Below are 40,864 nucleotides of genomic sequence, written 5' to 3' on the forward strand. Positions count from 1 at the left end.
ATCACGGATAAACTCGAGGAAACCGAAATTCTTCATCCAGTCATAGTTATTGACCATTTCGGCAGCATTGGGGTGGTCAGACTCAAAATCCAGAAACTTCGAGAGTTGTCCCTTAAGGCAATCAACATTGTGCTCAAGGGTCTGTTCATCAAGCAGATTGCGTTCAGCTGATTTCATCGACGGGTCACCGATCATACCGGTTGCCCCACCAACCAGAACAATCGGTTTGTGGCCGGCACGTTGAAAATGCTTGAGCATCATGACGCTGACCAGATGGCCGATGTGGAGAGAGTCCGCGGTCGGATCAATGCCGACATAGGCCGTGGTCATCTCCTTCTGAAGCTGATCTTCGGTCCCGGGCGTGATATCGTGAATCATGCCGCGCCATTGTAGTTCTTTCACAAAATTTTTGATCATGGCTACCCTGCTTTACCTGTGTAGAGACTTACCTTCCGGGTTAATGTCGGCGGGGAAACATCACCTGGCCGATCAGAATCGCGCCTGGATACGCTCAATCTGAGTACAGCGCCCACTGTCTTCATCAATGGTCAGAACAACCGCTGACAGCTGTGGATCATTTTTAGCAACCTCGAGACGTATCGGCATCTGCGACAGGAAACGTTCCAGCGCTGCATCCTTTTCGTTTCCAATAACAGCATCCTGGCTACCCGACATACCGACGTCGGTCAAAAAGCCGGTACCTCCGGCGAGGATAACCTCATCCGCGGTCTGCACGTGGGTATGGGTGCCGATGACGGCGCTGACCCTGCCGTCGAGATAATAACCGAGGGCCTGCTTTTCGCTGGTTGCTTCAGCATGAAAATCCACCAGAATAATCGAGGTGGCCTGGCGCAACTCATCAATGAGCAGATCAGCGGCGCGAAATGGACAATCGAGGCCTTTCATGAAGACCCGACCCTCCAGATTGCAGACCCCAACCCTGATCCCGCCGGCGGTTTCATAAACACCTGTCCCCCGACCCGGCAGTCCCGGTGGATAGTTGGCAGGGCGCAACAGGCGATGTTCCCGATCAAGAATCGGGATGATCTCCTTCTTGTCCCAGATATGATTACCGGACGTGACCACATCAATACCGCAGGCAAAAAGCTCCTTAAGAATCGGCCCGGTCAGCCCATAGCCGGCAGCAGCATTCTCACCATTGGCAATCACCAGGTCGATCTGATGATGACTGACCACCCCTTTCAGGTGATCAGTCAGCGCCTTTCTTCCGGCGCGGCCGACAATGTCACCAACAAACAACAGCTTCAATATCACAACCTCGCATCGGCAACGTAAAAGCTGACCGCATCAGAGCTAACTGCCGGAAAGACATCACCACAAAGGGTGAAAGAATGAACAAAAAGTCACGGTTCAGCACCGGACCGGGAATCCTATGTCAATGGACATTTTTCCTCATCCATGACCGCTTTTGGTCGCCGTCCATGGCGACAAAACCAGTTGCCGCAGGAGCCAAAGGCCCTGTGCGAAGGACGGCAGCGACAACAAAAGAAACTATTTGGCGTACTCAACCGCCCGCGTCTCACGAATAACATTGACGCGAATCTGCCCCGGGTAGGTCATCTCCTGTTCGATCTTGGCGGCAATGTCCTTAGCCAGAACGTGAGAGTAGTCGTCAGACACCTCATCACTGGACACCATGACGCGGATTTCACGCCCGGCCTGGATAGCAAAACAACCGGTAACTCCGGAGAAAGAAGTGCCGATCTGCTCGAGATCACGTAAACGTTTGACATAAGTTTCCAGGGTCTCACGCCGGGCACCAGGACGGGCGCCGGACAGGGCATCAGCGGCCTGCACCAGAATAGCGAGAACCGAATCGGGCTTTTCATCCTCATGGTGGGCCATAATCGCGTGGACAATAGCCGGCGACTCCCCATACTTGCGCGCCAGCTCCCCACCATTGACGGCATGGGATCCCTCCAGTTCGTGACTGACCGCCTTGCCGATATCGTGCAACAAGGCCGCACGCTTGGCTTCCTTGACGTTCAGGCCCAATTCAGCAGCCATCATCCCGCACAGGAAAGCCATCTCGATGGAATGAACCAGAATATTCTGACCGTAGGAGGTACGGTATTTAAGCATGCCAAGCAGCTTGACAATTTCGGGGTGAATCCCATGAACACCGACATCGAAGGTGGCCTGCTCACCGGCCTGACGGATCTCCTCGTCTACCTCTTCGCGCGCCTTCTCGACCAACTCCTCGATCCGGGCCGGATGAATCCGCCCATCGGCAATCAGCCGCTCAAGGGCGATGCGGGCCACCTCACGGCGCACCGGATTGAAGCCGGAAATAACAACCGCCTCGGGGGTATCATCAATGATCAGATCGATACCGGTAGCGGCCTCTATCGCGCGAATATTGCGTCCCTCGCGACCAATAATCCGTCCCTTCATCTCATCGGACGGTAACGGCACCACACTGACCGTTTTTTCTGCTACGAAATCGCCCGCATAACGCTGAATCGCCAGGGCCATAATTTTTTTGGCTTTCTTGTCAGCCGTCTCCAGGGCCTCATCTTCGATGCGTTTGATGTTTTTGGCGGCATCATGGCGCGCTTCACTCAACATCCCATCAATCAACTGCTGCTTGGCCTCGGCCTGGGTCAAACCGGAAATTGCTTCAAGGCGCGTCTGCTGTTCTGCCCGTAACTTTTCGGTGTCATCCATCTTTCCCTGCAGCTCTGTCTCAAGCTGGCGCAACTGCTTCTCCTTGACGGCCAGCTCGTCATTCTTCTTTTCCATCTGATCAAACTTACGATCAAGATTTTCTTCCTTCTGCTGCAGCCGATTCTCGTTGGCGTGAATCTCCTTGCGCAATTCACGTGCCTCTTTTTCCCAATCGGTCTTGGCCTGAAGAACCAGATCCTTGGCCTGGATAATTGCCTCTTTAGTGATTGTTTCCGCTTCTTTGCCGGCATCACTGATAATTTTCTGGGCTACAACCTTGGCGCTGTTGACCGTCGACTCAGAGAGTTTACGACGCAGCAACATTCCCAAAAAAACCCCGGCGGCCAGAGCTACCAGAACCAGCACAATCGTGATTATTTCTGTTTGCATAAAAACCTCCCCCTTTAAGGGCTATGTTAAGCCTGGCAATCTACGCCACCAGGTAATGGTTTCGGTATCTGTCACCAGAATATCCAGAGACTGATCGTGGGCTCCAACGGGTAATGCGTCACACAATTGAAATGAGTAGCAAAAGCCGACCCGAACCGCCCGATCAGAGCAACAGGCCAGATAGCGATCATAAAAACCCCGGCCGTAACCAAGACGGTGCCCCCGACGATCAAAGGCTACCCCCGGAATCAAGATCACGTCCGGCACTTGCTGACTGCTGTGCAGATCGGTAGCCGGCTCAAGGACACCAAAAGCCCCCGGCACCAGCTGCTCCGGACGGTCAATCTCAACCATGCACAGCCCCTCTTTTACAACCCGCGGATAATACACCTGTTTTCCCTGACGAGCGGCAGCAACAAAGAGCTCACTCGTTGCGGTCTCATTATGTATGGGGCTATAAAGGGCCAGACGCTGAGCAGAACAAAACAGCTCCGTCGCCACCAACTGTTGCTGGGCCAGGTGCGACAATTGAGCCACCTGCTCAGGCAACAGGGCACGTCGACGCTTGAGCATATGTGCTCGGATCGCCCTTTTATCCATACACTTAAACCAATAAATCCAGAATTGGTGCAGGTGTGGCCGGAAGGTTCCGCCGGAGGAGGGTCAGCAACGAGAGGGGAAAACGGGTATGTAAGCAGTTTACCGGCAATAGCGCTCTAGCGACAATTGTCATCCACCTGTATGAAGAAAGCCGCTATGAAAGACAACTTGCACTCATAAGATCTATCCGCAACGGGATACTGCGCGCCAATGAAATATAAACCACACAACCCGCTCCCGGGACACATTTAATACCCGGGGTGGTTTGACTAGCAATCACTTCTTCTCGTTCGACACTCAAACAACAAGTGCTCCGACGATCTATCAATCAACCCGACAACAGTCGAGAACAACGGTGATATTACAATGGATTGCTCGGGATTAGCAACCAAAATTATCATCAATTTCCAGGGTTAATTGACCCTGGAGTTGCCCCAGTCGTCGGACTATCTCATGATCATCCTGCTCTTTTTTTTCCTGCAACAGCAGATATTCTCCAGCCAGATTCAACAGGGTCAGGATCATCAGATCAACCGTGTCGACAGATCTGCCTGCGGCCGTTTCTGCCAGTTTTTTCTCCGCAAAAGCAACAACCTTCTGGACTTGTTCTTCCGACTGATGACTACGCAGGGTATAGATGCGCCCCTGGATCCTGATTTGAATCTGTGCGCTCATGCTCCCTCCACATCAACATCATCTAAATCTGCAAGGATTCGATCGATCTGCGTCAGCAGCTGCTGTTTCTCTTCCAGCCACCGCTGCTTTTCCTGTTGTAACTGGCGGTTGTTGAGCTTCAGGGCACGATGTTGTTCGAGCAAGACCGCTACAGATTGTTCCAGGTCAACCAGCTTCTGCATTTCGACCATCCCCTTAGTTGATAGTGCAACATCCAACAACAATCAAGAACGCTCAAACAGGGCGCTGACAAACATATCGGCATCAAACGGACGCAAATCATCCAGCTTTTCCCCGATACCAACGTAACGGACAGGAACATTGAGCTCCGCCGCAATGGCAACCACAATCCCCCCTTTTGCTGTTCCATCCAGCTTGGTCAGAGCAATACCGCCCAAACCGACGGCCTCATGAAACATGCGCGCCTGGGTCAAGGCATTCTGGCCGGTCGTGGCATCAAGGACCAGGAGAATTTCATGGGGAGCGCCGGAGATCTCGCGATCAAGCACCCGCCGCACCTTTTTCAGCTCTTCCATCAGATTAACCTTGGTATGCAGGCGACCGGCCGTATCCAGCAGTAGAATATCAGCCTTGCGTGCCACCGCCGCCTTCGCGGCATCAAACGCCACCGCCGCCGGATCAGCTCCTTCAGCATGACGAATCACCTCAACCCCGGCACGCTTGCCCCAAACCTCAAGCTGCTCAGCCGCCGCCGCTCGGAAGGTATCACCGGCACCCAGGACGACTTTATGCCCGGCCCGGGAGAGTTGATTGGCCAACTTGCCGATGGTGGTCGTCTTGCCAACACCGTTGACCCCGACAACCATCATCACAAAGGGTGAAGCACTACTGAAATCGACAGGCCGTGACTCCAGCGCAAGAATTTTCTTCAGCTCTGCTTTAAGGAGCTCACGAACCTGTTCAGGATCTGTTAATCTCCCTGCTGCCAGCCGCGTTTCCAGGGCCTGAATCAGATGCTGGGTGGTTTTCATGCCGAGATCTGCGGTAATCAGCACCTCTTCAAGATCTTCAAGCAACTCCTCGTCAATCTCGGTACGCCCACGCAGCAGGCTGTCAACCCGCCCAACCAGGGACGACTGGGTTTTTGAGAGTCCCTGCTTCAGACGCTCAAACAGACTCAGGCGGGGTTCCGGTTCGACTTCGGGTTCCGGTTCGACTTCGGGTTCCGGTTCGACCTCGGGTTCCGGTTCGACCTCGGGTTCCGGTTCGACCTCGGGTTCCGGTTCGATCTCGGGTTCAGGTTCGACCTCGGGTTCCGGTTCGACCTGCTTCCGGGAAGGTTTCTTTTTCTTTGGCGGGCGGCGGACAATTTTCAGCAGCAACAGGACCAGCAGCAACGCAATAAGCGTCGCTATCAGGTACAGCATTCCCCAGACCGCCACCATCAGGTGCTCCGGCGGAACACCCAGGGTATCCAACCACTGAGCCAGCAGTTCCATAAAACCGGTAAACTTTTCCAGAACATCATCAACGGTCAGGGTCCTGACCTTATCCATCAGATCGTACCAACTCATATTCATTATTCCAAACAAGGTTAAAGTTCATGCAGGCCGCCGGAAAACCAGTGTCCCAAGGGGGCGCTACAGGGCGATATCATCGTACAGGCACTCGGCACAACGGCGCAACTTCTGAGCCGCCCGGGCGACCAGGGCCCCTTGCTGTAACTGCAAAATCAGCAGGTAGTCCTCGGTCAGGGGTTGAATCAAGGTCGTTCCCTGCTGCGTACGAATAATCACCTCTTCAGGGCAATCGGAACCCATGCGCTCCAGAGCCTCGCGCAACAAGGTCAGGATGATCCCGTGATGGGCCCCCAGGATTTTGATATCATACTCGCCGAGGCGTGTTGCCTGATCAACGGCCTCCCCTTCCCAATCGACGATGATCACCCCGAGAGAACCGGGGACCTCGTGCAACAGCTGATTCAGAACCACTTTAAACGACATAGGTTGTTCTCCTGAGGCGATCACACCCCGGCAACGGCACGCCCTGCTTCATCCGGCACGGTCGGTACATAGTCATTCATCCGCACCGAGACCAGTCGTGACACGCCGGGCTCCTGCATGGTAACGCCATAAAGGGTGTCAACAACGCTCATGGTGCGTTTGCTGTGGGTAATCAGAATAAATTGCGAGCGGTCTGTCATTTCGCGCACCATTTCTGCGAAGCGATCGATATTAGCGTCATCCAGCGGAGCATCAACCTCATCGAGAACACAGAAGGGTGTCGGTTTGAGCAGGAACAATGAGAAAATCAAGGCAACAGCCGTCAGGGCTTTTTCTCCACCGGACAACAGATTGACATTCTGCAGCCGCTTGCCCGGGGGCTGGACAATGATGTCTATGCCGGTTTCAAGCAGATCGTTTTCGTCGTTCAGTCGCAATTCAGCTTGACCGCCCCGAAATAACCGGGGGAAAACCTGGCGAAACAGCTCATTAGCCTGATCAAAAGTTTCCTTGAAGCGCCGACGGGTCGTACGATTAATCTGGGCGATGGCCTTCTCCAGATCGTCCAGCGACTGCTTGAGATCATCCCGCTGGCCAATAAAAAAATCGTAGCGCTTTTGCTGTTCCTCATACTCTTCAATCGCCATCAGGTTCACTTCGCCCAGTTCGGCAATTTTCTGTTGGAGGCGCTGTAGCTGTTGCTGCTGACGTTCAAGCTCCTCAGTTGTGGCCTGGGGGACCTGATGCAAACGCAGATCAACCGCATAACGTTCCTGTACCCCCTGATACAGATGCTCGGCCTCCAGGTGCTGTTCACGCTGGCGCAACTGTAAGCGCGCAACGGTCCTGCGTGCGTCCTCGGCATCACTACGCAAACGCCGCAGCTGTTCACGCTGTTCTTCGAGCTCTTCACGCAGCTGCTGATAGGCCTCCTGCAGGCACACCGTCTGTTGCAACTGTGCTTGCCGGTCATCAAGACGCTGATCCAGCTCAACGCGAATCAGGGATTGTCTCTGTTGTAGCTGCGAACGCGAAGCCTCCTGCTGCGATAAACGCTGTTCAAGGTTCTGCCGGCGTTCACGCAATTCCCGGCACTGACGCTCAACCCGGCCGAGGGTCTGATCTGCCGCCTGGCGTTGCTGCTGAAGGGAGGCAAAAGCGACCCGATAACCAGTCAGCGTCTCCCGGCAACGATCAACCTCCTGACGCAGCAAGCTTAGCTCCTGCTGGTTGTGCTGCTGTTGGTGTTCAAGTTCCTGCTGCTGTGCCAACGCCGTTTCACGTCCGGCCAGGCACTCTTCCATTTCTGCCAGCAGGCCGCTGTGGGCTTCGTCAATCTGTTCCAGATCAAAGGAAAGAAGCTGCCGGCGGCGCGCCTGGCCATCCTGCTCCTTATCCAGAGCCTGCTGATCCTTACCCAGCTCGAGAGACTGCAGCTCTAACCGGTGGATTTCTCCCTGACGTTGTGCCAGTACTTCTTCGGTTTCGCTCAAACGATCCTGGTACACTTCCAGTTCACGTTCCTGGCTGCGATGTTTTGACTCAAGTTCGGCGATACCCTCAACCAGTTCCTCCAATTGGCGTTGGCGACGTAACAGGCCCGTTGCCGATGCCGCCATGGAACCGCCACATAATATGCCACGCCAATCCAGACAGGTTCCGGTCCGGTCAACCAATGTCTCGCCGACAGCAAGAGGCTGCTCAAGGTGATCGGCCACGGCATCAACCAGAAAAACGCCGCCGAGCAGTTGCGCAATCACCTGTTCGGCACCCTCAACCGGGGAGACCAGATCAAGCAAAGGAACCCCCGGCGAACCACCGTCCGCGGCACCCCCCTGATGAGTCAATAATATGAGACCGCGCACCTGTTGTTGCTGCAGTAACTCAAGGCTGATAAGCGGGGACTCGCCCCGGCTTAATGGAACCGCCTGCAAACGCTCTCCCAACACGCTCTCTACCGCAAGTTCATGTTCTGCATCAACGCGCAACAGGTCAGCCACAATCCGGCGACCTGCGGTTGCGGTCAACAATGCGCGCGTCCCCTCACCACAGCCTTCACGGCGCTGCTGCAACTCTTCGAGGGACTCATAACGTGAGCGCAACTGTGCAAGGTCCTGACGACAACCGTGAACCACGGCCTGCTGCTGCTCCAGATTGTTTTTTATCACCTGAAGCTCTTCCTGCAGCCCCTGCTGTTGTTCCTGCAACGATTCGATGTTGCTACTGACAGCGATTCGCTGACCGGCCAGTTGCTGCACCTGTTCATCCAGTTCCCCCTGGCGCTCATCAATCCGGGACAGTTCCTGGTGCAGCTGCTGCTGGCGCTGTTGTTCCGCGGTCAGCCGGCGCTCAATCTCCTCCCGGCGATTCTGCAGTCGACTGGCCTGGGCAAATTGTTCCATCAACGCCCGACGGCTCTGCTCATAGCGCTCATTGGCCTGACGATCGCGTTCTATAACGTGATCAAGTTCCTTTTCCGCGCTGCGGGTTTTATCTTCAAGGTCGCTCAGACTATCCTTCGACTCCTGCTGCTGCGTCTGTAACTGACAGGCTTCGCTCTCGAGCTCGGCCAGGCGCAGAGCGCATTGCTCCAGCTCGGTGCGTGCCTGCTGTTCCTGTTCCTGCAGCTGCTCCTGCTGGCGCTCAAGCAACCCAAGTTCACCTTCCAGGCGGGTAATATCAGCGCCCGCCTGGTATTCCTGTTGTTGAGCCTGATGATAATCCCCTTCGGCTGCGGCAAGTTGCAGCTGTTGTTCTTCCAGGCGCAGCTCCCCCGTTTCCAACTGGCCATCAAGCCGTTCGAGGGCATCCGCCTCGCTTTTCTCCTGCTGTTCCAGCAGGGCAACCTCCTGATCAAGGCGTCGCAGACGATTACCGCTGAGGCTGAGCTCAATCTGGCGCGCTTCACGACGTAGCTCGCGAAATTTCTCCGCTTTGCCGGCCTGACGCTGCAGGCTGCCGATCTGACGCCGAACTTCAGAAATAATATCACCCAGGCGAATCAGGTTCTGGCGCGTTGCATCCATCTTGCGCAGGGCACTTTTCTTGCGCGACTTGTATTTGGTGACCCCGGCCACCTCTTCAATCAAGCTGCGCCGTTCCTCCGGCTTGGCACTGACCAGAGCACCTACCTTCCCTTGTTCAATAATCGAATAAGCGCGCGCCCCGACACCGGTATCCATGAACAACTCATTAATATCCAGCAACCGACAGGGGGTTTTGTTGATCAGATAATCGCTGTCGCCGCTGCGATATAATTTGCGGGTGACCATAATTTCGGCGAAATCCTTATAGGCCGCCGGGCAATTACCGTCGCTGTTATCGAAGATCACGGAAACTTCAGCCAGACCGGTGGGCTTGCGGGTTTCACTACCGCCAAAAATGACATCTTCCATCATCCGACCCCGCAGATGGCGGACATTCTGCTCCCCCATCACCCAGCGGATCGCATCAAGGATATTACTCTTGCCGCAACCATTAGGACCGACAATGCCGGTAATCCCCGTCTCAAACTCAATGGAGACCTTGTCAACAAAGGATTTAAATCCAAAAATGTCCAGACGCTTGATCTTCATGGCCTATCGTTGACTTATCTTAAGAAAGAAGAAAAGGTCCACACAATGGCTGGTGGATGGGCATCCGCCAAAGGGCGGGTTATGTTATCAGGGGGATTTAGTCAAGTAAAGCATAGATATCCCCCTGGTCCCCCTGGTTATTGGCAGCTATTGTCCCTTGCTGACCGACCCTGGACAGGCTATCATGAAAGTTGGTGTTGGTTGTCTTGCATGGGGCTGTTCGGGCGAAACAGGGGTAAAGATTTATGATGAGATCGATCATCACAACGGCAACCCGCGTTATCATCACCCTGCTGCTGATCGGGTTGCTCGCTATTGCCCTGTTGTTACTTTATGTCAGCCGCCTGGAACTGGAAGAATACCGCCACGCCCTCGAGGAACAGATCAGTTCGGTATTGCAACAACCAGTGCGTATCGGTTCCGGCTCCCTCAAATTTCGTCAGGGGCTGGCGATTGAGCTGTATCAGGTTGAAATCGGCACTGAGCAGGAATTTCATCTGATGATTCCACAAATCAGGGCGACCCTCCCCTTAAGGCCGTTACTTAACAGGCAAGTCATCCTGAAAAACGTGGAAATCCTCGGGGCCAAAACCGCTCTCCATTTACCCCTGAAGCAACAACTACCACCGGCATCCACAACGATAAACCAAGACCACCCCTTTGAACTGGACATCCGGATGCTGACGGTCAGACATGCCGAAGTCAGGATCTATGATCGAGGAGAGTCGCTTGTCCATCTGGCCAATCTCCACGCGGTTATCTATGACTGGCAGGCGCAACGCCCCTCGCAACTGGTTATTTCCGGTCATGAGATGCAAACACAAGCCGATTTCCTCCTTGAAACCATGCTGCCTCCCTTTACCGGCGACAACTGGCGTCAGCTTAACTGGGAGGCGGATCTGCAAATAGGTCGCCACCGATCTGACATCGAGGTAACCGACATCCAAACGGCACTGGCCCAATCGGGGCGGATCAAGCTAACCCTTGATGGCGTCCCTGCTGAAGGGGTCCAGGTGTCAACCACTGTAACCCGAGCCGGCAGCAGCATACCATTGATTCATGTCGACGGGATCTGGACATCTACCAGGGAGGCTGAAATACTTGAACAGCTTGACGGCACACTACTGGGCTTCCCGGCCAGGGGCTATGTTAGTCTGCAACATACCCCAGCCCGACAACTCAGCGCTCTACTGGAAAGCTGTAATCTAACTGTCACATCTGCGGATCTTGCCGCTATCAATCACATGACCCAGGCCGGGATAGTTTCAGGACTTCTCGAGCATCTACGCCTGCGCATCGACCATCAGTGGCCTGAATCTGACGAACATACTGTTCCATTGCAGGTTAATGGCCAGGTCAAAATCTCTGACATCAGCTGGAAAGATCCCGCACCCTGGTCAATTGGTGCAATTGAATCGGAATGGAACTTCCATAACTCGACCCTGACTCTGGACGCTACTCGGATCCATACCGAGCTTGGCAGCCTGCAGATCGACGGCCTGATCGATCAGCTTTTTACCGAACCCTTCCTCCGGCTGGAAGCCATTGCAACCCCCCTGGTGGAGGACCTGCTGACCGGATTGAACCTGCCGGAGGGCTGGTCTGCCTCCGGACCGGCACAGCTGGCAATGGGCATCAAGGGAACCCTTGATGCCCCCGCCTTCACCCTGAGTGCCACTCTGGATGACAGTCGTATTGTCCTCGACTCCTACTACAGCAAGGAAATCCCACAACCAGCACGAGTAACGATCAGCGGCAAACTGCATCACCATGACAGCATCGAGATTGACCATTTTACTGTCAATCTTAAGCCCGTCAACATTTCCGGCAAGGCCAGGATACGTCCCTGGGATAAGGTACCGAGCGTTGCCCTGACTACAGACGATCTGGACTTGTCCAGCCTGTCATCCATCAATCGTACCTTCAGACGCCTGCAACTCACCGGCAAAGCCTCGGCCGATTTATTTCTGGATGACACCAGCTGGAACGGCAAGCTCTTGCTGACGGAAGGGGGCGCTCACCTGACCACCCTGATCGGCGATCTCAATAGCGTTTCAGGAGAAGTAGAGATCGACAGACATGGCCTGCGTTTCAACCAGCTGCCGGCTAAACTGGGGGATTCAGCGTTCATGGTCAACGGTGATATGCAGGGGTGGAGCGATCCGGCACTCAAACTTGAAGTTGCCGCTAGCAGCGCCCGGGCCCAGGATCTGGTGTTCCGTAATCCTGATCTGACCTTGCATAACCTGCTCGGCCGACTGGAGATCGATCAGCACGGCATTTCTTTTGAGCCGGTGACCGTCACCCTGGAAGGATCGACCCAGGCGTCGGTGTTCGGCAGGGTCACGAACTTTAGCCAACCACAGACCAATCTGGTGATTCATGGTGAAAAGGCCAACGTCCTTGACATTGTCAATCTGTTCCGCGGTCCACCCCGAACATCACCAGAGAGCACCCCGGATGACTCGCCGCAGGAGCCAATAATTATCCAGATCAGCGCCCGCGAGGGAAATCTTGGCGGCATGAAGTTCAGCAATGCCCGCACCACCCTGATCGACCATAAGGGGGTTCTCTCGATCTATCCCTTAACCTTTGAAAGCAGAGGCGGATGGGTCCGCGCCAAGGTCGAATACAACCGTCATGATCTGGCCGCTCCGCTGAAAATTTCCGGTCACCTCAATGGCGTCGACGCTTCAATCGTGCATCATGATTTGTTTGATCGTCCCGGTTTGATCCGTGGGCCCCTGACCGGTGACTTTTATCTCGAAGGAGACCCTGGCGGCGATACGTTCTGGGAACACGCCGGAGGCGGTGCCTATTTTCAGATCCACCAGGGCACATTGCGTAAATTCCGCGGACTGGCACAGATCTTCTCCCTGCTCAATGTCTCACAGATCTTCAGCGGCAGACTGCCCGATATGGATCGCGAAGGAATGCCGTTCACCTTGATGGAGGGGAGTGTTCAACTCAGTAACGGATTGGTTTATAGCGAAGACTTCAAAATCATCAGTGAAGCGATGAACATGTCGATCGTCGGCCAACACGATCTCAAGAATGAAACCCTTGATCTGATCCTCGGTGTCATGCCCCTGCGCACGGTTGACAAGGTGGTCAGCTCTATTCCTATTGCCGGTTGGCTGCTGGCAGGTGAAGATCGGGCGGTGCTGACCGCCTATTTCCATGTCGAAGGTCCAGCGGAGAATCCCTCTGTCAGCGCCATCCCGATCAACACTATCTCTAACACTGTGCTGGGCGTTTTCAAACGCACCTTTGGTCTACCTGAAAAGCTGATCAGAGACTTTGGTTCTTTATTTCAACCCGAAGCCGCCAAAAAAGAAGAGGCCGAATAAACAACAGCCCCCGCAAACAGAATAGTTTTTGCAGGGGCCATTGTTCTGAGTCATGGGCGTCCAATTTACTCGCGCACGTAGGTATCCATATCACTTTCATGTACCATTCCCATGGTGCGGGAATATTCTGATGCGATGATCTCATAATGGATACGGGTATCCCTGGCCACGTCGTTAAAAATGGCACGGACCTGCGGATCAATGATATGTTTAGCCGCCTGTAAAAAGGTTTTTTCCATACTCTCTTCTTCTTTCAGGGCCAACTCCCTGGCTTTGCGCTCGTGCATGTCTTTATTCAGAGCTTTTCTCAGTTCGGCCAGGATCACTGAGTCAGATTTAGGCGGCTGGCCCATCAGATCGTCAAAGCTGCCCAGATCTTGCCAGGTGTAATATTGATAGAATTTCCTGGCGTTGTCACACACCTCACCAGCAAGCCGGGCAAACACCTTCTTGCCATTTTCGTTGTCGGTAATCCTGGCCGCTTCCAGATAGAAATCCATCAGATTCTTTTTCGCCATAATCGCCATTTTCAATGCTTCTTTTACGGTGTATTCCTGTGGCATAAGATCCTCCTGGGTTAGGGGGCACTGCTGACAAGGAAACCCAAAACGTTTATCCTTAGACAAAGGATTGCCTGACATACTTAAACTATTATCATTTTTTCAGGAATAATCTACAAACCATCTGCCGATTTATTCTCAAAACCATTTCGCCCTCCAAACATGAAGGTCTGGAGGGCGAAATCTTAGCGCATATGTTCAGCGTTCCGTGCTACTTCCGCTCAGCGCTGGTCTTTTCGAGAAAGTGGCGGGTTTCGGCGACGACCACACCACTTAACAGGAGCAGGCCGATGAGGTTGGGTACCGCCATCAAACCGTTCATGACATCAGAGAAGGTCCAGACAAAATCAAGCTTGGCAACAGCACCAACAAAGACAAATAGCACAAAGACCACTCGATAATAGATGACCGCTTTTTCCGAAATCAGATACTCCATGCATTTTTCACCATAATAGCACCAGCCAAGAATGGTCGAATAAGCAAAGAGAATAATGCCGATAGCAACAATAATTCCACCAGTGCCGGGCAACCCGACATTAAAGGCCGCCGTGGTCAATGCCGCACCGGTCTCGCCCGTAGCCAAGGCTCCGCTGGTGAGGATGGCGAGGGCGGTAATGGTGCAGACAACGATGGTATCGATAAAGGTCTGGGTCATGCTGACCAGGGCCTGACGACCGGGATAATCGGTTCTTGCTGCGGCCGCAGCGATGGGAGCACTGCCCAGGCCGGCTTCGTTGGAAAAGACGCCACGCGCCACGCCGTAACGAATAGCGGCACCAACGGCACCACCAAAAGCCGCCTCGCCGCCAAAAGCACCGGCAAAGATGGCACCAAAGGCAGCAGGAATTTCAGCAACATTAATCAGCACGACGATCAGGCCGCCAGCCACATAAATGGCCGCCATAAAAGGAACCAGATAGGCGGTTACACGACCGATCGATTTAATTCCACCCAACACCACCAGGGCGGTCAGCACCGCCAGGACAATCCCGGTAATGGTGGGAGATACAGAAAAAGTCGATGTAACCGCGGCGGCGACGGAGTTGGACTGCACCATATTACCAATACCAAAAGCGGCAGCAGCGCCAAAGAACGCAAAAAGCACTCCGAGCCACTTCCAGCCCAGCCCCCTTTCAATATAGTACATGGGTCCGCCACACATTTCCCCACGGGAATCGGTCACCCGGTATTTAACTGCCAGGATAGCCTCAGAGTACTTGGTCGCCATCCCCACCAGACCGGTCATCCACATCCAGAACACCGCTCCCGGCCCGCCGAGAAAAATAGCAGTCGCGACACCGGCAATATTACCGGTCCCGATGGTCGCCGCCAGAGCTGTTGTCAACGCCTGAAAATGAGAAATATCACCTTCGCTTTTTTGATCTTTGGTAAAAATTAGCTTATGAGCGTACCAGAGCTTGGTGAATTGCAACCCCCGCAGCCTGAACGTGAGGAAGACACCCGTTCCCACCAGCAACAGCAGCATTGGTGGCCCCCAGACCAGATCACCTACCCAATTAAGCAATTCCATAAAACTCCTCCACAAGATCATGTTGATAATCCGACCAAGCTACCGAAGAGCACCCTGCTACTCCCGCGGCTTGTCCCCCACGTACACAGTCGCAATACCATAAGTCAGATCAACATACTGTACCCGCGCAAAACCGGCCGCGGTCATCATGGCGGCAAAGTTCTTCTGCGCTGGAAACTCGAGCACCGAATCGGGCAGATACTGATATGCACTGCGCTTTGACAGCAGCCCGCCGATGGTCGGCAGCACTTTTTGAAAGTAAAAATAATAAATACTACGAAAAAGCTGGTTTTTCGGATGGGAAAACTCCAGAATCACCGCCCGTCCGCCGGGCTTAAGCACCCGTACCATCTCACGCAAGCCTGCCTCACGATCAACGACGTTGCGGATACCGAAGGCGATAGTGACGCCATCAAAGCAATTATCCGGGTGGGGAATTGCTTCACAGGGCGCGTTAACCAGCATGATGCGCTCGCCAAAAGGGGATTGCTTCAGCTTGATCTGCCCCTGAACCAGCATCCCTTGAGTAAAATCCTCACCGATAATCTTGACGGACGGATCGGTCTGGGCAGCAACCTCGAGAGCCACATCACAGGTACCGGTCGCAATGTCCAGAACCAATCCATTTTTGGGAATACTTAACTGGCTGACCGCAAAGCGCCGCCAGCGGCGATCAATACCCAGCGACAGAACCCGATTGAGCAGATCGTAACGACCGGAAATATCATCGAACATCTGCCGCACACCGCGGCCTTTGTCGGAAATTTGATACATGAAAAAACTCCTGTATTAACGGGATTGTCACGGAAGATGTTTCTATCATAGAGTGTTTGGCAGCACCAACAAAAAACCTGACACATCAAACCCGTCCTTTTACGAAAAAGTATGCGAATGAACACAACACCATCCGAGCGGACCACCATCGTGTGTGCTGCCATCATTATTGATCAGCACAAAGTGCTACTGACCTTGCGCCCGGAGGATAAACGGCTGGGTGGCTACTGGGAGTTCCCCGGCGGTAAACTGGAACCGGGGGAAGCCGCGCACGCAGCGCTACACCGTGAGTTACGCGAGGAAATCGACATCCGGGTTGACATTGATCGGCTACTCGAAAGCGTCCATTATTCCTACGAATGGGGGACGGTCAGGATCGACGGTTTTTTGTGCCGACTTGCCGGAGGAACCATCAAGCACCTGGAGGTCGCCGATCACGCCTGGGTTCCTTTTGACCAGCTCGACAACTATCGTATTCTGCCCGCTGACAAACCCTTTATCGAATGGCTGAAAAAACAATATCAACCTTAAACACGAATCTTTGGTGCACGGAGTAACGCGGAAAGACTCGGAAAAGATAAGCCTGACTCCCTAGTCGACACCAGTAAAGCACAATACAGGAGATGGATTCTGCGACTGCGCTTCGCTACGCGCAGAATGACGGGTAGTTTTTTTCTATAAACTTTTTTCTTTGTCATCCTGCGCGAAGTCGCAGGATCCAATTTTGTTTGTGTATTCTGTGTTTTCCGTGGACAATTGCCTGTTTAAAGGTAGAATTTCCGGGAGGAGCCAATGAGCATCAAGTTAACAATTCTCTGTGAAAACTCGGTCGAAAAAGCCTCTCCTTACGGCCTGCTGGGGGAATACGGTTTCAGTTGTCTGGTTGAAACAACCAACGGCAATTACCTGTTTGATACTGGCGGCGGATTAACCATCATCAACAATGCCGAACGCCTCGGGATTGACCTTCGCCGACTGGATGGAATCATCCTCAGTCACGGCCACTTTGACCATACCGGCGGGCTCAAGCTGGTACTGGAAAAAACCGGCCCGCTGGCCGTTTACGCTCACCCCGATCTGTTCTCCCGCCGTTTCAGCAGCCATGGCGGCCCGTTACGCAAGATCGGCATTGCCTGGGATCAAGAAGAACTCGAGCACCTTGGCGCCCACTTTCAGCTCTCCCAAGACCCCGTTGAAATCGCTGAAAACCTGCTTCTTTCGGGATGTATTCCGCGGACCAATCCACACGAAACCGGTGACCCCAAGCTGGTCATTGAGGTTGCAGAAGGGAAACTTGACAGCGATCCGCTGGAGGATGATCTCTCCCTGTTTGTGCGCACCGACAAGGGGCTGGTGCTCCTGCTTGGCTGTGCCCACGCCGGCCTGATCAATATTATCGACCATGCCATCGCCGTCACCGGTGAAAAGCGTATTCATGCCGTGGTCGGTGGCACCCATCTGATGTTCAGCGGTGAAGCCCAGCTCAAGGCCACCATGGATCGTCTTCAAAGCGAGAAGGTCACCCACATCGGCGCCTCCCATTGCACCGGACGCAGGGGCGCCCTGGCCCTGGCGGCACGCTTCGGGGACCGCTTTTTTTCGGCAAGTGTCGGCGCCACTTTGCAGATTTAGGCTGATCCTATCACCTTGCGCTGAAAACGCTCCATCACCTGACGCTGCGACTGATCAAGCTTACTTATACACCATGGCACCAGATCCCCCGGCACACCGCCATAGAACGCCTCGGCAATACTGCCGCTGATGCAGGCAATGGTGTCGGAATCGCCACCGATGGAAACTGCCGTGCGGATGGCATCTTCAACATCGCTGCTGTGGAGAAAACAGACCAACGCCTGAGGCACCGACCCCTGACAGGTGACATCGAAAGTATAATCGGGACGGATATCATCCGGGGTCATGGCCAGATCATAAGAAAACGTCTTTTCAATCCAGCTTTTCAGCTGTTGCTTCGACTCTCCACGTCGTGCCAAAAAAATTGCCGCAGCAACCGCCTGTGCACCCTTGATCCCTTCCGGATGATTATGGGTCGGCAGAGCGCTCTGCCGTGCCAACCTCATCACCTCGTCCAGGGTGTTCCCGTACCACCCCACCGGTGCCACCCGCATGGCCGAGCCATTGCCGAAGCTGTTGTAGCCTGTGGCACTGTCTCCTTGTGCCCAGGCAGCAAAGCCGCCGCCGTAACCGGCATGGGGATAACGGCGATACCAGCAGCGATAGACCGCGCCGAAGGGGATATGATCCAGCAAAGCCTGCGCCGTAGCGATGGTCAGCACCGAATCATCCGTGGCCCGGCAATCTGCGTGACAGAGCTCAAAATCCTTCCCCTTGTAGTTGTGCCATTCAAACCGACTGCCTACCATATCGCCAAGCAAAGCACCAAGCATGATATCCTCCCGAACTTTTCGCTAATATGCCACAACTTCATTCTTTGTAACCATGAAGCTCTATCCTTGCACCGGGTCGGGCTGCTGAATCATTGTCGACGCTCATTCATGTTTTTTCCCAAGGCTTCCTCCTCGAAAAAGGTTTCGGCGGCAAAGGCACCCTTACATCGCCACTGCAAGCATAGTAGGATAAATAATCCATCTAGCCCGAAGGGAGTGCCGGTGATGAAATCGCGGTTGTGTTGTTTGTTGTTGATCTCAATGTTAATGGCACCATTGGCAGCCAATGCTGCCACGTCGACTTATCGTGGCCACTGTACCATCACCTTCCAGGTGCAGAAAACAGTGATGAAGGATTTTACCGGGACAGCGACCTGTGAACCCTTCGAAATCATCGTTACTGATGACCTGATCAGCATACCCGTTATTGTCGTCCCGGTCGCCTCCATGGATACCGGCAACAGCAGACGGGACCGGGAGATGCGCGCGATGTTCGAATCCCAGACCTTTCCGCGGATCACCGGAGAGGCCGAAGCTTTTACTGCAGACAGACTTTCGACACCTGAGCGGCGGCTTGACCAGATGCCGGAGGAATTAACCTTCGCGTTGACGATTCGTGATATCACCCAAACGATCACCGCAAGAGTCACGGAACCCCACATCGATGCATCCGCCATTGAAGCGACCCTGGTCTTTGACCTCTCGCTGGCGTCATTCGAGCTGGATCCGCCATCCTTTATCGGGATAGTCAGAGTCAGGGACGACCTTCTGCTCAGAGCGAAAGTCTCCCTTGATAGAAGTCCGACATCAGCCCACATTCCAACGACCCAGGAGTAAATCATGACCCAGGTCTGGCTGCACCAACCGCAAACAGTCGTCCCGGCATACAGCTATCAGCAACAGGATGTCGGCGCGCAGATGCTTGAATGGACCACGGATCCCCGTGACCAGCGTCTGGTCCGCATGCTTTATCGACACTCCGGCATCGATACCCGCCACAGTGTCATTCCGGACTGGGGCGATGGCTTTTTTGCCTTCGCCGAAAACGCTACCGCAACGCAACCGACAACCCGGCAGCGCAACGACATTTATTCCAGAGAAGCAAGCACCCTGGCGGCCGAACTCGGGCATAAGGTCCTTGACCACAGCGACAGCTTTTCCGCTAAAGACATCACCCACGTTGTTACTGCATCCTGTACCGGTTTTTTCAATCCGGGGATTGATTATATTCTCTGTCGCGAACTGGGTCTGGCTGATAATACCCAGCGTTATCACCTCGGTTTCATGGGATGCTACGCCGCATTTCCTGCCCTGAATATGGCGGTCCAATTCTGCCGGGCCAATCCGGATGCGGTGGTCCTGGTCATGTGTCTGGAACTCTGCAGCCTGCATCTCCAGCTGAACGGCAGTGAAGACAGTCTGCTCGCCAACGCGCTGTTCGCTGACGGCGCGGCAGCAGCGCTGGTCGCTGCGCGCCCACCAGCCACTGGTCACAGCTGCCGCATCATCGATTTTCACTCGGCCCTGATCCCCTCCGGGGTCGATACCATGGCCTGGAGCATCGGTGATAACGGTTTTGACATTTCCCTGTCGAGTTATGTTCCCAAAATCATCGGCGCCGGCATCGCCGAACTGACCAAATCCCTGCTGGATCGTCACCAACTGGGCATTGAAGATGTTCATACCTGGGCGATCCATCCGGGCGGGAAGTCAATTGTTGATAAAGTAGCCGAAGGATTACAGCTCGCACCTGATCAGGTCACGGCCTCGCGTGACGTTCTAAGGCGCTACGGCAACATGAGCAGCGCCACCATCCTGTTTGTTCTGCATGACATCCTCGCGGCTGCACGGGCGGATCATACTCAGATGATCGGGGCCATGGCCTTCGGTCCCGGCCTGACAGCTGAATTGGCGTTGCTGCAGTTGGAACCGGACGACGGATGAGCACTGCCGGCGATTACGACGTCATCATTGTTGGAGGCGGCCCGGTGGGGTTAGTGCTGGCGAACCTCCTCGGCCAAGGCGGCATCCGCACCCTGCTGGTAGAAAAAACTACGGCAGCACCCCGGCAATCCATGGCCATCGGCATCACCCCCCCGAGTCTGGAAGTCCTGTCCCGGGTTGGTCTCGATGCGACCTTTATCAATGAAGCCGTCAAGATTGATCACGCCAGGATTTTTGAAGAAAAAAAACTCCGCGGCGAGTTACGCTTCAACTCCCTGGCGGGACAGTATCCTTTCATCCTGTCCCTGCCGCAGGCAAAAACCATCTCTTTGCTTGAGGAAAATCTCAAAAACTTCAGCAGCGTCAGGGTCCAGCGCCATTGTCATTTCCTGAATGCGGAAGAAGAGCAGAACCACATCAAGGTAGCGTTACTCCCTGATGGCAGCCATGATCAGTTCCAGAAAACCAGGGTTCTGGTTGGTTGTGACGGCCATCGCAGTGACGTCCGGACCGTGGCAGCAATTCCCTGTATCAAGGCCAGAAGCTACCCGCATTCGTTTATCATGGCCGACTTTCATGATCGGACAGATTTCGGCAGCAAAGCTCACCTCTACTTTAACCGCGCCGGGGCCCTGGAATCATTCCCCCTGCCGAAGAGGCGGCGGCGCTGGATTCTGCAACTTGATCAGGAGCAGAGCACGCCGGACGTCACGACCCTCATCATGGGGATAAAACAACGCTCCGGTCTGGATCTACTGCCGACCGATTGTGGAGGACTCAACCGCTTCACCGTTCATCGCTTTGTCTGCAACCACTATTTTACAGGGAGAATCATCCTCTGCGGTGATGCTGCCCATGTCATGAGTCCGATTGGTGGTCAGGGGATGAATACCGGCATTGCTGACGCAGAATTTCTTGCCGATATCCTGATCAGGCACTTTCATCATGTACAGGATCTCAAGACGCTGCTGAAGAGCTATGATCATGTCAGACGTAACGCTTTTAGAGTCGCCGCGAACCGGGCGGCACGGGGCATGTGGCTGGGGACCAGGCGTGGCAGGACAGCCTCTTTTCTACGCGGCCTGGGGATCAGCCTCCTGCTTAATTCCCCCTTGAGCAAGAACCTGCCCCCCTACTTTTCCATGCAGACGATCCCCGGCCGATCCCGGTCAGCAAATCATTTTTCTCCGGAGTCATCAGGATGAGCCGACCCAGGGAAGGCACCAGATCAGCCGCAGAGACGTTTCTTGCGTATCAACTCGGCAAAGGCCGTAGCTTTTGTCTGGTGCTGCTCCTTATTCTGACCGGATCAGCAATCTACCCAGCCCTGCACGTTGACATCGAAAATGACAACAGCTCCATGGTTTCCCATGACCCGCAGTTAAAACAGAACTACAATACTTTTCGAAAGAGCTTCGGTAATGACGAACTTTTGATTATCGCTCTGACCGCTTATGACCTGTTGTCCCCTGAAAAAATCAGGCGGATACACAACATCAGGAGCGATCTGACCGGCATCAACGGGGTTATCAGTGTTACGACACCGTTCCTGCGGCAATCACCAGCCGCCATCATGTCCCCCTTTTTTCCCGTTGTCCCACCGCCGACCACCCCAGAGGCAGGTCTTCCCATGCTCCTGTCGCCTGACCGGGAAACGGCACTGATTCTGGTTGATCTGAGTGCAGATATTGCCAAACAACAGCTGGCGCTGACGACCATTGAGGCTCTGATCAACAAGGTCCACGCCGATCTTGATCTGCGACTGACCGGCATCCCGCTGCAAAAGCTGACCGTATCGCGCCTGATCCAGCGTGACCAGATGGTGACAATCCCCCTTGCGGTGGTCATTCTGAGCCTGTTGCTGGTGTTTTTTTTCCGCCGCCTGTCTGGATTGCTGCTGCCCCTTGCGGTGATGGCCATCAGTCTATGCTGGACCATCGCTCTTTACAGTCTGGGTGGATTTGCCCTGAATACCATTACCGCACTGCTACCACCGGTGGTTATGGTGCTTTCGGTGACGACCAGCGTCCATCTTTACAGCAGCTGGTTGCGCGGCAACCCGTTGACCAACGATAAAAATCACCACATCATCAAGGTGGTCACGACTCTGTTTCGTCCCTGCCTGTTCACCACCCTGACGACGGCCATGGGGCTAGCCTCCCTGTTGCTCAGCAATATTCCGGCAGTCCGTTTATTCGGCGGCTTCGCAGCAACGGGTATCTGTTTATCGTTCGTTGTCAGTTTTCTGCTGGTTCCGATTGTTCTGAGTTTTTTGCCGCAACCGCTAGGGCAACAAAACACACCCTCTTTTCCTTTGCCCAGAATCCTGGCAAAACTGGCTGATCTATCCATTAACCAACCGGGAAGAGTCCTGCTGGTGGCTCTGGTTTCGGTCCTGTTTGCCGCCATCGGCATTCCACAGATCAGCAACAATACCGACCTGATCAGGTTTTTGAAAGCAGATCAACAGTTGTTCCGTGACACCATGCAGATCGACCGTACCTTCGGCGGGGTCAACCGGATTGAATTCATGCTTGAGCGCGCCGATGGCTTGCCGCTCACCCACCGCCAGGATGTTCAACAGCTGATCATTTTTCAACAGGGTCTTAAAACCTTGCCGCAAGTCATCGGAATCGACAGCCTGCTGTCGTTGCTGACACAGCAGACGACAGCTGCCGACATGACCTTTTCACCGGACGGCCTCGATCAGCTCACACACCGCTGGAAAGCCGCCCAGGAGTCAAAAACAGGTATATTTACTCGCTTCAGCAGTTCGGATCAGACCCGGCTGCGACTGAGTGTCCGCACCCCTGTCCTCGGCACTGCGGATCTGGCGGCGCTGATCAGCAACATCGAAAAACTCGCCGATCCAGGTCTTGGTCGCCTCTATCAACTGACCCCAACCGGTGAAGCCTACCAACTGGCAATCGACTCCAATCAGCTGGTCCGCAGTTTGGTCAGCAGCTTTTCCCTTTCGCTGGTGATGATTCTTACCTCTATCCTGCTGATGTTTCGATCCTTTAAACTGCTGAGCGTGGCACTGATTCCCAACCTGATTCCGCTGCTGTGGACATTCGGGCTGATGGGTTTTCTGGGTATCGATTTAAGTACCGGCACTGCCATGATTGCCGCTGTAGCCATCGGCCTGACGGTGGACAGTACCATCCATTTCCTGGCAGAATTTCAACGAGCGAATAGCGGCAACTGCAGCGCCGCCATCCGCTGGACAACCACCACAACCGGGCAGGCCCTGAGTATTTCGGCACTGGTTCTTTTTTGTGGTTTTGCGGCGGGGGGCGCCAGCAGTTTTCTACCGACCGTCTACTTTTCCCTGTTAACCGGCACCACCATGCTGGGAGCATTGATCTGTGATCTTGTCGTTCTACCTGCCGGCCTGGTCTTAATGGATCGTTATCAAACCGAGAGACAGCCCTGCTGAACCAGAACCGTCTTGACAACAGGTTCGCGACTCGTCAGGGCAACGATAAAATCGTGAAAGCTGTTAAAAAGATCGTATCTGTTCAGCACCGGGTCGGGAATCCCGCCCCAATGCTTTAAATTAGAATAAACATATTGATTTATGCTTAATTTTTGACTATTTTGTACCAAAGGGAGGCCATCATGACCCTTTCCATCAATTCGAATATCTCAGCACTTAACGCCCTCGGCAAAAGACAGGCGACCAGCGCCAACAACATCGCCAACAGTGACAGTGAGGGATTTAAAAAGTCGCGGATGGTGCTTGAGGAGGGTGAAAAGGGAATGGTCACGGCGAAAAGCCAGGCGGTCAACACCCCCGGCACCATGATCAACCAGCCCAACGGTTCGATGACGGAAACCTCAAACGTTGATCTGGCTACCGAGGTCACCGATATGATCCCGACCAAACATGCCTACCAGGCCAATCTCAAGGCCCTGCAAACCACTGCCGAGATGGAAAAAGCTACCCTTGATCTGATCGGGTAAGTTGCCGGTCCTCATCCCTTAATCGTGTCCTGCACCTTAACGGCAAATTCTGCCACCGAGAAAGGCTTTTGGATAAAGTGAACGCCTTCATCCAGAACGCCGTGGTGGGCAATAACGTTAGCGGCATAGCCGGACATAAACAGAACCTTCATATCCGGCTGCAATGCCTTAATGATGCCGGCCAGATCCCGACCATTCATCTCCGGCATCACTACGTCGGTCACCATCAGGTCGATAGAATCTTCTTTTGATTGCGCCAGGCGAATGGCTTCGCTGGGCGATGAAACCGGCAACACCTGATAGTGATGGTTTTCGAGCATGGTTTTGGCCAATTCGAGAATGGCCTGGTCATCCTCAACCAGAAGCACGGTTTCACCTCGCCCCAATGGGATAGCGGAATGTTCACGTTTGATCATTTCTTCAACCTCACCAAGCTGCCGGCCACGGACTTCATCTTCACTCCAGCCGGTCAGTTGCTCTGCGACCTGATTGAGTGAGCAGCTCCACTTGCCCGGAAGCATCGGTAGCGATCACCGCATCTCCAATCGCCTTTAGAATAGAGCCTGTTCCATCTATCGCTGACGAACAGGGCGTTTGCGATAGATGGGACAGGCTCTAGATATGGGTAAACAACGCCTGGTCCTGCTTTAGTACCGCCCCCGGCAGGGTGAACATAAAGCAGCTCCCTTGTCCCTCCCCGGCCGATTCAACCCAGATGCGTCCCTGGTAGAGGTTGACAATTTTTTTAATCAACGCCAGCCCCAGACCACTGCCGTCACTGTTCGGGTTGAGCTGGGAAAACAGAGTAAAGATCCGCGCCCAGTGCTCAGGCGCAATTCCCATGCCGTTATCGCGGACATAAAAGACCACATCCTGTGCCCGATGGGTAGCCCCGATCTCGATGCGAGGCTGATCCTGATCACCCATATATTTGACGGCGTTTTCAATCAGGTTCTGCCAGATCTGATTGAAGTGCAAAGGGTCGCCATGTAACGAATAAGGCATCTTATTGACTAGCATCTGAACATTTTTCTGTTTTAAGATGCCTGCCAACGCAGTGAGACAGTCTGCTACCAGCTGACCGGCCGCCCGGGTTTGCGGCGAGGCTTCCTTTTTGCTGATACGTGAATATTGCAGCAGGGAATCGAGCAACTGATCCATCTTTTCGGCGGCTCCACTGATATAGCGCAGGTCGGTGTCAATCTCTTGCTGGTCTTTATTCAGCAGATCCTGTTGCAACATCGCCAGATAGGTTCTCACCGTGATCAGAGGACTTTTCAGGTCATGGGAAATGGTATAAACAAACTGCTCCATTTCGGCTCGACTCTGGTTCAAACGATCTTCCGTGCTGAACCGGTCAATCACCTCGGCGATGGCTGGGGTCAGCGCTTCCAGGGTGCGAATCAGCTCCGGTGGCAGCATATTGACGCGCAGGTCTGCCAGATGAATCAGACCAATGACCGCGCCCTCTTTGCGGATCGGCACCAGAGCCAGGGAACCAAAGCCGCACTCAACACATTTACCCCGATACAAACTGGCCTCAGCCGCAGAAAGGGTGGCGCCGAAGCCTTGCAGATCATTGGACAGGATCGAGCCGTTTTCGGTCAATAATGGCTCGTCAACCGGGAGAATTTCATTGTTCACAATGCGGGTGCAGCCACATTGATGTTCGCGCAACGACAACCAGTTTTCATGCTCCCAGAATTCCCTGGAAAATCCGACATAGGCCTCGTAAGGCATCACATCATCCGGATTGACGATCCGAATACCGACACAGTAGCAACCGGTCCATACCTGCAATTTATCGACAATCGAGGCAACAAAGTCCTGGCGCAGCCGGGTGTTGGAAAAAAGATCAGTGATAAAAGAGAGTTGCGCTGGAAATGAATAGGGTTTCACGATGGCCTCCTATAGGGGACGGTCAGGAATAAACCTGTATCTTGGGTTTCCATCCCTTCCGCGATCGTTGTGAGCTGCAGATTGTGGGCAATATCCATCATACTGGAGACGACAGCGGTGCGGGCGGCCGATGCTACGATTTCTCGAACAAACGCAACCAAAGGGTTACCCCTCTTCGGTGACACGAGGCACAGTATGATGCCGGGTTAACTGTCATCTTGCATTACGGCACGCGTGGGAATCGGCTGGAAATCCTCCAAGCCCCGCAAGTCGTAGTTTAGACGAGAACGTCCTTACTGTTCAGGCGTGCCTGGGCCATCAGGCCGCTGATAATAACTTTGGTTTCACTTGCAGAAAGAATGGAACCCAGGTTGTCTTCAAATTCTTCCTGGTTTTTACAACGGTACTCGTTGGTTCCCTGCTCATTGTATAGGTTGGCGGGATAAAGCTTGATGTCATGCATCAGGCGTAATATTCGCTGTTTGTATTGCATGGCCGGCAGCGAGATAAACACGTCGTAATTAAAGACGGTATTACTTTGCTTGCGCTCGACCTTCAACTCCAGGGTTCCCTTGGTCATCTCCGACAGAACCTGCCCCTGCTCTTCAATAATTTCGTGCGGGGTCCGTAGATCGGTCATGTCGTTGATATCGCCCCACATGTTTTTTACTGCCATATACTTTTTCCTTTCGGTTAAAAGGGTTTCCCACTGTAGCACATACAGCGGAAAACCCCATGGTTAGAAAATTACCAACAACCTCAGCTCAAGCTAAAACTATTAATACGTACCAAACTCATCATCATCCAGCGCAATCGCCTTTTTCGCGGCCAGTTTTTTTGCTGGTTGCCCCGGTGATTCACCCCAACCGGAGGAGGTCTGCGATCGTTGGGGGTTCTGCGGCACGGCCCGAACGTTGGAGTGGGCGCTGCTGCCATGCTTTAAGGTAAAGCGCATCAGCATCTCACGCATCTGCGCAGCCTGACCGGACAGCTCTTCCGAGGCGGCAGCACTTTCTTCGGCACTGGCGGTGTTCTGCTGGGTGACCTGGTCGATCTGGGTAATGCCCTGATTGATCTGGCTGACCCCTTGGGCCTGCTCGGAACTGGCGGCGGCGATCTCGGCGACCAGGTCGGTGACCTTGCCGATCCCGCTGACGATGGATTGCAACGCTTCGGCGGTCTGACCTGCGATTGCTGTACCGTTGGCGGTTTTCTGGACTGAGCCTTCGATCAGTTCGCTGGTCTCTGCCGCCGCCTTAGCGCTACGGGCGGCGAGGTTGCGTACTTCTTCGGCGACCACGGCAAAGCCTTTGCCGTGCTGACCGGCGCGGGCGGCTTCAACGGCGGCGTTCAGGGCGAGCAGGTTGGTCTGGAAGGCGATCTCGTCGATGACCTTGATGATCTTGGAGATACTCTGACCGGCGTCGTTGATCTCGGTCATGGCCGCGACCATTTCCTGCATCTTCTGACTGCCCTGTTCGGCGGCGTTGCGGGCTTCCGTGGAGAGCTGATTGGCGGTGTTGGCATTTTCGGCGTTGGTGCCGGTTTGCGATGAGAGTTGATTAAGGGATGCGGAGATCTCTTCCAGTGAACTGGCGGATTCGGTGGCCCCCTGCGACAGGGCCTGACTGGAGTCAGCGACCTGACCGGAACCCGAAGCGATCTGCTCCCCGGCGACCTGGATCTGACCTAAAATATCGTTGAGGTTCACCACCATGGTCTGCAGCGCCAGGCCAAGCTGATCTTTTTCCGAGGCCAGTTGCACTTCGACATTGAGGTTGCCATCAGCAATCTGCTCGGCGACATCGGCGTTGCGCGAAAGATTTTCGGCCATCTCATCCAGGGATTTTGACAGAATGCCGATTTCATCGCTACGATCCATGTTCAACCGCATACTGAAATCACCCTTGGCGATCTCCTGGGCTAGAGCAATGCCCTTACCAATCGGGCCGGTAATAGAACGCGTGATAACGAATGCCAGCCCAAGGCCAAGAACCAGAGCAATACCACCAATACCAATGATGCCGCTACGTGTCGTTACGGCACTTGCGATCATTTGCTCGTCAGAGAGAATGTGTTGACTGGCTGTCGTTACGGCACTATGCATCAATTCCTTCACATCTTGCAGATGGTTCTGGGTCTGGGTTGCAAAAATCTCATTCGCGATCTTTCGGCCTTCAAGGGCGGCTGTGGCAATCTGTTGTGCTTCATCGAGTAATGCTCCCGTAGTTTCCAACGTTGAAATCACATTGGCCTGAAAATAGTCTTCAGCGCCGGCGCGATCATTTGCCGCCAACAGCTCCGTCAGCCTTTGTCCATGAACATGGAGCTCTTGATGGGGTTCCTTAATGTTATTAAGTACGTGTGCCAGTTCCGGATTGCCGGCAGCGGCTTTTCGTCCGCCTTCACCATGCAGAAACTTGCCGAAACCACACAGCGTATGATCAAGCTCGACACTCAGTGTACGCTCACCGGCAATCAAGGAACCCTGAACACGACTGACCCAAATAACATGATCAAGCTTCTTTTCTGTCAGGAACTGAGGTAATGCCGGATCGGCCTGGCGATAGGCCTCCTGAATTTTGTGAGCACTTTCATGCAGCAGTCGGTGTGGATCCTCCATTGCCTTGAGGTCTCCCTTGAGTTCCGACACCAGCAGCTCGGCTTCTTTGCGCCCTTCACCATAAAGCCACCGACCCAGGGCACACTTGGTATGATCCATTTGCACATCAAGCTTGGTGACCTTGTCGTCAGTCAGAAATTTCGATACCGCACCAACCCAGTTTAAATGGTCAACTTCTCGTGCCAGGATTTCACCTCGCAGTTCGTTGCCGCTGGACATTTTCTTGCCGTTTTCCACCGTGGTAGACAGGCCAGTGATGCTCCAAACCAGGCAAACTCCCAGTAGAATCAGAATTGCCCCGGCCATGATGCTAATTTTTAAACCGATTTTCAGATTTTTCATCATCCTCTCCTCAATACAGTTAGTTGTCGGTTACTACGTTACTACTTCTTCCAGTTCCTCATCCTCCAGCAGGGCTTCGATATCGAGCAGAATCTTGACCTGCTGACCGATCTTGCCCATGCCGGCGATATAGTGTTTACGATTGCGACCGGTGGCAGGCGGTGGCTCGATTTCGTTGGCGGGGATGGTGATCACTTCACTGACCTTGTCCACCACCAGGCCAACGGAATTTTCGTTGACATTGACGACGACGATACAGGTGCGCTCATCATGATCGCGATGGGGCAAACCAAAGCGGCGGCGCACATCGATGATCGGAATCACTTTACCGCGCAGATTCAGCACGCCGATGACGTGATCAGGCAGATCAGGCACTGCGGTAATCGGTTGAATACCGATAATCTCGATGACATGGCGGATTTCCAGGCCATAACCTTCGCTGGCCAGATCGAAGGTTAAGTACATCCCTTCCATCGAGTCCAGACCGCCGATACCGGATTCAACAGCTATCGTTTGCCCTTCTGTCATAAGTCTCTCCTTGCTTTAAGGTTAAACAATCGTTCAAACAACTGAGCAGGTTGTCGTCGTCACAGACAATCGGATTCTGAATAGCCAACTGCGGTGAGGATTCTGTGCCCCGCCGCAAAAAAACCACCGGCAGTTGCAGTTCAAGGGCGTTCTGAACCAGCTGATATTCAGCAGCAGTGCCACACCAGGAACCGATGAGAACCAGATCAAAAGAAACAACCCCTAGCTTAATCGCTTCCAACCAGTTCAACGCTTCGTCAGAGCTGCGCGCATAGGTGCCGGAGATATCCTCAACACTGAGTAAAAATGCCAGCTGCGAGTGATATCCGATATTGGGTTCATATAGCAGAATATAGCTCTTCATCTGCGCCCCTCAAGTAGGCAATGGTGCGGTCAGTTCCCTTCACCAGAACAATTCATAAGAAGACATTAGCAAGAGAGGTGCCAATTTTGGATAAATAGCCAAGCTACTGATATTATTGATTATTACCAGGAAAGCCCGGGCGCACCAAAAAAGCCGGCATCAACAAAAGTTGATGCCGGCTTCGAAGAAACGTACTAACTATAGGAATTACCTATCTTTTAGGGAATATCAACCAAAGATGTAAATCATCAACCCAGGTTGATGATGAAACAAGAGGTCGAGCACACCCTGCCTTGAGCATTGATTAATCGGCAACCGCGAACCAGCACTTTTCCTCTGCGAGCAAAGCAGTAAATTCAGGTACCGGCAGAGGCTTACTGAACAGATAGCCCTGAACCGCGTCACAGTCATTGGCCACCAGAAACTCCAGTTGGTCCCTGGTTTCCACCCCTTCGGCAATCGCGTTCAGGTTCAGGTTGTGGGCAATATCAACAATACTGGCAACAACCGAGGCGCCCGAAGGGTCGGTGGTCACATCATGAATAAAGGACTGATCGATCTTCAAACTGTCAACCGGAAAACGGCGCAGATAATTCAAACTCGAGTATCCGGTACCAAAATCATCCAGACTCAGGTGCAGTCCAAGATGTTTCAGTTCATGCAAGGTCTTGCGAGCGCGTTCCGGGTCATCCATGATCATGCTTTCGGTGAGTTCCAGTTCGAGCAGATCGGAACTGACCCCGAATTGGTCGAGAATCTCCTTCACCGTCTCCGCCAGATCGCCCAGGCGAAACTGCCGGGCTGAGAGATTAACGGCAATCCGAATCGGGGGCAGACCAGCGGCCAGCCAGCTCAGACTCTGACGGCAGGCCTCCTCGATGACCCATCGGCCGATCGGAACAATCAGACCGGTCTGCTCGGCAATGGGAATAAACTTGGCCGGGGGAATCATCCCCCGCTGGGGATGCTGCCAGCGCAGCAGGGCCTCACAGCCGGCAATCTGGCCGGTGCGTAAATTGACCTTGGGCTGGTAATGCAGGCTCAGCTGATGATGCTCTACCGCCTGGTGCAGATCGTTCTCCAGCTCCAGGGTATCAACCCCCTCCAGACCCATGTCGCTGGTATAGATAGCACAACTATTGCCGCTTTTTTTCGCTTGATACATGGCTATATCGGCATAACGGATCAGGGTATCGCTGTCGTCACTATGGTCAGGGTACAAGCTCACACCAAAACTGGCCGACAGATTAAAGCGGCGGGCACCAAGCTCATAAGGAGCCGTGAGTGCCTCAGAGATATTGTCGAACACGGCCATCACATCATTTTTGTCACACACCTGGGTCAGCATCACCACGAATTCGTCACCACCAAAGCGCGCAACCGTATCGGTATCCCGTACCGCTTTTTTCAGCCGTATAGCGACATGACATAAGAGCTCGTCACCCAGCGCATGCCCCAAGGTATCGTTTACCACCTTAAAGCGGTCAAGGTCGAGCAGAACCAGAGCAACATACCGACCGGAGCGCTTGGCATAGCTGATCGCCTGATCAAGGCGATCCTTGAGCAAAACGCGGTTGGTCAGACCGGTGAGCAGGTCATGGGTCGCCTGGAACTCAAGCTGCTTTTCATACTTTTTCTGGGTAGTGATATCGCGGGCGACATGGATGTAATATTCCAGATCACTGCTGGCGGGAAAGGGTGTCGTGGTGACTTCAAATATTCTTTCATTATGTTGATGATGAACCATGCCACAGTGGGATTTACCATCCCAGATCGTCTGTACCTGCGGACACTCAGAACAGATGCTGGTTTTGCTCCACAGCGCCTCGCAACAGCGCTGACCGATTAATTCACCGGGCGTTGCCCCGGTCATATGGTACGCTGCAGCATTAGCCCGAACAATGCGCATCTGTTTGTCATGAATGGTGATCACCTCACTCATGGCATCAAAGGTGGTCTCCCATTCCTGCCGGGCCTGACCGGCTTCCGCATCGGCCCGCTGGCGATCCTGCAAAGCGGACCATTCACGCAGGGACCGTTCCACAATCCGCGGCATGGCACTGAAGGTCTCAGGGGTCTTGACAATATAGTCCAGAGCTCCGGCCTTGATCGCTTCAACCGCCAGTTCCTCACTCCCCTGGGCCGTCATAATCAGGACCGGATAGGAACGTTTATCGTCAGTACTTTTAAGATACTCTATCGCCTGACCATCGGGCAGATTCAGATCAAGCAGCAGAATATCAGGACAAAAGGTACTGATCTGGTGCCGACATTCTTGTAAACTATCGGCGACAGAGACCTCAAATTGGTCGGCATAGGCCAGCAGATAGCGCTTGATCGCTTTGGCGTGGGATAGTTCGTCTTCCACGACCAGAATGCGATTGACCAGATTATTCACCAGCGACTCCTGATACGGGGTTTCCAACTTACGGACACAGGCGCAGAAGCCCCACCGCAATCTTCTGCAACGGCACTACCAGTTCCGCTCCTCCGAGCTTGATCGCTTCTTTCGACATCCCGAACACCACACAACTGGCCTCATCCTGAGCAATCGTGCGGGCGCCGGCAGCGCGCATTTCCTTCATTCCTTTAACACCATCAGCGCCCATACCAAACAGGGATCACCTGAGGTGCTCGTGGGCTTATCAACCGGCAGTTATGTCCTGAATATCCAGTCACACAGGACAATAGCGATCCGCTAAAAACCTAACAATATAATATATATAGCTTTTTACCAAGCTAAAAAGCTCAAGAAGGGGCAAATCACTTGAAGATCCCTTTTTTTTGCCCCGATCAATGTTTGCCATTGATCGATGGCACCTGTACCACCGCCAGAAACAACCCGAGCTGCCGAATAGCGTTGACAAAACCTTCGTACTCTACCGGCTTGGTAATGTAGTTGCTGCAACCCAACTGGTGGCAGCGATCAATCTCGCGCGGATCATCGGTGGTGGTGATCATAACAACCGGGATTTTGCGCAGCTCCGGATCCGCCTTGACCTGCTCCAGCACCTCGGTACCATCGAGTTTCGGCATACGGATGTCAAGCAGCAGCACATAGGCTTCACCAGGCTTGCGCTGGGGTCCGTCGCCCCGGCAGAAGAGAAAGTCAAGCACCTCCTGGCCATCCTTGAAATGAATAATACGGTTGGTGATGCCCGCCCTGGTCAGATTTTTACGGATCAACAGGGCGTGCCCCTCGTCGTCTTCAGCAATGAGAATAATCACTTCCTGATTCATCTTGTCATCTCCATTCATGGGTTGTTGTCATCCTTTAATCTGGCGCACATTGACTGCCGGCAGAGCGACGATAAAAATGCTGCCGTTCCCCAGCTGTGATTCAACCTGTATATCCCCATCGAGGCGGGCCAGAATCTGCTTAACCGCGGTCAAGCCAAGCCCTTCACCCTCACCATCGACCGGGTTAAGACGGTGAAACAGTTCAAAAATATTGCCCTGGTGATTAGCGGCAATGCCGATCCCGTTATCAGCGACCCGGTACAGGGCCAAATCCTTTTTCACCTCACCGCTGATATGGATTTGGGGCTGTCGCCGCGGGTCACGATATTTGATGGCATTATCGATCAGGTTGGCAAACACCTGGGACACCTGCGAGATATCACCCCGACACGGTGGCAAGTTTCCCATCGTCAGTTCAATGCCCAGTTCGTCAATCTGAAAAGCGAAGGAACCGCAAAGGTCCTGAAGTAGCCGGTTCATATCGATGGGTTGAAGCTGGAGGGCACCACGGACCGAGCGGGAGAGCTTGAGCAGCCCCTTGATCAGCAGATCCATCTGGCGGGTACTTTTGCGGATGCGCTTCAGGGACTGTTGCATATCCGGCAGCTCGCTGCGCACCAGCTGCTCCAGTGCGACAGGGTCGGGGGTCTGCGCTTCGAGCAGGGCACCAATATCCAGCAGCGAGTATTCGAGCTCGCGGCTGAAGCCGTCGACATTGACCAGCGGCGAGCGCAGATCATGGGAGGCGACATACACCAGCTGTTCAAGTTCGCGGTTCCTCACAGCCAGGTGATTTTCACTGCGTCTGAGCCTATTATTGACACGACCAACCGAGTAATTTTTCCAGACCACCAGCGTCGCGGCCAACAAGCCCAGCAACAGGAGCATGTAAAGCACCGTCCGCTGGATCGTCCAGAAGGGGACAGGTTCACCATACCATTGACTCAACAAATCGGTATAAAGAGCAGACTGAACCAACTCCTCGAGATGTTGGTTCAAGCTCGGCAGATAGGGATCATCCGGACGAAAGAGATAGCCCCGTTTTAACGTCAGTAACGGCTCATCCACCGCCTCGACGAAACCCGCCAGGTTCATGGAGCGCAGCTTCTGCAACAGCACCGGTTCAGGAAAGACAAAGGCATCGACGCTGCCTGCCAACAGGGCATTGAGCCCTTCATCGACGGTGCTTTTCAACGCCAGGTGAAAACCGCCACGCCGCCGTAGTTCGACATGGGCCGCGCCCTCATCAATCACCGCCGTGACGAACCTGTCATTGGTCAGGTCGGCGATCCGGCGGATGCGCCGGTCACCTTTTTTGACAAAAGCGCGCACCGGAATACTCTCCATCGGCACACTGAAGTCAAATTCAGCCAAACGATAATCATTGATCCCGAATCCGGGGACAAAATCAGCTTCTTTGTCCCGTACCAACTGGGCAGCCGTCCCCCAGTTTTCGGTAACCACATAGTCAATGGTAAAGCCGGCTTCGACAGCCAGGGTCTCGAGCAGATCAATGGCAAAGCCGGCGGGTCGCCCCTGACTGTCCTGGCCATAGAGTGGCGGAAAGTCTTGCAACACCGCTACCCGAAAACTTGCTCCGCGCAAATCCGCGCCGGATCCTGCATCGGCCGGAGCCATGCCGGCGGCACCAAACAGCCATAAACCACAGGCCAACAGGATTAAGATTCGCTTCATGTTATCCCTCCCCTTGCTCGGCGTCCTGCACCCAGGGCGCATCGACCGCTGCCGGCAGGGTAAACCAGAAGCAGCTGCCCTGGCCTTTGCCGGCGGATTCAACCCAGATCCGCCCCTGGTAGCTCTCAACAATCTTCTTCACCAGCGCCAGCCCCAGGCCGGTACCTTCGCTTTTTTGGTCGAGCTGGGCAAACATCGTGAAAATTCGTTGATGGTGTGCAGGGGCGATACCGATACCATTATCGCGCACATAAAAAACCTGTCCCTCGGTCCGTTGTTCAGTGCCAATCTCAATGCGCGGCCGAGGCTGGTCGCCCATATATTTGATGGCGTTTTCGATCAGGTTCTGCCAGAGCTGGCCGAAATGGGTTAGATCACCATGCCACTGATCGGTCATCTCGCCAACCACGACCTCAACCTGTTGCTGTTGCAACCTGCCGCCCAGAACCTTCAGGCACTCATCGACCATTTTTTTCACCGGCTGGGTCTGCGGGGCAGAGTCGATCCGGCCGATGCGCGACAGGCGCAGCAAGGCATCGAGCAGGGCTTCTATTTTAGCGGCTGCCTGCTTGATAAAGTCCAGATCTTCGGTGATTCCTTCGGTGTTACTGTCGGTGATGTCCTCCTGCAATATCCCCAGAAAGGTGTTGATGGTGATCAACGGACTTTTCAGATCGTGGGAGACGATGTAAACGAACTGCTCGAGTTCATCGTTTATCTGCTTGAGGGCCACTTCAGCGGCTTTGCGATCGGTTATATCGACGGCCGAAGTTGCCATATATTGCGGGCAACCCTGATCATCTTTGATCAGGACGCCACTCATCAACATAGGAAATTCAGATCCATGACGGTCGGCATGCCAAACTTCACAAGGGGAAAAATAACCATTCTGAGATAACTGGTTGAGTGTATTGTTGAGCTGTTCGAGCTGGCTTGTTGCATGAAAAACAGACAGGTTTTTGCCGATCAGCTCAGCAGGATGATAACCATGAATTTCGGCAAGAAACCTGTTGATATAGACTAGGGTGCCCTCAAGATCGGCAATGGCTTCGCCATAAACAGCGTTGTCGGCAATGGTTTTAAATCGTTGGGTTTCCTCTTCACGCGCGGATAATTGCCCCAGCAGCCGATTAAAAGCAGCTATCAGGCTATCGACCTCTTTACGCCCGGTCATCGGCAGGGATTGCATCGGTTGTGCGGATCGCACCTTCGCGCCAAGGGTGTCAACGGTCGTCAGCATCGGCTGGAGTTGATGCTGCATCACCCACCAGAGGGCAATACCGACCAGCAGGGTAACAGCAAGGGTGATCAGGGTCATGCGTCGCAGCATGTCGTCAATGGGAGCAAAGGCCTCACTGACCGGGGTCATGACCGCAACCAGCCAGTCCGTTGTTGCCGTCCCCCTGGTCACGGCCAGGGTATCAATACCCTCCACCGTGGTATAGCGGTAGGTGTTTCCCACATCTTCCAACATGGCACGATCGAGCACCGGATTGACGCCCGGAGCCGGTAGCGCGGTCATGATCAGAGCGCTATTTGATGATGTCACGATGATCCGGCCATTCTTTGAGATAATCGAATAGTGACCGGTCCCGCCGTATCCCCTGGCCGTCAGATCATCAAAAAAGTTCGGCCTGCTCAAATCAATTGCACCACCAAGGGCACCGATCACCTTGCCGCTCGCATCGCGGATGGGAACCGCCAAAGGGATGAGAGGCTGACCGGTAGATAACCCCATCAGCGGATTGCCGACATTGGCGTGCCCTTCATTCAGGGCAATAGCAAAAGCATCGACCCGTTCACGGTAATTGATACCGATTCGTTCCGGCAGATTAGAGGTATCGGCAATGGCGATGCCGTCGTTGTTAACCACCAGCACACTGACATTGAAAAGACTGTTCGGTATTGGCTGGTGCTGAAGGACATTCTGCAGAGCGACAGGATGTGCCATCAGATCACTGTCAATCAGCAAGGCTTTGTGCTCCAGCACTTCCAACCGGCTTTGCAGTTCCCTGTCGATTTGTAAAGCCATCTGCCTGGCAGCAGAAGATTGCGCATCAGCCACCAGCCGACTGATATCTCGCTCCAGCATCCTGGTGGTCAGGAATGCGAGCAGCCACAGGCTGAGCAGAAAAACGCCCAAGGTACTTAAGGTGACCCTGGCTTTGATTGATTCGGGCCACAGGGATAATTTCATGGGCGAACTCCCGGCTTAAGCCGCAACGACGACAACGCAGGCAACCAACATCAGCTGATCAGCCCCAGGGTTTTAAGCTGATCCAGCCCCTGCTATTTTGAAACCCCTCAGGCCAGGAAAGATCAACCTCCATAACCTTTCGTAAGAATACACCAATGTTATTATCAGTCAACTCCTAATCCCATGACTACCAGTCAATTTTTGATGAAAATTCCCTTGCCTGTCATCGCCGGATGGAGTAGGTTGTTTGACAAGGGGGCTGCAAAGCTTCCGTAAACCCGTCGTGCCACCCCCCCTCCGGCACGACGGGTTTTTTATTCCAACGTCAGATAGTCCCTTCATACCTTATCCAACTCCCATTGTTGTCTGCGTTACCAAGATCAAAAGCCCGTCGTTTTCTTGTGAACCGCTACCATCTTCCTGCGGCCGGTTGTGCTGTTAGCGCCGGAATCGTACAATGGGAAAGGACCCTTGACCCAAGGACAAGCAAAAAACCTTGTTGCCTACAACTTAATCAGGAGAACATATGGACAACACCAAAGCCTATGCTGCAAATAGTGCCACCTCACCCCTTGTTGCCGCCACCATTGCCCCCCGTGAACCAACGCCCCACGATGTACAGATCGACATCCTTTTTTGCGGCGTCTGCCATTCTGATCTTCACACGGTACGCGACGAATGGAGCAGCGTGATGCCAACCGTCTACCCCTGTGTTCCCGGGCACGAGATTGTCGGGCGGGTCATCAGGGTCGGTTCGGCAGTCACCAGTCACCAACCTGGGGACATGGTCGGAGTCGGCTGTCTGGTCGATTCAGACCATGTCTGCCCGAGTTGCCAGGCCCATGTCGAGCAGTTCTGCCCGGAGGCCGCCTTTACCTACAATTCCCCCGACAAGCATCAAACCGCGCCGGTAACCTACGGCGGCTATTCGGAGAGTATTGTCGTTGATGAACGCTTTGTCCTGCGCGTTCCTTCAAATCTTGACCTGGCCGGGGTTGCGCCGCTGTTGTGTGCCGGTATCACCACCTGGTCACCGATCCGGCGCTGGGGAGACATCAAGGGCAAGAAGGTTGGCGTAGTCGGACTGGGGGGGCTAGGTCATATGGGGGTAAAGTTCGCCAAAGCCTTTGGGGCCAGGGTTGTCGTTTTCACCACCTCCCCCGGCAAAAAGGATGACGCCCTGCGCCTGGGAGCCGACGAAGTGATTATCTCGACCGATAGCGGGCAGATGAAACAGCATGCCGGCAGTTTCGATTTCATTCTCAACACCATCGCTGCCGAGCACGATATCAACGCTTATATCCAGATGCTGGGACTCGACGGCAACATCACCCTGGTGGGTGCGCCGGACAAGCCCTTGCCGGTTTCCGCCTTTGCCCTGCTGGTCGGACGCAAGAGTCTTTCCGGTTCGCTGATCGGTGGAATCAAAGAGACCCAGGAGATGCTCGACTTCTGCGGTGAGCACAATATTACCGCTGACGTGGAAATCATTCCAATCCAGCAAATCAACGAAGCTTACGAGCGGCTGCTCAAGTCGGACGTAAAATATCGCTTTTCCATCGACATGGCATCGCTGAAAAGATAACGGCACCTGCTACCCCCGGCCGCAACTTTTGCCGGGGGTTGTGGTAGCGGGAACGGGTGATTAAACTTTGTGCAAAACGGACAAAAGGCTGCTACAATCTTTGCTTAACCACGATCATCAACAGTAGCCCACGTGGTTATCAACAGCCGCTGTGCACAACCGCTCATCAACGCCCCAAACCCATCAGTAACAACCTGATATTACGATAAAATCCAGCAAATACCGGCATCACGGAAGAGCTGGCAACGAGATTGCAGAAACCGTCAATCATCATCCATCTGATGCTGAATCAGGCGACCGATGGACAAACCGACGGAAGCCCCCGCTACGGCGATGAAATATGCGATCATGATCCCCAACGGGCGCCCCACCATCCAACCAAACCAGGCCCCCAGCATGACAGTAATCATCAAAACTAGTGGTTTAATGACCATGATGACACATCCCTGTCACTCTAAAATTCACGCATTATGATGGAGCGAAAAATGGGGTAACGCCAAGGATCATTTCGCTCTTTCCTGGTTGCATTAACAAGGAAGATGACGTATAAACGTCACCCATGCGCCCGTAGCTCAGCTGGATAGAGCGCTGCCCTCCGGAGGCAGAGGTCAGAGGTTCGAATCCTCTCGGGCGCGCCAATAAAATCTATGGGTTAGCGACTTTCGCTGACCCTTTTTTTGTGTCTGTGACGCTCTTGTGACGTTTTTGTGACCGTTGTTGTGACGAAACGACCGCTACCCTCGGGAAAATGCTGTAGCCTGTTTTTGCAGGTCTTGATAAACATGAATCATCTGCTCCAATCCCCGGGAATTGATCGCTTCAAAAAAAGCGCTTTTCTGAATCCCGCCGGGGGGTGCGATGTGGGTTGCAGCGAAATCTTCCTGGGTCAGAACTTGAAGCAGATGACGCCCCGAGGAATGTTCTTCGAGGTGATAGTGGGTCAGAATTTTCAGCTGATCTTCAAACGTCATCTGCAGTGGCCTGTTGCCGCGGGCTTCAAGAACCGTGACCTGTTCAAGAGATCCCTTGAACGGGGTGAAAAGTTGAGCGACAGAGCGCCGGTCGAGTCGGGAACGGTGATAGCGAATGAGTAGCGACATTTTCGTAAATCCTCATAAAAATAGGTATTTACGAAAATCGCCGCGCCGACCCAATGGCGATTTGTCAAGCAAAAAGTGTGTTAACTTGCGAATATTTTTATCATTTTTGCTGCTCCGGTATAATGCAATTTTCTAACCGGACACTACTGAATAAAAACAAGCTTTAGACGCTGTAAACACCAAGTTTTTCGAACAATTCTTCGAATCTTATGAGCCTTTTTTCTACCTCTTCCCCTGAGAAAAAGATCATCGCTTCTAATAAAGACTCAAGCAATAGTAATGTTACCACCCTGCTATTGAACATGGCAGGCCCTTCCGAGCTGACAAACAGATTTATATCTGAAATCTTGGCGAGAGGACTCGTCTCTCTGTCAGTTATAAAAACTATTTTACTGTTACAGCTTTTGAACCATTGGGCTACCTGTACCGACGGCTTAGCATGGCGCTTGTGAGCGATAATCAGCAAAGTGTCGTCTTCGGCAACATCAGTCAAATGATGTGTCAGAGTTGAAATGTCGGGACTAAGTAAAATACTATTCTTACGGATGTATTTAGAAAGAAGGTAAAAATACTTTGCTAAAGGTGCGCCGGATGCACTTCCGCAAACGTAAAGATTGCCCTTCGACTGAGTCAGGATTTTCGCGGCATTCATGATCTCAGCATCCGAAATTCTTGCTTTCGTTTTCAGCATATTCATTGTTGCGTGGTGAATATGCCGCCCCAGAACGCCCTCGTTTTCACTTTGAGCGTGGCCAAAAAAATTGATGGAAAAATAAGAGATATTTGACAAGATACGTGGGGGAATAAAAAAGGAGCCCCCTCAGTTATCTTGGCGGATATCAAGGGGCTCCTTGCCATAAGAAAGGCAA

At 53.5% G+C, this 40,864-nt stretch carries 35 protein-coding genes, 1 tRNA gene and 1 pseudogene (1 of these 37 only partly in view); 10 read left to right on the plus strand and 27 right to left on the minus strand.

Going from position 1 to position 40,864, the window contains the following annotated elements:
* From tyrS to smc, 9 genes are all read right to left on the minus strand, one after another.
* Positions 1-417, minus strand: partial view of a tyrosine--tRNA ligase gene (tyrS, locus tag ICT70_RS12280; protein WP_191157063.1) — the 5' end (the start) only. 882 nt of this gene lie to the left of the window's left edge; only the first 417 of its 1,299 coding nucleotides appear in the window; the start codon lies at positions 415-417; the stop codon falls past the left edge of the window.
* Positions 418-489: 72 nt separating this feature from the next.
* Complete coding sequence (locus ICT70_RS12285; RefSeq protein WP_191157065.1) at positions 490-1,275, minus strand: TIGR00282 family metallophosphoesterase; 786 nt, start codon at positions 1,273-1,275, stop codon at positions 490-492.
* A 237-nt stretch (positions 1,276-1,512) separates the two neighbouring features.
* The gene (gene rny / locus ICT70_RS12290) at positions 1,513-3,078 is read right to left on the minus strand and encodes a ribonuclease Y (protein ID WP_191157067.1); all 1,566 of its coding nucleotides are present in this window, start codon (positions 3,076-3,078) and stop codon (positions 1,513-1,515) included.
* Between the two features lie 21 nt (positions 3,079-3,099).
* Positions 3,100-3,678 carry a 5-formyltetrahydrofolate cyclo-ligase gene (locus ICT70_RS12295; RefSeq protein ID WP_224747024.1) on the minus strand — a complete coding sequence of 193 codons (579 nt, stop codon included), beginning with the start codon at positions 3,676-3,678 and terminating at the stop codon, positions 3,100-3,102.
* A gap of 381 nt (positions 3,679-4,059) precedes the next feature.
* Positions 4,060-4,353, minus strand: a complete 294-nt coding sequence (locus tag ICT70_RS12300) for a cell division protein ZapA (RefSeq protein WP_191157071.1) — start codon at positions 4,351-4,353, stop codon at positions 4,060-4,062.
* Positions 4,350-4,535, minus strand: a complete 186-nt coding sequence (locus ICT70_RS12305) for a hypothetical protein (RefSeq protein ID WP_191157073.1) — start codon at positions 4,533-4,535, stop codon at positions 4,350-4,352. The genes ICT70_RS12300 and ICT70_RS12305 overlap by 4 nt, the downstream gene beginning before the upstream one ends.
* Positions 4,536-4,577: 42 nt before the next feature.
* A complete protein-coding gene (gene ftsY, locus ICT70_RS12310; RefSeq protein WP_224747025.1) occupies positions 4,578-5,888 on the minus strand; it encodes a signal recognition particle-docking protein FtsY in 1,311 nt (436 codons plus the stop codon).
* Positions 5,889-5,954: 66 nt separating this feature from the next.
* A complete protein-coding gene (locus ICT70_RS12315; RefSeq protein ID WP_191157074.1) occupies positions 5,955-6,317 on the minus strand; it encodes a roadblock/LC7 domain-containing protein in 363 nt (120 codons plus the stop codon).
* Positions 6,318-6,337: 20 nt separating this feature from the next.
* On the minus strand, positions 6,338-9,892 hold the full coding sequence (gene smc / locus ICT70_RS12320) for a chromosome segregation protein SMC (RefSeq protein WP_191157075.1): 3,555 nt from the start codon (positions 9,890-9,892) through the stop codon (positions 6,338-6,340).
* A gap of 245 nt (positions 9,893-10,137) precedes the next feature.
* Here smc and ICT70_RS12325 point away from each other — a divergent pair, with 245 nt between their 5' ends.
* Complete coding sequence (locus ICT70_RS12325; protein ID WP_191157076.1) at positions 10,138-13,242, plus strand: YhdP family protein; 3,105 nt, start codon at positions 10,138-10,140, stop codon at positions 13,240-13,242.
* A 65-nt stretch (positions 13,243-13,307) separates the two neighbouring features.
* On the opposite strand, the gene ICT70_RS12330 is transcribed toward ICT70_RS12325, so the two are convergent.
* From ICT70_RS12330 to ubiE, 3 genes are all read right to left on the minus strand, one after another.
* Positions 13,308-13,805: a ferritin family protein gene (locus ICT70_RS12330; RefSeq protein ID WP_191157077.1), complete on the minus strand. Its 498-nt coding sequence runs from the start codon at positions 13,803-13,805 to the stop codon at positions 13,308-13,310.
* 208 nt (positions 13,806-14,013) lie between these two features.
* A complete protein-coding gene (locus ICT70_RS12335) occupies positions 14,014-15,333 on the minus strand; it encodes an alanine/glycine:cation symporter family protein (protein WP_191157078.1) in 1,320 nt (439 codons plus the stop codon).
* 57 nt (positions 15,334-15,390) lie between these two features.
* A complete protein-coding gene (gene ubiE, locus ICT70_RS12340) occupies positions 15,391-16,107 on the minus strand; it encodes a bifunctional demethylmenaquinone methyltransferase/2-methoxy-6-polyprenyl-1,4-benzoquinol methylase UbiE (protein ID WP_191157079.1) in 717 nt (238 codons plus the stop codon).
* A gap of 117 nt (positions 16,108-16,224) precedes the next feature.
* Here ubiE and ICT70_RS12345 point away from each other — a divergent pair, with 117 nt between their 5' ends.
* Entirely contained in the window at positions 16,225-16,638 is a 414-nt protein-coding gene (locus ICT70_RS12345) for a (deoxy)nucleoside triphosphate pyrophosphohydrolase (protein ID WP_191157080.1), read from the plus strand.
* A 261-nt stretch (positions 16,639-16,899) separates the two neighbouring features.
* Positions 16,900-17,739, plus strand: coding sequence for an MBL fold metallo-hydrolase (locus ICT70_RS12350; protein ID WP_191157082.1), 840 nt, complete (start codon positions 16,900-16,902; stop codon positions 17,737-17,739).
* On the opposite strand, the gene ICT70_RS12355 is transcribed toward ICT70_RS12350, so the two are convergent.
* Positions 17,736-18,512 (minus strand): ADP-ribosylglycohydrolase family protein, encoded by a 777-nt coding sequence (locus ICT70_RS12355; RefSeq protein ID WP_191157083.1) that lies wholly within the window; start codon positions 18,510-18,512, stop codon positions 17,736-17,738. The two genes, ICT70_RS12350 and ICT70_RS12355, sit on opposite strands and share 4 nt — an antisense overlap.
* A gap of 225 nt (positions 18,513-18,737) precedes the next feature.
* Here ICT70_RS12355 and ICT70_RS12360 point away from each other — a divergent pair, with 225 nt between their 5' ends.
* The 5 genes from ICT70_RS12360 (at position 18,738) to ICT70_RS12380 (ending at position 24,422) form a co-directional block, all read left to right on the plus strand.
* A complete protein-coding gene (locus ICT70_RS12360) occupies positions 18,738-19,349 on the plus strand; it encodes a YceI family protein (protein WP_191157084.1) in 612 nt (203 codons plus the stop codon).
* Positions 19,350-19,352: 3 nt separating this feature from the next.
* A complete protein-coding gene (locus tag ICT70_RS12365) occupies positions 19,353-20,456 on the plus strand; it encodes a type III polyketide synthase (RefSeq protein ID WP_191157085.1) in 1,104 nt (367 codons plus the stop codon).
* Positions 20,453-21,661: an FAD-dependent oxidoreductase gene (locus ICT70_RS12370; protein ID WP_191157086.1), complete on the plus strand. Its 1,209-nt coding sequence runs from the start codon at positions 20,453-20,455 to the stop codon at positions 21,659-21,661. The genes ICT70_RS12365 and ICT70_RS12370 overlap by 4 nt, the downstream gene beginning before the upstream one ends.
* Complete coding sequence (locus tag ICT70_RS12375) at positions 21,658-23,895, plus strand: efflux RND transporter permease subunit (protein ID WP_191157087.1); 2,238 nt, start codon at positions 21,658-21,660, stop codon at positions 23,893-23,895. Before ICT70_RS12370 ends, ICT70_RS12375 begins: the two co-directional genes overlap by 4 nt.
* A gap of 182 nt (positions 23,896-24,077) precedes the next feature.
* Positions 24,078-24,422, plus strand: a complete 345-nt coding sequence (locus ICT70_RS12380; RefSeq protein ID WP_191157088.1) for a flagellar basal body rod C-terminal domain-containing protein — start codon at positions 24,078-24,080, stop codon at positions 24,420-24,422.
* 11 nt (positions 24,423-24,433) lie between these two features.
* Here the strand turns inward: ICT70_RS12380 and ICT70_RS12385 are convergent, their stop codons facing one another.
* The 11 genes and pseudogenes from ICT70_RS12385 to ICT70_RS12435 all read right to left on the minus strand — a co-directional run bounded on the left by ICT70_RS12385 (position 24,434) and on the right by ICT70_RS12435 (position 37,310).
* Positions 24,434-24,943 carry a response regulator gene (locus ICT70_RS12385; protein WP_191157089.1) on the minus strand — a complete coding sequence of 170 codons (510 nt, stop codon included), beginning with the start codon at positions 24,941-24,943 and terminating at the stop codon, positions 24,434-24,436.
* Between the two features lie 94 nt (positions 24,944-25,037).
* Positions 25,038-26,321, minus strand: a complete 1,284-nt coding sequence (locus tag ICT70_RS15195) for an ATP-binding protein (RefSeq protein ID WP_191157090.1) — start codon at positions 26,319-26,321, stop codon at positions 25,038-25,040.
* Between the two features lie 277 nt (positions 26,322-26,598).
* Positions 26,599-26,997 (minus strand): hypothetical protein, encoded by a 399-nt coding sequence (locus ICT70_RS12395; protein WP_191157092.1) that lies wholly within the window; start codon positions 26,995-26,997, stop codon positions 26,599-26,601.
* A gap of 102 nt (positions 26,998-27,099) precedes the next feature.
* Positions 27,100-29,286: a methyl-accepting chemotaxis protein gene (locus ICT70_RS12400; protein WP_224747026.1), complete on the minus strand. Its 2,187-nt coding sequence runs from the start codon at positions 29,284-29,286 to the stop codon at positions 27,100-27,102.
* 33 nt (positions 29,287-29,319) lie between these two features.
* Positions 29,320-29,814 (minus strand): chemotaxis protein CheW, encoded by a 495-nt coding sequence (locus ICT70_RS12405; RefSeq protein WP_191157096.1) that lies wholly within the window; start codon positions 29,812-29,814, stop codon positions 29,320-29,322.
* A complete protein-coding gene (locus ICT70_RS12410) occupies positions 29,786-30,178 on the minus strand; it encodes a hypothetical protein (RefSeq protein ID WP_191157098.1) in 393 nt (130 codons plus the stop codon). Before ICT70_RS12410 ends, ICT70_RS12405 begins: the two co-directional genes overlap by 29 nt.
* 304 nt (positions 30,179-30,482) lie before the next feature.
* Complete coding sequence (locus ICT70_RS12415) at positions 30,483-32,576, minus strand: EAL domain-containing protein (protein WP_191157100.1); 2,094 nt, start codon at positions 32,574-32,576, stop codon at positions 30,483-30,485.
* A gap of 28 nt (positions 32,577-32,604) precedes the next feature.
* A pseudogene (locus ICT70_RS12420) lies at positions 32,605-32,790 on the minus strand (chemotaxis protein CheB); the annotation flags it as partial.
* 181 nt (positions 32,791-32,971) lie between these two features.
* Positions 32,972-33,436, minus strand: coding sequence for a response regulator (locus tag ICT70_RS12425; protein ID WP_224747027.1), 465 nt, complete (start codon positions 33,434-33,436; stop codon positions 32,972-32,974).
* 9 nt (positions 33,437-33,445) lie between these two features.
* Complete coding sequence (locus ICT70_RS12430; protein ID WP_191157104.1) at positions 33,446-35,113, minus strand: sensor histidine kinase; 1,668 nt, start codon at positions 35,111-35,113, stop codon at positions 33,446-33,448.
* 1 nt (position 35,114) lies between these two features.
* On the minus strand, positions 35,115-37,310 hold the full coding sequence (locus tag ICT70_RS12435; protein ID WP_191157106.1) for a sensor histidine kinase: 2,196 nt from the start codon (positions 37,308-37,310) through the stop codon (positions 35,115-35,117).
* 526 nt (positions 37,311-37,836) lie between these two features.
* Between ICT70_RS12435 and ICT70_RS12440 the strand changes: the two genes are divergently transcribed.
* Positions 37,837-38,895, plus strand: a complete 1,059-nt coding sequence (locus tag ICT70_RS12440; RefSeq protein ID WP_191157108.1) for an NAD(P)-dependent alcohol dehydrogenase — start codon at positions 37,837-37,839, stop codon at positions 38,893-38,895.
* 263 nt (positions 38,896-39,158) lie between these two features.
* Here ICT70_RS12440 and ICT70_RS12445 read toward each other — a convergent pair whose 3' ends face one another.
* On the minus strand, positions 39,159-39,329 hold the full coding sequence (locus ICT70_RS12445) for a hypothetical protein (RefSeq protein WP_191157110.1): 171 nt from the start codon (positions 39,327-39,329) through the stop codon (positions 39,159-39,161).
* A 127-nt stretch (positions 39,330-39,456) separates the two neighbouring features.
* Here ICT70_RS12445 and ICT70_RS12450 point away from each other — a divergent pair.
* Positions 39,457-39,533: transfer RNA gene (locus ICT70_RS12450), tRNA-Arg, on the plus strand.
* Positions 39,534-39,629: 96 nt separating this feature from the next.
* Here ICT70_RS12450 and ICT70_RS12455 read toward each other — a convergent pair.
* On the minus strand, positions 39,630-39,995 hold the full coding sequence (locus tag ICT70_RS12455) for a hypothetical protein (RefSeq protein ID WP_191157112.1): 366 nt from the start codon (positions 39,993-39,995) through the stop codon (positions 39,630-39,632).
* 163 nt (positions 39,996-40,158) lie between these two features.
* On the minus strand, positions 40,159-40,686 hold the full coding sequence (locus ICT70_RS12460) for a MurR/RpiR family transcriptional regulator (RefSeq protein WP_191157114.1): 528 nt from the start codon (positions 40,684-40,686) through the stop codon (positions 40,159-40,161).
* Positions 40,687-40,864: the final 178 nt, after the last annotated feature.

The organism is Pelovirga terrestris (assembly GCF_014773365.1).
Classification (GTDB): Bacteria; Desulfobacterota; Desulfuromonadia; order Desulfuromonadales; family Geopsychrobacteraceae; genus Pelovirga; species Pelovirga terrestris.

Coding starts and splice junctions, on each gene's coding strand:
- ICT70_RS12365 (WP_191157085.1), top strand. CDS start 19,353: ATGACCCAGGTCTGGCTGCACCAACCGCAAACAGTCGTCCCGGCATAC.
- ICT70_RS12385 (WP_191157089.1), bottom strand. CDS start 24,943: ATGCTTCCGGGCAAGTGGAGCTGCTCACTCAATCAGGTCGCAGAGCAA.
- ICT70_RS12325 (WP_191157076.1), top strand. CDS start 10,138: ATGATGAGATCGATCATCACAACGGCAACCCGCGTTATCATCACCCTG.
- ICT70_RS12345 (WP_191157080.1), top strand. CDS start 16,225: ATGAACACAACACCATCCGAGCGGACCACCATCGTGTGTGCTGCCATC.
- ICT70_RS12455 (WP_191157112.1), bottom strand. CDS start 39,995: ATGTCGCTACTCATTCGCTATCACCGTTCCCGACTCGACCGGCGCTCT.
- ICT70_RS12300 (WP_191157071.1), bottom strand. CDS start 4,353: ATGAGCGCACAGATTCAAATCAGGATCCAGGGGCGCATCTATACCCTG.
- ICT70_RS12410 (WP_191157098.1), bottom strand. CDS start 30,178: ATGAAGAGCTATATTCTGCTATATGAACCCAATATCGGATATCACTCG.
- ICT70_RS12375 (WP_191157087.1), top strand. CDS start 21,658: ATGAGCCGACCCAGGGAAGGCACCAGATCAGCCGCAGAGACGTTTCTT.
- ICT70_RS12360 (WP_191157084.1), top strand. CDS start 18,738: ATGAAATCGCGGTTGTGTTGTTTGTTGTTGATCTCAATGTTAATGGCA.
- ICT70_RS12355 (WP_191157083.1), bottom strand. CDS start 18,512: ATGCTTGGTGCTTTGCTTGGCGATATGGTAGGCAGTCGGTTTGAATGG.
- ICT70_RS12295 (WP_224747024.1), bottom strand. CDS start 3,678: ATGGATAAAAGGGCGATCCGAGCACATATGCTCAAGCGTCGACGTGCC.
- ICT70_RS12430 (WP_191157104.1), bottom strand. CDS start 35,113: ATGAAGCGAATCTTAATCCTGTTGGCCTGTGGTTTATGGCTGTTTGGT.
- ICT70_RS12395 (WP_191157092.1), bottom strand. CDS start 26,997: ATGGCAGTAAAAAACATGTGGGGCGATATCAACGACATGACCGATCTA.
- ftsY (WP_224747025.1), bottom strand. CDS start 5,888: ATGAGTTGGTACGATCTGATGGATAAGGTCAGGACCCTGACCGTTGAT.
- ICT70_RS12435 (WP_191157106.1), bottom strand. CDS start 37,310: ATGAAATTATCCCTGTGGCCCGAATCAATCAAAGCCAGGGTCACCTTA.
- ICT70_RS12440 (WP_191157108.1), top strand. CDS start 37,837: ATGGACAACACCAAAGCCTATGCTGCAAATAGTGCCACCTCACCCCTT.
- rny (WP_191157067.1), bottom strand. CDS start 3,078: ATGCAAACAGAAATAATCACGATTGTGCTGGTTCTGGTAGCTCTGGCC.
- ubiE (WP_191157079.1), bottom strand. CDS start 16,107: ATGTATCAAATTTCCGACAAAGGCCGCGGTGTGCGGCAGATGTTCGAT.
- smc (WP_191157075.1), bottom strand. CDS start 9,892: ATGAAGATCAAGCGTCTGGACATTTTTGGATTTAAATCCTTTGTTGAC.
- ICT70_RS12350 (WP_191157082.1), top strand. CDS start 16,900: ATGAGCATCAAGTTAACAATTCTCTGTGAAAACTCGGTCGAAAAAGCC.
- ICT70_RS12370 (WP_191157086.1), top strand. CDS start 20,453: ATGAGCACTGCCGGCGATTACGACGTCATCATTGTTGGAGGCGGCCCG.
- ICT70_RS12330 (WP_191157077.1), bottom strand. CDS start 13,805: ATGCCACAGGAATACACCGTAAAAGAAGCATTGAAAATGGCGATTATG.
- ICT70_RS12445 (WP_191157110.1), bottom strand. CDS start 39,329: ATGGTCATTAAACCACTAGTTTTGATGATTACTGTCATGCTGGGGGCC.
- ICT70_RS12400 (WP_224747026.1), bottom strand. CDS start 29,286: ATGAAAAATCTGAAAATCGGTTTAAAAATTAGCATCATGGCCGGGGCA.
- ICT70_RS12405 (WP_191157096.1), bottom strand. CDS start 29,814: ATGACAGAAGGGCAAACGATAGCTGTTGAATCCGGTATCGGCGGTCTG.
- ICT70_RS12380 (WP_191157088.1), top strand. CDS start 24,078: ATGACCCTTTCCATCAATTCGAATATCTCAGCACTTAACGCCCTCGGC.
- ICT70_RS12315 (WP_191157074.1), bottom strand. CDS start 6,317: ATGTCGTTTAAAGTGGTTCTGAATCAGCTGTTGCACGAGGTCCCCGGT.
- ICT70_RS12335 (WP_191157078.1), bottom strand. CDS start 15,333: ATGGAATTGCTTAATTGGGTAGGTGATCTGGTCTGGGGGCCACCAATG.
- ICT70_RS12305 (WP_191157073.1), bottom strand. CDS start 4,535: ATGCAGAAGCTGGTTGACCTGGAACAATCTGTAGCGGTCTTGCTCGAA.
- ICT70_RS12460 (WP_191157114.1), bottom strand. CDS start 40,686: ATGCTGAAAACGAAAGCAAGAATTTCGGATGCTGAGATCATGAATGCC.
- ICT70_RS12425 (WP_224747027.1), bottom strand. CDS start 33,436: ATGAATGGAGATGACAAGATGAATCAGGAAGTGATTATTCTCATTGCT.